The following is a 57,671-nucleotide window of genomic DNA, read 5'->3' as shown; positions in this document are numbered from 1 at the left end:
CGACTGGCGGGATGTTATTTAATGAACTCATTGGGAATTCCTGTTAAAATTGCATAATGACTTTGGTCTTGTATAAGACATAAGTTATTATACGAATCTAACAGTGTCAACACTGTGCTTAACGCTATGCGCTAAAACAACGGGTTAAAAAAGCTGCAGGTAGCAAAAAGGCAGCGATTGCTGCCTTTAAAAAATATTTAATAAGTGTGCGCTAATATGAATAATTAGCGATTAAGCGCGGTGAATTAATCAAGTTCAATTTGGTAGTGGTAATGATCGCTTCTGCACTTGCTTTGGCGATATTCAATACGTTTACCTTCAATCGATTCTGTAATGCGCGACACTAATAACAGTGGATCGCCAGTTTTAATTGCGAGCATTTTTGCATCGGTTTCATCGGCTAATACCGCTTTAATACTGTCTTGGGTTTTATGTACGGTTTGATTAAATTTAGTTTGATAGTAATGGTACAATGTATGCGGAATATCACTACTTTGATGTATATCAGGAAAGTAGCTTTGTGGAAGGTATATAGTTTCGCTCATACAAAATTCGTTATCAAGAATACGCCTACGCACAAGCTTAGTGACTTTGTCTTTTTTATTAAGTTGCAGGGCTTCAATTACATCGAGTGGTGCAGGGCAAAGCTCAACCGATAACAGCTCTGCCTTGGGTAAATCGGCACCTTTACCGTCGGCTTGCAGTGGGAAAAACCTAAAAAGTGCGTCTTGCGCGGTATGCTCAGATACAAACGTACCTACACCTTGTCGGCGGGTGACTATTTTATCGTCGGTTAGTAAGTTGAGCGCTTTACGAACTGTGCCTTGGCTTACATTAAATTCTTCAGCAAGGCGAAACTCGCTAGGTAATGCTTCGCCGGGTACCCAGCGTCTTTCAACAATGAGCTGTTTAATATAATCAGCCACTTGTAAGTAAAGCGGTTGAAAAGCCAAGCTTGGGCCACTTAATTTGTGATCAAACATAGAGTTACTCATTGTTATTTACCGTTAAATTTAATCCACCTGTAGTTATAACATAGGTGGTACTTTTTGCGCATCTTTGCGTGCTATCAGTTAATTGTGAGCTATTGTATTACAGCTTGTTTTTACATTATGCCTAAAAACAGATCGTTACACTACAATAGCGCACCCCAAGGAAATTTAAAGTGTTCAGTATTTCATTCGAACTTATACTAGTTATGGCGCTTTGCTTAAGTGCAGCCACACTATTGCAAACACTCAGTGGGTTTGGTTTTGGGCTTTTAGTGGTGGCAAGTTTTACGCTACTAGATGTATTGCCACTAACGGCAACCACGTTTTTAGTGAGTTTATTAGGGCTTGTTAATTCAACTACCGTGGTGGTTAAAAACCGCAGCGCGGTAAAAGTACCTGAACTAAAACTCATGTTGTATACGGGCATGCCACTAATGTTGTTAGGGTTTGTTTTACTTGAGTATATGTCGGCGCATTTAACCCAGTTTTTAAATTTTATATTGGGTATTAGTATTTTATTGTGCTGCGCTTTAATGCTTATAAAACGAAAGCGAGCCGACAGGCAAAGTCGTCCCCGTTCTTTTTTAATTGCAGGCGGGGTAAGTGGTTTATTGGGCGGATTGTTTTCAACGTCGGGACCACCGCTTGTTTTTCAGTGCTACAAACAAGCTTGGTCTATTGAGGCTGTTCGTAGTACGTTACTTGCAGTGTTTACCATTGGTGGCATAGTACGAGTGGGCATTGCTTTATTTGGCACCTTACCCAATCTTGATATTATGTTTTTAATTGCGGCTGCGATTCCTTTAGTATTACTCGTGACTCATTTTTCAAGACGATTAACCCCATACGTAGATGCAAAATGGATACGTATTATTGCTATAACGTTACTGGGTGTAAGTGGTATATCGCTGGTGGCTACCTCTGTGCCTGCCCTAGTCTAAAGTGAGGGCTGTTAATTAATTAAAGTTAAGTTTATTTACATTGACATAGGGATCACAATTATTTAACTTGTGTCTTATACAAGACTATAGTTGGTAAGGAACTCCCATGAATGCATTTGAATTACGTGAGCCAGACTGGAACGCAATAGAACCAGCACGCTTAATTGAAGAGCCTGTATTACAAGGTCATGTGCTGATTTTACCGACTCAATTTGGTGAGGTAAGCGTAACAATAAGCCAGTTTGGTTTACGTTTAAATGCAGGCATAACGCAAGATCACGCGTTTAATATACTCAATGCCACTCCTAATGAGTTACCGCTATTACTTAATAGATTAGACCAAGGCTTTGAAGTCACTGCCGGCGATTACCGCTTAAATTTTTACAGCGACCCATTTCATTTTAAGCTTTATAAAAACGATAAATTAGTACAGCAATCAGCAACCGATGGCCACTTTGTGCGCCAGCATCGTTTACCACCATTGGCTAAAACCGATAACGGCTGGATTTTAAGCCTAGAGCTTAATTACGACGAAGCCGTATACGGCCTTGGCGAAAAGTGGGGCAAGCTTGATAAACGCGGCCAACTTATTCGCTCATACAATCACGATGCATTGGGCGTAAATGCCGAAAAATCATATAAAAATACGCCATACGCCTGGAGCCCAGAGGGTTGGAACTTATTTGTACACACGCCAGCGCCTGTTACACATGGTGTAGGTTACGCGCTTTGGTCGCAACGTGCTTATGTGTGCTTAGTAGAAGACGACGCGCTAGATGCCTTTTTATATCAAGAGCAAACGCCTGCACAAAGTATTAATCGCTACTGCGAACTAACCGGTTTTGCACCGGTACCACCGCAGTGGAGCTTTGGGGTTATTTTATCAAAAGCATATTACAAAGACGCCGACGAGCTATTAAGTGTCGCCCGCGAAGTACGCGCTAAAAACATGCCGTGCGATGTAATTACCCTCGATGGCCGTGCATGGCAAGACACCGACACCCGCTTTGCCTTTGAATGGGACCCAACACGTTACGCCGACCCAAAACCTGTGCTTGATGAACTCAAAGCCATGGATTTTAAAATTTGTGTGTGGGAATACCCGATGATCTCGGTAAACAACCCATTATTTGCTAAAGCGGCCGAAAACGGTTGGTTAATAAAAGACAAACGCACAGGTAAAGCGTATCAATACGAGTGGGATTTAAGCCCATTTGGCGAAGTACTTACACCATTACCAGAGTCGGGTATTTTAGATTTTACTCACCCCGACGCTTACCAATACTGGCTAGAATCGCACAGGCCGCTGTTTGAGCTTGGCGTAGATATGATAAAAGCAGACTTTGGCGAACAGCTAGAAGACGAAAATATGGTATCGCACAGTGGCGACAGCGGCATAAGATTACACAACGTTTATAGCATGCTGTACAACCGCTGCGTTTATGAAGCCGCCGAAAAATACTGTAAAACAGGGCCATTTTTGTTTAGCCGATCTGCATGGACGGGTAGCCAACGGTTCCCTGCACAATGGGGCGGCGACCCGCAGGCCGATTGGCAAGGTTTAGCAGCGAGCATTCGCGGCAGCTTAGCGTGGGGCATGTCGGGCGGGCCATTTTTTGCAACCGACATTGGCGGTTTTTACAAAGACACCCGTGATGCAGAGCTTTATGTACGCTGGGCGCAAGCGTCGGTATTTAGTGCGCATATGCGCTTACATGGTATTGGCCCACGCGAACCATGGTCATACACCGAGCAAGCAAGCGATGCGGTATTTGCAGCGCTTAAATTACGCTATCAGTTAATTCCGTATTTACAAACATGTGCAGAGCAAGCGCAGCAAACAGGGCTGCCTATTCAGCGTGCTATGGCACTGGCATTTCCTGATGACGTACTGGCACATAGTTTTGATCAGCAATTTATGTGCGGCGAAAAGGCCCTTGTGGTGCCATGTGTTGTACCAAACGGTAAAGTTAAATTTTATTTGCCACAGGGCGAGTGGGTGCGCTTCCCTGATGCACAAACGTACCAAGGCGGTAAATACTACGAAGACACACTTGAGCTTACACAAATGGCCGTGTTTGTTCGTAAAGGCGATACGCTCATGCTAGGCCCAGATGTTCAACACACAGAACAAAATATGAGCCAGCTAACAGCATGGCCAAAATAAAACTCGGTAAATAGCAAACACACACAACACCACGTAACACACACAATAATAAAGATATTAGCTTACTTTTTACCGAGTAAAGTAAGCTAAAAGGGGCGCAAGATGGAAGGTATGAACATTACCATGACACTGCTATCGTGCTTGGCGTTTATGGCGCTAGTAGGATATATCTCGTACCAAAAAACCAAAGGGGAAGTTAACACCCAAGACGGCTATTTTTTAGCGGGGCGTGGTTTAACAGGTACGTTTATAGCAGGGTCAATGATCCTCACTAACTTATCGGCCGAGCAACTTATTGGCCTTAATGGCTCAGCGTATGGTTACAATCTCAGTTCAATGGCATGGGAAGTAACCGCAGGTATTTCTACCATTATTATGGCGCTGATCTTTTTGCCGCGCTATTTAGCCGGTGCGTTTTCTACCTTACCTGAATTTTTAAGGGATCGTTTTGACGATACCGTACGCCGCATGACGGTGATTTTATTCATGGTAGGGTACTGTTTTATTACTATCCCTTCGGTTTTGTACTCAGGATCAATCGCCGTGCTTAGGCTGTTTGATGTACCTACCTTATTAAATATGAGCTACCAAGCAAGCCTTATTGTTACCATTATTATTGTTGGCTCCGTTGGCGCTATTTACGCGGTATTTGGTGGTTTAAAGGCGGTTGCCGTATCTGACACCATTAACGGTGTTGGGTTACTTATTATTGGTATTTTAGTGCCAACACTTGGGCTTATTGCCCTAGGTGACGGCAGCTTTGCCGATGGCCTAAGCACACTTGTAAACACCGATACCGAAAAACTCAACGCTATTGGTAGCAGTGAAGATCCCGTGCCATTTGGCACCATTTTTACCGGTATGATCCTCGCTAATTTATTTTATTGGGGCACCAATCAGTACGTGATCCAGCGAACATTGGGCGCTAAAAATTTAGTTGAAGGCCAAAAAGGCGTGTTGTTTTCAGGGTACTTTAAAGTGCTAGTACCGTTTATGATGATGATCCCAGGGGTTATTGCGTACCACCTTTATAAGCACGAAAGCCTACAAACCATTGATTTAGCCTACCCACACCTAGTGAAAGATGTATTGCCTCAGTACTTATCTGGGTTCTTTTTAGCCGTATTATTAGGGGCTGTATTTAGCTCGTTTAATTCACTGCTAAATAGTGCAGCCACATTGTTTTGTTTAGATGTTTACAAACCCATGAAAAAAGACAAAGTAAGCGATGAAAAGCTCATTAAAGTGGCCAAAATTACCAGTATTGTAATTGCTATATTGTCGTTTATTACTGCGCCACTGCTGATGTTTGCGCCAGAAGGTTTATGGCACATTATTCGTGTATTTACCGGTTTTTATAACATTCCGGTCATCACAATTGTATTAGTGGGTTTGTTTACCCGCAAAGTGCCTGCATTGGGCGCAAAAGTGGCGATTATTTTTCATGTTATTGCCTATGCACTCCTTAAATTTGTGTGGGATGTTGATATTAACTTTATCCACATTTACGCCATTTTATTCTTTATAGAACTCGCGATTATGTTGGGTATTGGCTACTACAAACCACTTGCAAAACCATGGCAATTTACCCGCAAAGCTGAAGTTAACTTAAATCCATGGAAATACGCACTGCCGTGCGCCATTATGTTGGTTAGCTTAATAGTCAGCTTATATATTGTGTTTTCTCCTTTAGGCCTTGTTGGCGGTACCAGTGTTTACTTTGTGCCCAGTCTTATTGCCGTTTGGACTTTTGCTGCACTATTTAGCTGGTGGAGCGTACGTCGTTGGCATGTGCGTTACGAAAACAGCTTGACTCAAATAGGCGTTGTAAAAGCTGCATAAATACAGGTTATAACCACTATATGTGATTTTAAATCACATTTTATTCACATAATGTTTGCATTACGAAGATTGATTGTTTAAATTTGTAGCTCTTATATAAGATATAAGAGCTGGTAAGGAAAATACTTAACACACACTGTCACCGTAATTTAGCAAACCACACAATTGCTAGCGCGGTACCACACAGCACACACGCACAATATGGAGAATGACATGAGAGCTAAAAAGTCTATCTTAAGCTTGGCTGTCTCGTTAGCAATGACAACTGGTTTAGCCGTTAGCGCACAAGTTAATGCAGCGCAAGAGCAGGCAAACCAAACGCAAGCGGAACAAGAGCAGCAAAATAATAAAAACGATTCATTTGAAAAAATAGTGGTGACATCGCAAAAGCGTACGCAAAGCTTAAACGAAGTGCCGGTTGCCGTATCGGTGCTAAATAGCGATCAAATTAATTCAGCGTTTGCTAATAATATGGAAGGTTTGCAATCGCTTGTGCCGTCTGTGAGCTTTAGAAAAGGCACCACAACCCGTAACTCGGCGCTCACCGTGCGTGGTATTGGTACTATTTCATTTAGTATTGCAGCTGAGCCAAGTGTAGCAACGGTTGTTGATGGCGTGGTACTTGGTCGCTCTGGTCAAGCCTTTGCAGACTTATACGATGTAGACCGTATTGAGGTATTACGCGGCCCACAAGGCACATTATTTGGTAAAAATGCCTCTGCGGGTGTGGTAAACATTACAACAAAAGATCCGTCTTACGACACTACCGGCAGTATAGAAACCTCGTTTTATCAAGATAACGAATACCGCTTTAAAGGCGTTGTAAGTGGCGGCCTAAGCGACGACTTAGCAGCAAGCTTAACCGTATTTAAAGGTAAGTTTGATGGCTACATAGATAACGTATACAACAACGAAAAAGTAAACGGCTACGACCGCGAAGGTGCACGAGCTGTATTTAAGTACGAGCCAACCGACGATCTAAACGTTAAATTTATTGCAGAATACTACAACGCCGATGACGACTGTTGTGCCGATTTAGAAGGCCTACCGAGTGGTCGTAACCCAGATTCACAAGCCGTACCAAATAGTAACGGCATTGTTGATGGCGTTGCCGACATAGACCTAGATCAACGTAAAGTTGACCACGATTATGAGTCGCGCACTTTAGATAAACACAGCGCGTTTTCAGTACAGGTTGATAAAACAATTGGCGATCACACATATACGTCAATCACTGCACAGCGTTCGTGGGATAACACGGAGTTTCGTGAAGGCGACTTTACCTCTATTGCTGGCGACAGCAATCAACCCGTATTTGGTGCACCCTTTCAATTGCATGATATTGGCGAGCAGCAATGGGATCAGTTTTCTCAAGAGTTTCGTGTAACGTCTAACCTAAGTGGGCCATTTAACTACGTGGCCGGTTTATTTTATTGGAACATGGACTCACAACGAAACTTTACCCGCGATGCCAGCTGTCAAAATAACGCTGGTCAGTTAGATAGCGCCATGGCGTTTTACGCGCAAAATAACTTATCGGGTGCAGAGCTAGACGCAGCACTTGCCGACTTAGATGGCTACGCACAAGGCTTAGGTGTTAGCTGTAATGCCAACGATATTGTGTCGGCTACAGCATACATGAGCACTGAGTTTAACAACTGGGCAGCCTTTGCCGACGGTACTTATGCGTTATCTGACGATTTAACCATGCTATTTGGCCTGCGTTATACCGACGACGAAGTATCGTACACGCATCGCCGTGTCAGCAACGATGTATATGGTCGTCGTGGTGTAGGTGTGCGCCCAGCCACACTAAACACCGACGAGCAAGGTAAAGCAGAAGAAACAAACGTATCAGGCCGTTTAGGTATGCAATACGATTTAGGCGATGGCCAAATGGTATACGGTACATATTCACAAGGTTACAAAGGGCCTGGTTTCAATATTTACTACAACTTTAATCCTGACAACGACGGCCGCGAAATAGCGCCTGAAGAGTCTGACGCGTTTGAACTTGGCTACAAATACGCAAGCAGCGACTTTGTGTTTAACTTTGCAGTTTTTAAAACTGAGATTGAAGGCTTCCAAGCAAACAACTTTGATTGTTCAGACGGCACCTGTATTACTCGTTTAACAAATGCAGGCGACGTAAGCACACAAGGTGCAGAAGTTGACTTTATGTGGGCAGCAACCGATGCGCTAACGCTAACCGGTGGTATTGCTTATATTAAAGCCGAAATTGACGAGTTTAATTGTCCGCCAGAAGTGGCCGCAGGATCGTGTACCGATCGCTCAGGGCTAGATGTTCCATTTTCGCCAGACTTAAAGTACTCATTAAGCGCCGATTACTTTATTGAAACCGAACATGGCTTTAACGTGCACATAAATAGCTCGTACATATACACCGACGAGCAATATTCTGACCTACCTAACAATGTAGGCGAGTTTAACCCAGCAGCCTTACTACCCGATTACGGTATTTTAAATGCAAGCGTAGGCTTATCGTTTAAAGACGATGCCTTCAGAGTATCGCTTATTGCTAAAAACCTAACTGACGAAAGCTATGCAACAACCTACAGTGGCGATAACTTCCGTTACCAAATCCCGCGTGATGCAGAGCGCTACTTTGGGGTGTCGTTTAAGGCGCGCTTTTAATAATTAAAAATATTTTCCCTTGTATAACAACAAGCGCAGCGTTAAACCGCTGCGCTTTTTTGTGTCTTATTTTTGTCAATCTTTGGTCACTTTTTCTTCATTAAAACGTCCTTTATTAGTCATATGTATTTTCTATAGTGCAGCGGTTACTTATTTGAGGTTTTAGCTTCAAGCAAAAATAACCACTACATAATGGGAATAATAAAGGATGAAAATTAAAAAAGTCGCTGCGGCGGTTGGGCTAACATTTATGTTAAGCGCCGCTAGCCATGCCAATGTGTTACCACAAAGCCAAACAGATAATAACTGGTATACAAACGCACAAACTACGTTAGCTACTAAAAATACTCAGGCACAAAGTGCACAAGTTACAAAAGCAAAAAACGTGATTTTATTTGTGGGTGACGGCATGGGTATTTCTACCCTAACGGCAGCACGTATTTTAAAAGGCCAACGAGCAGGTAACCCAGGTGAAGAAGGCTATTTAAGCTTTGAAGAATTTCCATACTCTGCGCAAGTTAAAACCTACAACGTAGATGCGCAAACCCCCGATTCTGCCGGCACAATGACCGCAATGATCTCAGGTGTTAAAACCGATGTAGGTGTAATCGGTGTAGACGAAGATATTGAACGTGGTGTGTGTTCAACGGTTGCAGGGAACGAGCTTTTAACGGCAACAGAACTGGCTGAAATTAAAGGCCTAGCAACAGGTGTTATTTCTACTGCGCGTATTACCCATGCAACGCCAGCGGCAACGTATGCTAAATCGGCAGACCGCAACTGGGAAGATATTTCAGATATGCCAGAGGGCTCAGAAGGCTGTGAAGATATTGCCTCACAGCTAGTTAATTTTGAAAAAAATCTAGAAGCGCGCTTTTTAGGCACCGACGTAGACGGCCTAGATTTTGTAATGGGCGGCGGTCGTCGTCACTTTTTACCAAAAGATGCTGCGGCTAATTCAAGTGACGCAGTAAGTGCTGTTGAAGGCGACCGCACCGATGAGCGTAACCTAGTTACCGAGTGGCAAGCACAATACCCCGATGCAACGTATGTGATGGACCAAGCAGGGTTTGATGCCATTGCTGATGACGCCACTAAAGTATTTGGTTTATTTAACGAATCGCACATGCAGTACGAAGCTGACCGCGCAAACGACGTGGCAGGCGAGCCGTCACTTACCGAAATGACCACAAAAGCGATTGATGTACTGGGTAAAAACGATAATGGCTTTTTCTTAACGGTTGAGTCGGGCCGAATTGACCACGCACATCACGCGGGTAACGCTTACAACGCACTTAACGACACCATTGAATTTGCCAATGCAGTGCAAGCGGCAATCGATAATACCAACCCAGAAGAAACCCTTATTTTAGTGACTGCCGATCACAGCCATGTATTTACTATTGCAGGTTACCCTAAACGCGGTAACCCAATTTTAGGTCAAGTAGTTGCTGTAGGCCAAACAGCGCCAAGCCTTGCTGCCGATGACATGCCATACACTACAGTAGGTTATGCAAACGGACTGGGTTTTAGAGACCTAGGTGATGAAACAAACGCTGATGCAGCGTACTTAAGCGGCCCAGTCGCAGGGCGTGTTGAGCTAAACGGCGTTGACACAACAACCCCTGGTTTTCACCAAGAAACCACTGTACCTCTTGGCTCTGAAACACATGCTGGTGAAGATATTTCACTGCACGCTAAAGGCCCAGGTGCGCAACTTGCTCAAGGTGTAATTGAGCAAAACGTTGTATTTCATCTAATTAACCAAGCTCTTGAATTAACTCAGCAATAATGGCGGCGAACATGAAAAAATTAACAGTACTTTCTTTAGCAGTAATGGTCGCGCTAGCGGGTTGTTCAAGTGATGATGATAAAAGTGATAACAACATTATCGCAGTAGACAACGCCATAGCCGTGGGCTCAACGCAATGTATTAATGGCGGTGTAGAAACCCAAGTGGGCGTAGATACAAACGAAAATGGCGTGCTTGATAGCGACGAAGTTAATTCATCTAACCTAGTGTGTAATGCGCCGGCAACGTCGCTAACTACAGAGCAATTAGCTAATCTTACAGGTAACGCATGGTATAGCGACGCGCAAACTAAGTTATCAGCAACACAGCAAGCTAATACCGAGGTGGTTACTGAGTCGGGCAAAGCTAAAAACGTAATTTTATTTGTCGGCGACGGCATGGGCATTTCTACCGTTACTGCTGCACGAATTTTAGCAGGCCAGCTTGAAGGCGGCATGGGTGAAGACTACCAACTTAGCTTTGAAACCATGCCTTACTCAGGCTTTGTTAAAACGTACAACGTAGATGCACAAACACCTGATTCAGCAGGCACAATGACGGCTATGGTGTCAGGTGTTAAAACCGATGTAGGCGTCATTGGTGTAGACGAAGACATTGAGCGCGGTATTTGTTCAACCGTTGCAGGTAACGAACTGGTCACCTCGCTTGAGCTTGCTGAAATAGCAGGTAAAGCAACCGGCCTTATTTCAACGGCACGTATTACTCACGCAACCCCTGCGGCAACGTATGCTAAATCGGCTGATCGTAACTGGGAAGATAACTCAGATATGCCAGCAGGTTCAGATGCTTGTGAAGACATTGCATCGCAACTTGTTAACTTTGAAGCGAACCTAGAGGCACGTTTTGCAGGTATTGATGTAGATGGCATAGACGTAGTAATGGGCGGCGGTCGTCGTCACTTTTTACCAAAAGATGCCGCGGCTAATTCAAGCGATGCAATCAGCGCGGTTGAAGGGGATCGTACCGATGGTCGTAACCTAGTCACCGAGTGGCAAGCTGCTTACCCAAGCGGCAACTACGTAATGGACCAAGCAGGGTTTGATGCTATTAGCGACGATGCTACCAAGGTATTTGGTTTATTTAACGAATCCCACATGCAATACGAAGCCGATCGAGCAAACGATGTCGCGGGCGAACCGTCGCTTTCGCAAATGACCGAAAAAGCAATTAACGTGCTTAATAACAACGATAAGGGCTTTTTCTTATCGGTAGAAGCAGGACGTATTGACCACGCGCACCACGCAGGCAATGCATACAACGCGCTTAACGATACTATTGAATTTGCTAAAGCCGTTAAGGCCGCAATGGACAACACTAACCCAGAAGAAACCTTAATTGTGGTGACTGCTGATCACAGCCATGTATTTACCATTGCAGGCTACCCAAAACGTGGTAACCCAATACTAGGTAAAGTAGTTGCAGTAGGTCAAACCGAGCCAAGTCTTGCAGCCGACGACATGCCCTACACCACGGTAGGTTACACTAATGGTTTAGGCTACAGAGACTTAGGTGATGAAACCAATGCCGACGCCTCATACTTAGCTGCGCCGGTTACAGGACGTGTTGATTTAACAAATGTTGATACAACCACTCCGGGCTTTCACCAAGAGTCATTAGTACCACTTAGTTCAGAAACTCACGCAGGTGAAGATGTAGGTGTATACGCAATGGGCCCAGGTGCACATTTAGTAACAGGCACAAACGAGCAAAGCTTTTTATTCCATGTAATGGACTTTGCGGCTGATTTAGTTAAAACAGCTGACGAAACAGTGGCTCAGTAAGTAGAGCCCATTAAAAGCCCGTATTATTTTGCGGGCTTTTTTGTGTCATAAAAATGCCACTGTTAGTGGGTATGTTATGGCAATAACAGTGACGTTAAATACAGAGAACTTCATGAAAACAGCATTATCACTATTCGCAACCATGTTGCTTACAACACTTACAACACTTACAACACTTACAAGCACCAGCGCACTTGCCACACAGTGCAACCTAAATAGCCAGTATTTAAAAGCAGACTACACAATTACTAATACCCACAAAAACAAGAAAAGTAGCCAGTTGCTTACACTTTGGCGCAATAACCAGCAAGTAGCACATCAGAGCGATGTAACCACTGAACTGTGGCAGCATTTAGCCAATAAACAAATTCGCCCAATACGTTATTTTAATGCCCAACAACGCGGAATTGAGTATCAGCCATCAGAGGTACGTGGCGTACAAAATTGGAGTGCTAAAAACCAGCTGGTGGATAACCACTTAATTGAAAAAATGACTCTTAAAAAAACGCAAGGCACAGGCTGTGATGAAGTAAAAAACTACACCTACCAAGAGGGTGAAAATATCTATGGGCTTGCTTTTTATAGCCAAACTCAGCTTGTTAAATCATTTACTGTAAACAACACAAAAAACCAAACAATGACGTTATTAAGCTTAAATAAGGTCAGCTACAACAAGCAGCAAGTTACTTCGCAATTTGCTCAGTGGGACCGCTTTCAAACTACTGACTACGCCGACATTGGCGATAACGAAAACGACCCGTTTTTAGCAAAAATGATCAACCTAGGTTTTATAGAACACGGCGCAACAGGGTTTTATAACCAGCAAGGTGAAGCGATTCAAGGTGGGCACCACCATTAGGTTTTAGCTGGACTTTAGCGACATAGGCTTCGTCATATGCCGTAAAACGAGCTTGCTGTATTTAGATTAAATTTAATTTACTTTAAATCAGCAAGCTATAGTGGGCGACTAACCGCCCTGTAAAATAAAATGATTTTAAAATACTTCCGCAAAATAATACCTCGAATAACAGTCTCTTCTTATAAATAAGTAGCTACTTACAGCCAAATATTTTTAGTTGGCAATAACTTACGCTATTTGATATTAATATAAGTCTACGCAATAGGGACGTTACATAAATGCCTCTCAACAAAACTGTTATATTGGACTTAAATGCGAGCACTTTTAGTTATATGTTTTTTCTGGTCTAACTCATTATTCGCCTGCGGCGATGATGAACTAGGTCAACTCGCATCTTTTGCAAAAATAAATGAAGACTATAGCGTAGGTAACGTTGCAGGCTATGATGTATATGTACCTGAAATATTTAAGAGTTATTATTTAACGTCATTCACTCTAGTGATAAAAGATACTTTTTTAGCAGACTTAAACTTTACTGAAGCTAATAGTTATGAAGGTTATTACAGCGTTTTTTTTCAAGTTAATCCTGAAGAATTAGATTTACTAAATATAGTACTCGGTTACTCAACAACACAAGACAAAAAAGGAATAGTGATGTGTGGTGAAAGAATACAGTTAAATTTAAAAGAGTTGCTCAGAGCAAATCGGCCAGAAGCGATCATAGCAATACCACCGCCGTTAAAATAAAAATTATTGTTCTTTTTTTACAACGTCGCTCAGAAAGTTTGAAGTAGCTTGGTTGAGTTTTTACGGCGCTTTAATTGTTCGCAATGTTTGAACAAGGTTAGGAGTTATTTTTAATGGCAAAGTATATGTTTAGTCTTTTATTTGTTTTATTACTATCTGGTTGTGATTTTGAAGTACCTGGAGCCGATGAAAGGTTTGGTACGCAAAACTTTGTATCTGCTATTTCTCTCATTGAACTACATAAAACCCGCAATGGCGTATATCCAAACACTTTAGCCGAACTGGATTTTTTAGGTGATTGGGATGGTATTTGGTTGTCCGCTGTTGAATATGAAAAAAATGATGACGGCTACAATTTATACCTTGAGAGAGGATGGGCTGGTAAGCCCTCATTAGAGTTTCCTGAGAGGTTCAAGCAAGGTTTAGGTATTAAAAAAACCAATATTACATGGGTAAAAAACTAATTACCAAAGTTGAAACATTTGCCTATAAGGGGGTTGCGTTGAGAATTCGTATTATGAATTTTATTGAGAAATCTAACCAGGTATTACTATTCATTGCCGCGATAGTTGTAATTTTTGCTATTGGTAAGAGCCTTATTAGTGATCTTTTTAAAAGTGGCTATTCTGCGCCTAAGGTTCAGGTGATAGAACATAGCGCAGCCTTTGATGAAGAACCAAAGTTACAAAAAAATTATATTGGTCAAATCAAAGATGTTCACATTTTAGAAATCACATCTGACAAAATAATAAATCAAAAGCCTTACAGGGCTAATGCTGAGATTATTGTTACCTCAGCACTGAGCTTGAGTCGTAATGCAGTAAATTTAATGTTTACTAAAACTGGCCAGAAAAATAAAGTGTTATTCAAGAATAACGGATTGATCGTAGGCTTTTCTCCGGTTCAATTAAAAGAAACCAGTTACCAAAGCGTTTTAAGTAAAAATATTTACTCAGTTGTACAAAACGATACAAACAAAGATGGCTTTTTAAATAGTGAAGATAAAAAAGAGCTATTCGTTTCTGAATACGATGGCTCAGGCTTAAAATCCATTATGGATAATATTGAGGGCTATCAGTTGATTAGTAATAATACGGCCTTAATTTATACCAAGGCGGAGAGTGAAACACTTTATTATATTTTTGATGTACTATCAGGTGAGTTAGTTAAGCTTGATACACGCTTGTAGTTAGTAATTAACTTAAACACACAACCTAATTATGCGCTAAAGGCGTTCTATATGGACATGACAATGCTCAAATCTTTTACTGTTACTAAAAAGAATTATACCGACTATGCTGATTTTATAATAAAAAAGTTGTGTGCGCCTAAAGATAATAAAAGTTTAGGGTTTATAAAAAATGTGATTGCATGGTGTGTGCTAACCGTTGTTTTTATGACTTTTTTTCAGGTTGAGTCTATTCGCCTTTCTGACTTTCATTGGCCAAGTGGATTAATTGTAGCAGTGCCATTTTTAATATTGATTATTGTATTTTTATACAATAATCATAAGATAAAAAAGCAATCAATCCCCAATGAAAATGGTGTAATGATTGGCAATAAAACAATTGAGTTTCAGGCTGATGGTATTTGCGAAACTAATCATCTAGGACGTTACTTTTATAAATGGCAAGCCGTTGAAGCGATAGAAGAAAATAAAGGCGACTTATATATATTTGTAGACAAGCTATTGGCTTTAATAATCCCCGCGAGTGCTTTTACAAGCGAAGCCGAAAAAGAAGAACTAAAAGCTTTAATTAAAGCCCATATCTAGTCATGCGTTACTTTATGAGTACTTACAAAGCTTTAGCGCTTATTTTAATGCTTATACCTATTTCATCAATAGGAAGTGAAAAACAAGCTAACACTACCGATGAACAACGAGATAAGTATCTTGAGCATAGAGCTGCTTGGGAGAAAATGCTAAAAGAGCGCTATGAGAATGAGTTAAAGCACAACCCACCAATACCGCCTTGGATTAAGTTTCCAGATTACCACCCAAGCGAAATTTTTTGGAGAATGGGGGAAGGCGAAAGCTACATAAGTGACTATGTCTCTACCTATTTTCAATACGCCTCTAAGGCTGAAATAAATGCTTATAAGATTAAATATCCTGAACACTCAGATTGGCTAGGAATATATAAGCGTTTTGAACATTAGCTAAAGTAAGGCTATGTTTTTAGGTAGCTTATTTGAGTACGGTATTTATTAAAAGTGCTATTAACTCATGCTAATAGCACATATCAATTTTTAGACACTACTCTAAATGAGTATCATCAGGCTTCTTAGGCCTATCGGCGAGCTCTGTAAGGCCGTCTTCACAGTCGCCGTGTTCACAGGTATTTAAATCGCTTTGTGCTTGCCTGTCTTGTTGTAATACCTGTTTTAAATCTTCCATACGTTGGCGCACGGCTACCCCGTAGCTTGCATCGTCGCCCCACAGTTCAGCAAGTTGTACAACCGCAGCGCGGTCGTGTTCTCTAAACAGCTTACCGGCGCGCTCGGCGTCTTGCTTGTTGTTTCCTAGTAGCTCGAGTGCTTCTACGGCTAAGTTAATAGCTGAGTCGACGGTTTCGCGGTTAAACGCATCTACTTTTAAATTAAGTAATTTGTATGCGTGGCGACGGTCTATTGCGCGGGCAACAATTTTTAATTGTGGGTAGTTTTTGTGGGCAAGCTCAATTATTTCAATGGTTTTATCTGGATCATCAATGGCAACAACCAGCATTTGTGCGGTGTGCGCGCCTGCGGCTTCAAGGAGTTCTTGGCGGGCGGCGTCACCATAAAATACGGTATTACCAAAGCGGCGTAGTAATTCTATTTGGCTAGGACTGTGATCGAGTACGGTAATTTCGTAGCCTTGTGCATGTAATAAACGCCCCATAATTTGTCCAAAACGTCCGTAGCCCGCAATAATAACGTGCTTAGCTGTGCTAATTTGCTCTGGCTTGTCGAACTCTGGCGCACTGGTATGGCTGCGCTTTTCGAGTTGTTCGTACACCATTAACAATAGCGGAGCCACTAACATTGATACAGCAACAACAAGGGTCACTAACCCTGTTTGTGCTGGCGTTAAAATAGCCAGTGTTGTGGTTACGCTTAACAATACAAAAGCAAATTCGCCGCCTTGTGCAAGGGCTAATGCAAACAGTAATCGCTGTTTTTTACTAATATTAAAGGTGATGGCAAGGGCATATAAAATACAGGCTTTTACTACAATAAGTAACGCAACAAGTGCGATAACAGTTGAAAACTCATTAGCCAATAACTCAAAGTTGATAGAGGCGCCCACGGTTATAAAAAACAACCCCAAAAGTAGCCCTTTAAAAGGTTCTATATCGGCTTCGAGCTCGTGTCTAAATTCACTTTCGGCAAGGACTACACCCGCTAAAAATGTACCTAATGCAGGTGAAAGCCCAATACTTTGCATAACAAGGGCAATAGCCACCACTAAAAACAGTGCAAAAATAGTGAATATTTCACGCATGTGGGTTTTAGCTATGTACCTAAATAACGGGGCCGATACGTATTTACCACCGGCAATAATGGCAGCAATCACACCTATCGATACAGCAACTTGTTGCCACACAGGCCAGTTGGCAATGATAGAATGGCTTATTTCTTTAGAGCTACTTGGTGGGGCAAAGGCGAGTAATGGCAACATCGCCAAAATTGGAATAATGGCAATGTCTTGAAATAATAATACCGAGAATGCATTTTGGCCGGCTTCGCGCTTTAGCCAGCCTTTTTCCTCAAGGCTTTGCAGCACAATAGCGGTTGACGACAACGCAAGCATTAAGCCAATAGCGAGTGCTGTTTGCCACTGCATGGTAAACACCCAATAACAAAATGCAAAAATAACGGCGGCAGTTAGCACTACTTGTAGGCCACCGAGCCCTAAAATAGAGTGGCGAAGTTTCCATAAGCGAGAGGGTTGTAGTTCAAGGCCAACTAAAAATAGCATCATTACTACGCCAAACTCAGCGAAATGCATTACATCGGTTTGATCTCCCACCACCCCTAATGCGAAGGGGCCAATGAGTATGCCGGCAATTAAGTAACCCAGAACCGAACCAAGACCAACTCGCTTGGCAATAGGAACTGCCACAATAGCCGCAGCTAAGTATATTAACGCTATTTCTAACACATGCTTACCTTATTAAAGTTTAGACAATTAGCATGGCTTAGGTACGTTTAAAATACAATGAGTTACTCAGTCAAATTGCTTTAACTGAATGATAAAATTTATTGCAATGTGCTTAAATAAAGCACTTAAATGACCGAATTGCTGTTACTGTAACGTTTAAAACAAAACTAAAAACTTTGCTACTAGGACGAGCTATATTTTATGATTTCGCTAAATAATGTGTTTTTTACACGCCAAGATGGTGGCTTGAAACGACAAATAATTAATGATTTATCGTTAACTATTTCACCTGCTGCGCACATTGCCTTACTCGGTGATAGTGGCTCGGGTAAAACAACATTATTAAATTTATTAGCCGGTTTACTGTCTCCAGATGCTGGAACTATTACGGTTAATGAGCAAAAAATTAGTGAATTGAGTGCCAGTGAACTTGCGCTTTATCGGCGTAAAATAGGGATTATTTTTCAGCATTACCAATTACTCAGCCCGTTAAATGTGAAAGACAATATGTGTTTTCAAGCAAGGCTTAACGGGTTATCGCCGAGCGACGATGAAGTAAATACAATGGCTAAAAAACTGGGTTTAGAAGGCAAGCTTACAGCAATGCCTGAGCAACTCTCTGGTGGCGAGCAGCAACGAGTAGGCATAGGTCGTGCGCTATTAAATAAGCCTAAGCTATTATTGGCCGATGAACCTACGGGCAACCTTGATGCCGCTCGCTCACTCGATATCGTTACGCTACTAAAAAGCCTGTGCGAAGAGCAACAAATAATACTTATTATGGTCACTCATAGTCAGCGATTGGCCGATCAGTTTTCTACGCAATTGTTTTTAAAAGATGGCCAAATTAATGGCTGAACTTAAACTTATTTTAATAACGTATATGCAGTTTTATCGCCGTCATGTAGGGCTGTTATTACTGTTTTTCATTGGTTTTAGTTTAGGCGCGGCGCTACTTACTGCAATACAGGGCTTAAATTTAGAGGCCGGTAAGCGCTATCAACAAACCACAGCATTAATTGCAAACCCAGTAACGCATTTTGTACGCCCCGTATTAGGCGAAAACAGGTTGCCCAACAGTATGTGGTCGCGCATTAGAGCAGCTGGCTTTACGCAGGTTCAACCGGTTTTAGAAGGCGTAATTGAAACCGATACGCAGCAAAAACTCGCGCTTAGGGGCGTCAATTTATTACAGTGGCTTACACAAAATACCAGCGGCTCAGCATCAACAACCAACAATCGTTATTCAGGGTTTGAACAGCTACTAAATACTGTTTATATCGATCCTAAATTAATGCAGCGGCTAAATTTAAAAAACAGCCGTATTAATATAAACATGGGCGATGCCACACGCACGTTAGCGGTAAGCGAGTTACAAGGTTTAGGCATGACCATGCTGGTGGATATTAGCCTTGCCGACAAGTTACTGCGCGCAAATGGGGTAATTAGTTACTTTGAAGTAAGTGGCTTAAATAATAAACAAACAGCCCAATTAAAGGTATTGTTAGGCGATCAAGCACGCCTTGAAGCTGCGCAAGAGCAGGCTTTTGATGCGCTCTCTGAGGCTTTTTTCTTTAATTTACAAGCGCTGGCTTTGTTAGGTTATGTGGTGGGTGCGTTTTTAAGTTTTAATGCAATTAAGCTGGCGTACAATGCGCGCGCTCACTTGCAGCAGCAAATGTGGGTGCTGGGTTGTCAAAGGTCAGTGTTAATTAAGGCGCTGGTTATTGAATTAGCGGTGCTTAGTTTTTTTGCGGCTGTGTTAGGTGCGATATTAGGCGCGGCACTAGCAAACGCCTTGGTTATGGATGTATCGGCGACTCTTAGAGGGCTTTACCAGCTAGATAGAAGCTTTGTAGTAAATCTTGATAGCAGCATGATTGCTAGCGGTTTTACACTTAATATTGTTGTTTTGTTGGGGTTTTTAGCCAGTCAATCGGCTCGATTAAGTACTTTTTTAACGCGTATTAAATGGCTAATGTTTGCGTTAGCTATTTTTGCAGCCAGCTACTTAGCGTTAACGGCAAATACCAAAATAAGCGCCTTATTGCTGTGTGTTTGTGTGCTACTCCTCTTTTTTGTTATTACGCCACCGGTAGTTAAAGCCGTTTTTAAACTGCCATGGCCAACACAAAACCCTATTATTCAGTGGTTAAAAGCCGACAGCCTAGTGCAATTACCCGCATTACTAAGCTCGGTGCTCGCTATTTTAATGGCGATGGGGGCCGCCGTAGGTATGCAAATTATGGTTGGCAGTTTTAGCGACACCTTAGATACACACCTTGAAAAACGCCTAAGCGCCGATTTATACGTAAGGCCCGATCAAAACATTCAAGCGTTAGGGGCTAAATTGCGTGAACTCCCAGAGGTTGAAAAAGTAGGCGTATATTGGTCAGCTAACAGTGAGCTTAACACACCTAAAAATACGATAGCTGTTGATGTTATGGCATTTGGTGCAACGGCCAGCAATAACCAACACCTTACTTTGTTAAACAATAAAGCACCTACATCTGCAGTATTTGAAAAAAACAAAAACGGGGTGGTGGGTTGCTTAGTGAACGAACCCGCCTTGCTGCAGTATTCGCTTACAGTCGGTGATGTAATAACCCTAAAACAGCATATTAATACACTAACGTGCCAAGTACGCGCTGCCTATTTTGATTACGGCGAGCAAGGGTTAAATGTAGTAGTCACTACAGCAGCATTATTGAGTAGCAGCTTAAACTACACTGAGTATGGTTTATCGCTTTGGTTAAAGCCTAATACTGACGTTGACGCCATGGCCGAATATATTCAAAAGCAGCACCAATTAGATAGCCAACAAGTCATTGCTAATCAGCAGTTTAAACGCTTTGCAAAACAGTTATTTGGTAAAACTTTTTATGTTACTCAGGCGCTTAATATTTTCATTATGCTGATTGCATTATTTGGCATGTGGGTGAGCTTTTTAACTTTAGGGCGGGGGCAATTACAGCCCATGGCGGTATTGCAAACGCTGGGTGTCACCCAGCAGCAATTATTGGGGGCAAAAGTACTGCAAGCTGCACTTATTATTTTAACCACCTTGTTATTAGCTATACCACTGGGGCTTAGCCTTGGATGGGTACTACTAACCTACGTCATGCCAATTGCCTTTGGTTGGACCATGGCCATGACCGTTAATTGGCTACAGTTAGGTGGCTTTACGGTGCTTATGTTTATGTTAGCTTTATTTGTGAGCGCGTTACCGCTAATAAAATTAACGCGAAGCGCCGTTGCCGATAATGTTGCCAAGCTATAGGACTTACATGAATATACTCAAAGTAGCTGTTACCTTTATTTTTATTGGCGCATTAAGCGCATGTCAGCCCGAAGTAGAGCAAGTAAATCAAAATAAACCAATGCATAGCGGGTTTGCGCAACAATTTGGTGAGCCTGTAAATAAACGCCAAGGGCTGAGCTTTCCACGCGATCATGGGGCGCATCATCAACAAGGAATTGAATGGTGGTACGTAACTGCTAATTTAAAAGCAGATAATGGCAATACCTTTGGTGTGCAATGGACTTTATTTAGGCTCTCGGTTGATGAGCAAAACACACAAACAGAACCATCACCTTGGTGGAATGGGCAGCTTTACTTTGCTCACTTTGCAATACAAACCGATTCACAGCACCAGGCGTTTGAAAAGTACGGTCGATCGGGACAAGTAAATATAACAGCGCAGCCATTTGAAGCTCGCCTAGATGATTGGCAGCTAGCAAGTAAGGAGGCAACATTTTTACCGCTTAGCTTAAAGGCGCAGCAGGAAAATTACAGTGCTAACCTAGTGCTGGCCAATAGCCCACTTGTGAAACATGGCGAGCAAGGTTATAGCCAAAAAACTCACCAGGGGCATGCCTCTTACTATTACAGCTATCCGTTTTTACACGCTAAAGGCGACATCACATTTGCAGGTAAAACTTTTAAAGTAACTGGAGATGCTTGGTTAGACAGAGAGTGGTCGTCGGCGCTAATCGATCCTACCCAAAATGGTTGGGACTGGTTTAGCATTCAGGCTGATGATAAAAAACAGGGGGGCTTAATGGCATTTTGTATTCGTAATGGTCAACAAAGTTATGATTACTGTAGTGCATCGCACATTACACAAAGTGGAATTGTGCGCGCTATTGCAAATGACGACGTGACTTTACAGGTATTAAAAACATCTGAGCTCACAGCCCAAACAACGCCCAGTAGTAAAACCTATCCAGTTAAGTGGCAGCTCAAGGTTAAAGGGTTTGAGCCAATTATAATTGAAGCGCGTAACCCCGATTCACGAAATCAATTGAGCATTCCCTACTGGGAGGGGCGAATTAAAACCCAAGGCGGGTTTAAAGGTAAAGGTTATGCAGAGTTAGTTGGTTATTAGCGGGCTATAAAATGGCTTTCAAAAAGAAATGCACTTAAGCCAAGGCTAAGTGCATTTTATTATTCACAGTTCAGGTTATTTAAACCTGAGGTTGATATACTCGCGTTTATTGGTCGAATTTTACAGGGCCGTTAATATTATCAATACTTACATCGCCCGAACCCGCTTCTGTAATTGTTAACCCTTTAGCATGATTAACGCGAATACTACCCGAACCATCTTCAATGGTAACGCTTGCATCAACATGTTCAATGGTTAAGTCGCCCGAGTTATCTTCAACGTCTACAGCGCCATTAATATGTTGTATTGTTATGCTGCCCGAGCCGTCTTCAACGGTTAATGTACCACGTACATTGCTTACACTCATATCGCCTGATCCATCATCAATATTTGCATTTCCATTCACGTTATTAATAGTAATGCTGCCCGAACCATCGTTAAGATCTAGGTTACCAGTGATGCTTTGAAGAGAAATATCGCCCGAGCCGTCGTCTATGTTTAGGTTTTTAGCGCCATTGATTGATAAGCTGCCAGAGCCATCTTTTACATCAATATTATTTTTCATGGCGTTAATAGTGATGTCGCCCGAGCCGTCATCAATATCTAGCATAAGGTTGTTAGGTACGGTGACCACTAAATCAATACTTGGCGATTGACCGCTGTAAAAGCTAATTCCATTATTACTTGTATTTTGGGCAACAAGCTTTGCTTTAGTGCCACTTTGATCGAGTGTGAGTTCGTATTCATCGTCTATGTCGGCTGTGTAAATAGTGGCGTCAACACTAATACTGGTTGCTGTTGATGAGCCTGTTATTTTAAGTGAGCCTGCGCCGCTTAGTACGTCTAGGTATTCAAGATTATTGCTAGGTAGTGTTAGTTGTTGTGTTTGTTTTACCGACGCAACGCTTGGCGAAATATGAAACACGCAGCCACTTAATAATAAAATACCACTAATTAGTGAAAGTGGTTTAGCAATGGTAGATACAGTTGATGAGCTCATGGTTAGTCCTTTTAATGTGACATTATTAGTTAATATAACAAGACTAGAGCAAAAATGGGGCCTAAATTTAAGTGTTTGTTTTATAATGAATTTAGTTTTTTGTTGAAAATTAAAAGACTAATTAATGGTTAAAATTACTAATTATTAATAAAAAGGATGCATAAAGCATCCTTTTCGTTTTAAACGTCAGTTTTAATTAAAAACTGTAGGTAATGTTACCGTATAAAAAGCGGCCATCTAAACTGTATGGTGCATACGGTGTGTATGGGAATATTTGGCTAAAGGTAGAGTAACCAATATTATCGACCGTGGCTTGCGGGTATTGGTCAAATAAGTTGTTGGCACCGAGTGCAAATTTCCATTCATCATTAGGGCGATACGCAACTTCTAAATCGGTTATCCATTTAGCGTCTAGGTATTCATCACGATCGGCGGTAGTAGAAATATCGGCAACTTCACCATAACGTGTTGCACGCAAAGTTGTTTGCCATTCGTTAAAGTTCCACACTGCCGACAGGTTCCATTTGTTGTCTGGTGTGCCTTCTTCAAAACGACCCACTTCACGACGTGCAAATACAACATAGTCGTCACCTAATGAGTTTAATTGCTCAGGGTTATCGTCAACGTGTGTTACTTCGGTGTCGTTAAAGTTAGCTGCTGCGTTTAAGCGCACGTCGCCAAAGTTATCTAGCTGTAGTAGGTAAGTTGCAACAATGTCTACGCCTTGTGTGCGCGAGTCGATGGCGTTGGTAAAGTAACGCACGCTTTCGGTATTTAACTCACCAGCATCCGCTAAAATTTGTTGTACTGCGACACCGCTTAAGTTTTCCGAGAGCACAATACGGTCATCAATATCAATACGGTAGGCATCAACCGTTAAGCTAAAGTTACCTTGGGTGTATACAAAACCAGCTGTTAAATTAACTGAGTCTTCAGCGTCTAACTGTTTTGCGCCAAGGGCTTGTGCTGCTGGTGCATCTGTTGGGAATAGGCCCACTTCAAACGCTTGGTTGTTCTCAAGTACAGTAGAAATTTGACGGTACGAGCTCTGTGCAAGCGATGGCGCACGGAAACCTGTGCTAATTGCCCCACGTAGCGACAGGTTTTCGTTAACGCTGTAACGTGTTGCAAGCTTTGAGGTAAAAGTGTTACCAAAGTCGCTGTAATCTTCGTAGCGGCTTGCTAAAACCATGTTCCAATTTTCAGTTAGGTAGGTGTCAAACTCAACAAATAGTGCAACGTTATGACGGCTTTCATCGGTTACGCTTTCTGGGCCAAAACCCGAAAGCACTTGTGCGCCACCGGCTGCAATTGGGTTGCCATTGCTATCAAGGGCAGTAATGTATGAGGCTTCCTCACCTTGTTCTATTTTATAGCTTTCGTGGCGGTATTCAGCACCTAGAGTAAAAAATACGTCGTCAGGTAACCCTAAATCAAGGGTTGTGCTGGCATCACCATTGACTATAAATTGGTCATAAACTAATGCGCCGTTATCAAATTCGGTGGGGCTGATGGCGCCCAGAGACGTATTTAAGCTATTTACAACACCTAGTGCAAAATCGTTTCGACCGTAGTTGGTACTTACATCCCATGTCCAGTCACCCGTTTCACCTTCTAAGCCTAGGGCTAATGAGTAGTCTTCAACATCGGTTTCAATTTGCGGTAAAAAGCCATCTGGGTAAAGTGCTAATACGTTACGGCTGTCTTGTGAACGACGGTAAAAACCACCTGAGTTACCTTCTCGTTTTGAGTAGCTACCAAAAGAATACAGGTTTAGGCTGTTATCTAGCTCGTAACCCATATTGTAAAATAAAGCGTAATCTTCTAAGTCTGCTTTACCAAAACGATGGTTGTAACGATCAATAGTAAATTCGCGCGGATCTAGGCTGCCATCGTCAAGGCGGCTGTATTGTTCACGAGGGTCAAAGCCAGAGCGTTGTGTTGGGCTGTTATCGCGGTATTCAATCGATACGTTTACAAAACCGCTGTCTGATAATGCAAATCCAGAGTTAGCGCTAATAGTGCGTGTTGTGCCATCGCTAATTTCGCGGTCATCACCTAGGTTAAATGCAAGATCGCCGTTTGCATCTGCGTAGGTGCTTTCTAAGTTAGGTGCGCCTGCCATTTGTGTGTCGTATTCACCATAGGTTAAGCTTACACTGCCGCCTTCAGAGGCGTCTTTTAAAACAATATTAATCACCCCGGCAATGGCATCTGAGCCGTATTGCGCTGCGGCACCATCGCGAAGTACTTCTACGCGCTTAATGGCTGATGTAGGGATCATGTTTAAATCTACCGCGGTAGAGCCCCTGCCTACAACACCCGCTAAGTTTAAAAGCGCACCAGAGTGACGACGTTTACCATTGATAAGCACTAAAGTGTGATCGGGCGCTAAGCCGCGCAGTACAGCAGGTTTTGCGTGATCTGTTCCATCACCTAAAGTGGCACTTGGAAAGTTAAAGCTGGGTACTTGGTTAGCAAGAACCTGGCTGATTTCAAGTTGACCTGTGCTTGCCATGTCGCTGCTAGTAATAATATCTACAGGCACTGAGCTTTCAGCAATACTTCGCAAACTACGGCGAGTCCCTGTTACTGAGATTACTTCGATATTCTCTTGTGCTTGGGTATCTTGTTCTGCTGCATTAGCTGTAACGAAAGAGCTGCTAAGTGCAGAGGTTACGGCCAAGCTAAGTGCTAATTTATTGGCTGATAAACGCTTAAAAGTCATGAATGTTCCTTAAGAACGTCGTTGTTTTGGTGAGTTTGAAAAAGGAGCGAATCATATAGAAGCGCTCAGCTACGTGCAAAGATAAAAACCATCTATGTTATTCACGTTTTTAATAAGTAAGGCCACTGTTTACGTACGTTATAGACGATTAGATCGTTACTGTTGTAATCTTGTGGCGAATGGTGACGAAATCAATAAAAGTAAAAGAGAGATTGCAAAAAAAGTGATAGGCAGAAAAAAGCCAAGTTAAAAACTTGGCTTAAAAATATGTTTAAATGAGTGCCTAAATACTTACTCAGGCGCTACTTCAAGCGTTGTAAATAAAGCATAACGACCCGAATCTACGCCTTTTTCCTTCACATCAACTTCGGTTGCGGTTTCTATTAAATAAACACCAGGTGCGTTCCATGTTGTTGTAAAAAAGCCGTTTTTATCGGTGATTACTTTTACTTCGCCACGTTCGTTACGGTAGCGAGTATCGCCTCTTAAAATATTAACTTCAATGCCTTCGCCTGCTGGTTTTCCGTCTTGTAGTAACTGAAAACGCGCTTGCTCACCAACAAATAAGTCATTTGGGTGTGTAGGGCCACTTAGCTCTAAGCCTAAACCTAATAGGGCTGGCTTAGATGTACCGTTGCGGCTTACAAAGGTATCGACTGTTGAAATAACTTTAGTGGTGCGCACGCCTTGAGCGTTGCTAGGTAATTTAGCATCTGTTTTTTTACCAAATACACGCTTGCGTTTACCTTCTTCGTCTTTATAGAAGGTCATGTACATTGGCTTTTGTGTCATTGCAATGTGGTAGGTGCCTTGCTCAGTTAAGCTTATTGCTGCTGAACTTTTACGTTTTAAGTAATAAGCACGAATAGTGTCGCTAACAGGCTCGCCATTTGGCATAAGTGCCATTAGTAATGTGTCGTCCCATTGGGCGTCTTTTTCTTTTGGCTTAAAGGCTTTGTCGGGTGCAAACATTTCGTTAGAAATGCTGGCATCAATCATTACGTAATGCGCTTTATCGCCAGAAAGTGAGGTGTGTGATGGCAATAACCAACGGCCATGTGCGCTGGCTGAAGTAGATACCAGCGCTGATAAACTAAGTGCGCCAATTAATGCTGTTTTTAATAAATTAATTTTCATTTTTCTTTCCTTTAAATTCGAATTATAAATAGCTACTACTTAGCGTTTACGGTAACAAAACTGGTTGAAAACTCTTTTTTCCCATCGATGGTAATTTTACCTGGGTTTGTTAAATCGAGTTCAAGGCGTTGGTAATCACGGCCGCCTTCTTCACGAACTACTTCAATATTTAACAGGTATTTACCCGGCGCTACGGCATTGCCGTCTAAATCTTTACCTTGCCAGTCAATTGTATAAGTACCAGGTCGCTTAGTTGCACCACTTATGCCGTCAAAATTAATATCGGTTTTGCCTGCTTTACGCCACCATTGGCGTAAGTCTTTAAACCATTCTGCTTTTTGAACCCATAGTGCAAGCGTTGTTACGTGCTTGCGCTCTGGTGTTTCTAGCCATACGGCAACGTACGGTCGGTGGTAAGGTTGTACATCAAGCTCGGGTAGGGTGAGTTCAATTTCTAGCTGTGGCGCTTGTGCCTGAGCCGTTGTTTGAAATAACGCGGCAACCATTAATAATGCTGCGCTAAATACAGTACTTACTTTTAACATTAAGACACTCCTTTAATTTGAGGTACCCAGCACAAGTAAATAACCATAGGCGTGGCAATGCCTAAAACGGTTATCCATATACCTGCTAAGCGTTTTTTTCTGTTTTGAAATAAAATAATCATGCCGGTGATGGCAAAAATAATCATCAACACCGCTGAAATATCAATTACCCAACTCCACACTGCACCGCTATGTCGGCCCTTATGCAAATCGCCTATTAGGCTTAAAAACCCACCTGTTTGGTACTCGAGGTTTAGCTCGCCAGTTGTAAAGTCAAGCTCAGCGTAAGCAAAACCCGCCGGAAGGGGGTAGTCGAGCATGACAAGTGCATCTTCTTTTTCCCACTCAATACTTTTCACTTTAGTAAGTGCGTACTGCGTTGCTAAATAGGCTTCTATTTCTGGGTAAAGCGTAGGTAATGTGTTTAGCTGCGAGTTTGCCTTTGTTACAAGCTCAGCTGGAATAGTTGCGGTTACTTGCCCATTACTTTTGTCGTTTTTAAGCCAGTCAACATGGTTAAGTACAATGCCACTAACGCAAAATAGAATGAGTAAAAAAAACAAAGCGGTAGAAATATAAATATGTAGGGCACGGCTTGTACTATACAAAGCTCGCTTATTAATAAACGGCATAAATAATTTAATGTAATGAAATTTATCACATGATAATGATTTGCATTACTTATTACAAATTTACTTACGTAACTTTACATTATTACTTTAAATAACCTGAACCCTAGTTAAGAGAGTTACTAAAATATTGAATAATAGTGGCACTTAAATTTGTTTTTTATAGCCAGAGATTTTCAATGAAAATAAGGCAAATTTACGCGTCAATAGCTGGCCTATTGCAAGTAAATTTAATGAAGTTAGCGCTGAAAATAGCGGCTAGAGACAGGTTTATTATCCCGAGTTCAGGTCAAAGAAGTTTTTGACCTAGTTCGTGCGTTTAAACGAGGTTTAATGCTTAGGGGGTTGTGAGGGTCTTAAAATAAGGTAAATCATGACTGTAATTTCTATTGCTGCTACAAGGTATACAACCCAAATAGGCGCTGTAGAGTGTAGTAAAAATATAAATCCAATAAGCATACCGACAGCGGCATAGCACTTCGCTTTGGTTGGTACCACTTTGTGAGCCTGCCATTGTTGCAGGGTTATGCCATAACGAGGGTGGTTAAGTAACCAGTGTGCAAGCGCGGGGGACGATCGAGTAAAGCAGGTTAGCGCCAAAATAAAAAATATAGTGGTAGGCATGACTGGTAGCATAATTCCCACAATACCTAGCGCCACTAAGGTTAAGCCTAGCATTTTTAACCCTACGTTTTTATAACAGATAAGTGACGATTTTATATTCATTGACGACGCTATAGTGAGTGGCGACTAATTTAAAGTGTAGGCCAATATTACATGTATTATAAAACTAAAACGCTATTTCAATAAAAAAGGACATACCCAGTATGTCCTTTTTTGTAGACTTGGTTATTAAAAATAATAACCAATATTTATATTAAAGCGTCTTTCTGTTTCGCTACTGTCACCGGCAATCGATCCACCAACGAAAGGTTGGTTTTTGGCGTGCACTAAATCAAAGTAAGTAAACAAGCCTCCAGCCGCTACCGAAACACCCGTCACGTTCATCCACGTATCTGCGCTGTTGTCAGATTTATCGTAAATAACACCGTAATCGTTATAAAATTGTAGGTCTGTCACCGGGCCCCATTCTACTGGCATGCTGTAAGCGATGTTTGCATTGGTCATGGTTGCTTCTGCGGCAATGCTGTCGTAAAACGAATAAGCACCTACGGCCATACGATCAATATTATCTATGTCGTAGTTGTATTCACCATGTTGAAGTTGAAAGTTCCATGCATCAATATTGCTATTTAGGTGCATAGCCCATGCATAATAGTCGCCTGCGCGGTCATTGCCATCATGCAACCCGCCAGATAACGCAGAAAAACCTAACTCGGTTGTGCCGCCGTCGTGTTCAAAATGGTAACCGTAACGACCCGAGAACGTGTTGTATTCGCCTATTTGCGTTGCAGGCTCTGCGTAAATACCATCTTCGGCGGCTCTTACGCCAACTACATCGTATGAATAGCGATCGCTGCGGTTGTCAACGTAGCCATCTACGCCACCAAGCTCATCGTTTTTGAAAAAGCCAAGATCTAGTTGCCAGTTATCTGCAATTTTACGCTTAAACATAATGCCTAAATCGTGATCATCTTCTAAACCGATGTAATAGGTGGTGTTAAAAAACCAGTTGTGTGAATTATAAGGCCAGTTACCAAAAGGTACTTTGGTAATACCTGCTTGTACTTGCCAATCGTCTGCAAAGTCGTACGCTGCATAAGCATATTTTACTGCGGTCATGTAATCAAAAAAGCGAATTTCTGCGTTAAGAATAACGTCGCCTACATCACCAGAAAAATTAAGTCTAAAAACGTCAAAATCAAAGTCGCCGCCGCGATCTTCGTTATCGTCATCATACGATGCATAACTAAAGTTAGTACGAATAGCACCGCCTACCTTTATGCCGCTGCTTTTTTCTTTCGGCGCTTCTGCCACCACAACGTTTTGGTCAGCTTTTTTCTCGATAAGTGCAACTTGCTCTTGGTGTTGTTCGTTGATTTTTTGCTGTTTAGATTTTTCTTCAACTAGTTTTTGTTCAAGCAGCTTCATTTGCTGCTGTAGTTGTTTTAATTGACTTTGAAGCGTATCGATATCAGTGGCGTAAGAAGTACTCGAAACACTACCTAAAATAAATGCGAGCGATAATTTTGAGAGTTTGGTCATATTAGCTGCTTCTTTTTGTTTGGTTAAAAATTAAAACCCAAGATATTAATAACACCTTGGGTTAAGAGCTTAGTACAAAACCTTTATATTTTTATTGTTCGTTTTTTATTCTTTAGGCGCTTGTGTTAGTGCACCCACTTCAAGTAGTGGTGAGGCGTCTAATTTGTCTGCATCCATCATGGCTGCAATGCGCTGCATAGAGGAAAGTAATAAAGACTGCTCCCATTCGGCCAAACCAGAAAACTTTTCTATAAAGTGTTCTTGTAATGGTTGAGGGGCTTTTAGTAGTAATTCTTTCCCTTTTTCGGTGAGGTGTAAGCTCACTCGACGTTTATCCATTTGGCTTCGAACGCGCGTAACCAGCTCTCTGCTTTCAATTCTGTCGAGAATATTGGTCACGGTTGCTGGACTTAAATTTACATTTTGCGCAATGCGGCTAGCAGTGATGCCATCAGTTTGAGACACTTCGTGCATTATAAGCAACTGCGGGCCAGTTAAACCGGCTGTTTTATTAAGTTGCTTAGAGTGTAAATCAATCGCTCGGATCACTTTACGTAAAGATACCAATAACTCGTCATATTTTTGCATGTGTTTATCTCGTCGAAAAGCAATGCTTTGCCATAATCGCGAAATGTTACACATCAAATAAATTGAATTCAAATTAAAAATTTAATTTTTTACTGCAGTTACTCGTCTTTATTAATTAGAGTAGAAACTAATTTACCTTGAAGCAAGTGCACTTTAATTAAGTATTTCTAATAGGTGGGGCGTTTAATTAAGCGTTTTAGCGCTGTTTAAGGTAATAGGTACACCGCTAAAATTGTTTTTTTAAAAGTGTATTTTATGTGTTTGGTGTGCAATTAATCAAAGTGTAGATTAAGTAAGCTTATGATATACAACTATCAATATGCTCACAATGATTACCTTAGTGAGCAAAAATTTATTTGATTGGTTTATACTTTACGTTATATGTAAGAGTATTGAACGTTGTGATTATTAACATTAAAGGGAAAGGCATGAAGTTATCGCCATCAGTGAGTATTGAACACACCGAAACAGGTCTTGAGTTTATTAACGTTGAAAGTGATTTATGCAATGCAAAAATATTTTTGCAAGGTGGCCAAATTACGCAATTTACACCGAAGGGTAAGCAACCTCTTATTTGGGTGTCGGGTAATGAAACGTTCTCAGAAGGCACGAGTATTCGCGGTGGTATTCCTATTTGTTGGCCATGGTTTGGCGCGCATGTAAATACTGGCTGGCCCGCACATGGTTTTGCTCGCACTAGTGTATGGCAAGCCGACGAGGTGCATGAATCTGACGAGTGTATTACGGTTAGTTTAAAGCTCCCTGTGAAGCTTATTAACTCTGAATATTGGCCGCACGAGTCGGCATTAAAAGTGGAATTTGTTTTAAGTGATTCTCTTGAAGTAAAATTAACCACAACAAATTTAGGCAGCAAGGCGTTTAGCTATACACAAGCGCTGCACACATATTTCCCAACATCAGATATTACTAATACACACGTTGAAGGCTTGCAAGGCGCGCAATATATTGAATTTGCTGAAGGGCCTTTTACGCAACAAGCGGTTGTTGGCTTTGAACGTGAAACCGATATGGTTTACACCCAAGCTGCACCTGTGCAATACATTAATACACCCGAAGGCGTTATCAAGGTTGGGCGAGCAAACTCTAGTTCGTGTGTGCTTTGGAATCCGTGGATTGAAAAATCAAAGCGCTTGTCTAATTTTGCTGACGATGAATACAAAACCATGTTATGCCTAGAAGCCGCTAATGTATTAGAGGATGCGGTTACCCTTGAACCACAGCAAAGCCATACGTTGGTAACATCTATAGAGTGGGCATAATAAGATATGCTTGATTAGGATTCTTAAATTTTAAAATAATAAAAAACAATATAGGAAATAGTGTGTTTAATAATCAGCAAATAACGGATTTACCACAACACAAAAGCATTGAGTTTAAAGCGCTTGCCGATAAAGCACTGCTCCATGCTCAGCTTAACTGGTTAGTATTTTATATTCCTTTTAGCGCAATATTAGCCGCTATTTGTTACTTCAACGAAAACTTCGCCAATAATATGCAAACGTATTTATTAATTGGTATGCCTATTTTAATACTCATCTCTATGCTTTACAGCGTTGCGAGTATTAAATTGCAGGGTGTGGCTATGCGTCAGCACGACATTGCGTTTAAAAAAGGAATTATTTGGCAGCGGGTTACTATTTTACCGCTAGCGCGCGTGCAGCACATTGAAATACACCGTGGCCCCATTGAGCGAAAGCTGGGTTTAGCCAGTTTAAAGCTGTATAGCGCCGGTGGCATGAGTGCCGATTTGCAAGTAAGCGGGCTTACACACACGGATTGTAAAAATATGCGCCAGTTTGTTCAAGATTACCGCCAAGAACAAACGTCTATTCAGGCTGTACCAGCCGATGAGTGACTTTACACCTCATACCACACAAACGGATGCTGGCCAGGCGCAATTGTGGCAAAAAGTATCGCCTTGGGCACTTGTGTATTTTGTTGTCCATTTTGGTGTGCGTTTTGTGCGCGACGGTATATTTAACCTATTACCGCTTGGTTTTGTATTTGTTACACAAGTAGAAAACAAACTCTTCTGGGGGCAAATTGCAGCAGCAGTGGCTGTAAGTGCTTTGCTTTTATACTCGGTTTTATATTACAGAAACTTTAGATTTTGTATTTCAAGCGATAACGAAATACTACTCAATAAAGGCGTTTTTAAAAAAGAACGTTTAACGCTTAAATTTGAGCGAGTACAAAATGTAAATATTGCTGAGCCTTTTTACTTTAAACCAGTAACGCTGGTTAATTGTATTTTTGATGCGGCAGGTAGCGCGGCTCAAGAAGCTGTATTGCCGGGCGTAACCCAAGGTTACGCAGAGCAAATGCGAAAGCAAATATTTGCTTACAAGGCCCAACAGCAACTTGAGCCAGACAGTGAAGTAGAAACAGACGAGGCTACTGAGCAAAGTAGTTTGTTTATTTCAAACAAAGAAATAGCCAAGTTTGGTTTAATGTCAAACATGGCTATTTTAGCGCTAGCCGCCATTGCACCACTCATAAATGTGGTAGCCGATGTGCTTGAAAAGCAATTAATCACAAAAGTAGAAGGGTTTTATGAGCAAGAACTTGGTCTTGTAGCCAGTGCAGCGTTATTTGCTATATTCACAATGTTTGTACTTGTGGTGCTTATTGCTGTTTTGCTTTCGGTGGGAATGTCGCTGATTCGGTTTTATAATTATCAGCTTTATTTTAAAGGTAAAAAGTTTAAACGCATTGCCGGTTTATTAGAGCGCCACCAGTTATCGATGAGCTTAGACAAAGTGCAGTCGATTGTCATTAAGCAAAATATTATTGCCCGGTTACTTAAGCGCTTTACCGTTGAATTTTTGCAAGCGAGTAGCGGTGGTGCAATGGCGGGTATGGCCGCTAAGAAAAATAAACAAACCTTAGTCTTACCTGTATTAAATAACGAGCAAGTAAACAGCGTATGCCAGTGGATTTACCCGTGGTTTAACAACAGCGCACTGGCATTTAAGCAGGCAGAGCGAGCACTTTGGTATAAAAACTTAGTTTTGTATGCATTGTTACCTAGTCTACTTGTTGCTGTGTTTTGTTATTTTAATGAGTTTAATTACTTTATCAGCTTGGGTGTTCTTGGTGTATTTGCTGGCTTGGTTACCTTGTCGTATCAACGTTATGGTTACTATTTACATGAAGATGATGGCCGATTTTACATGGTTGTGCGTAAGGGCATGATTGGCGTACATTACCGCGTGTTTGAACTTTATAAAGTACAAAGTGCTAGCAGCGAAAGTACCTACTTAATGCGAAGATCAGGATTGAAAAGCCTGTATATACAACTTGCTCATGGCTTTGCGTTTATGCCATACATAAAAGAGCAAGACGCTGATTTTGTGATTGATTTTACGCTTAAACAGGCTGAGTCAGACACTCGTAGTTGGATGTAATTACTGCAAACAATAAAGTATGTGCGAAAACACATTTGCACATGCTTTATTACACTTTTTTACTGCAAACTCAGTGAGTTTAATAATACTCTAAGCATTATTGAAAATGCTACTTAAGGGATTATTGTGAAAAAGTTACTCATTGCCTCAGCTTTGTTGCTCGCTGCCCCCGCGTTCGCTGCGGATTGGCAAACCATTCATACCGAGCATTTTAATGTGCACTACAGCATTGAGCATATTGATTTTGCTAAATCGACCGCGGTTGAACTTGAAATAGTTCGCACGAAAGTGCTTGAACAACAAAATCGTGCACTCGATGAAATAGTCGATGTTGTCGTGTTTGACCCTGTAAATGCGGCGAACGGGTTTGCCTTGCCTACATCAAGCAACCCAGTAATGGCACTTTTTACTACCCCACCGCAGTCTGATACGGTGATTTCAAACAGTTCTGGTTGGCAGCAGTTACTGGTGTTGCACGAATACATTCATTTAGTGCATTTGGCCCAGCCTACACGCAACCACTGGCAGCAAAAAGTGCGCGGTTTGTGGGATATTTACGATTTAACCTACAGTGATACGCCGCGCTGGGTTGCTGAAGGGTATGCAACGTTAATTGAATCTAAAATGACCGGACGAGGGCGCTTATTTGATAATTACTCTGAGTCGATATTACGTGAATTTGCTCAACAAGGTGCGCTACCAACCTATGGGCAATTGAATAGTGATAATGGCTTTATGGGGGGCTCTATGGCCTATTTGATGGGCAGTCGGTTTTTATATTGGCTAGAGCAAACATTTTCTGAGCAAATACTTGATAGTGTATGGACCCGAATGCAAGCAGTTAAGTCGCGTGATTTTGATGAAGCATTTGAAGGTGTGTTTGGCCAAAGCGCAGCGAAGTTATATCGCCGTTTTATTGCTGAATATACGTATAAGGCCATGCAGCAAGAGCAAGGAGAGCAATCACTCAATAGTGAGCTATGGCTTGAGCTTGATTTATACGCAAGCAATCCAGCACTTTCACATGATGGCAGTAAGCTTGCAATAGTAGAGCGTGATGCCAAGCGTAATACTAAGCTCGTTATTTATAGCACCGAAGATAACACCAAAGCGATGGAGATCTTTGAAAAGGCACAAAATGAGTTAATTAAGCAAGACCCACTCGATATACCGGATTCGCCACCGAGCGTGTTTAAGCGTGAACAAAAACAAGTGCTTAATCAAATAAATCGGGCAGGTATAGCTAACCCGCAATGGGTAAATAGCACGACACTGTATTTTAATGCTTATAGTACTGAAAAGTCGGGCATTTATAATCGGGTGTCTGATATATTTAGCTATAACATTGAAACCGGCAACGTAGAAAAGCTAACCGAGTTTGCAGGGCTAAGACGCTTTAATGCAACAAGCGACGGTAAAGCAGTGTATGCAGAGCAAATACGTGATGGTTATTCTGAATTAGTAAAAGTAGATATCAATACCGGTACCATAACGCCGTTGTTCAAAAAAAGCTTAAATACTGCATACGATTACCCCACGCTCAGCCCCGATAATAAAAAATTAGTTTATTTATCAGCTTCTTTAAACGAAAACTGGCAAATGTATATACAAGATGTTGATAGTGGTATTAGCCGGCCTGTACCTATGCCAAACGGGTATCAATATTTAACTCAACCTAGCTTTAGTGATAATGGCGAATCAATCTATTTTGTTGCGGGATTAAATAAAACGACTGATATTTATAATTACCATATAGCCAGTAATACCCTAAAGCGTTTAACACATGGGCAAGAAGCGGTTGCTCACCCCATTGAAATGCAAGATGAAACGCTGCTTTATTTATCGATTCATGCCGACGGCCCTGATATAAAAAGCCTAGCAAATACTAGTATTAGCACCAAGGTGACCGATTTAGCTATTAATAGCAAAGCCCCGCTATTAATGGTTAACGAGCATACGATGCCAAAGGCTAAAGTATACACCCAAGACGTTGGCGAACAGCGCGATTATGCAGTACTTGATCAGCACGCAACCTTTGCGTTGGGTTCTCAGTATTATTCTGCATCGACCAGCTTATTAAGTCTGGGTATTAAAAGCAGTGACTTATTAAAGCAGCTAGACCTGCAAGCGGGTTATAGTATTGATTTAAACGATAGCGCATTACATGGCGGGTTTGTAAATGCTAAATATAATGCGCTTGATGTTAAGTTTAAGCTCGCTTTGTATGACTACAACTTAGATACTTCTCGTCAATATCAAACTGTAACCCCAAGCAATTTAAATACAAAAAGAGATGCGCGTGGTGGGTTTGTAGCAATGAGCTATCCACTTAAGTTTGGACAATTAAGTCTAACGCCCGAGCTGGCTTATAACTATACCGATTATAAACAAAGCCATACCCGTTGGGCGCGTTTAGGTTTTGCTCAAAGTTGGCAATATGACCGCCAAACGTTTGCTATAGGACAACGTGTTAATGCTCGTTGGTACGAAGGTAAAGGTGAAAACAATTGGCAAGGTTATGATCTCGATGCGAGCATATTTGGTAAGGTGTATAACGCTCCTTTGTACATCAACTTTACTCAAAAGCAGCGAGACGATGCACGCCTTGCGCTAGGCGGGTTTAACTCCAATCTTATAAACCAACACTACAATAGTGAATTTGTGCTTGCTGCTGATCTGCCTTTTTATAGTGCAACTGCCGAGCGTTACCAAGGATATGGCGGCGGAGTTACTTATAAAGAAGGTATGCCGTGGCTGTATTACACTCAACATCAATTAGATGACAGCGTTTACGCACAGAGTTACGGTTTAAAATACCAAGGTGATTTTAGCTTTGGCATGGGGCCTGCGGGTGTTAACGATTTAACATTTAATGTGGGGGTGTCGCGTGTTGAGGGCAGCAGCTTTGATGATGAAATGCGTGCATGGCTGAGCTTTTATTATTCGCTTTAAATAAATTTAATGAGCTAATCTGAACTGTGGGTAGTAAATCGATTAACCACAGTTCAATTTAGCCTGCTATTTATATTGTAGCGACAACAATTTGGCTTGATATACGTCTAACTTTTTATCGTCTCGTTCGTATTCAATTGCTTTTTTGAGAAGTCGCTTTGAACGCTCAGTTTTACCTTGCTGGTAGCGAACTTTAGCAAGCTCGAGGTACAACTCAGAGATATAGGGGGCTTTAAATAAAGCGAGCTCTAAGTGGTCTTTTGCTCGATTAATATAACCGGTTTGTAATTCGTTTTTTGCTAGAGCAAGCAGTTCATAAGGATCTCTTTCTTTGTAATTTAATTGGCTGGTTAGTTGCTCTGCAAGTACAGTTTTACCAAGTTGTTTAGCTAATAATTGATAGTTATTAACTAAATTGACGCTCGATAAATTATTGTTTATTGCTGTTTCGTAAATTACTTCTGCGTTTTTTAAATCTCCCGCACGGCGATGTAACATACCCGCCATGTTAAAAAGCTCAGGATCATTCGGGGTAAATTTATTGGCTTGTAAAATAAAAGAATAAGCAGCGTTAAGATTTTCTTCAGCAAATGCTTTAGCTGCTAAGTTGCCATAAAACTTCGCAACTAAGTCGTTGTAGCTGGCGCTGCCAGAATAAAAACTACCGCGTGTAGGAAAATAATCAATCAGGGTACCTGGGCGAAAAACTTGAATAACGTTCTCTTTTTTCTCAACTTTTGGTGCATATACCATGGTTCTGAAATGATTAGCTACATAGACCATTCCACTTTCTTTTGCGTACACAGGTTCACTAGTAACTTCTTGAAAGCTGGTTTCTAGCCCCAGCGCATTTGCATAACTTTGTGTAAGAACCGCTAAACTAATACAGTTGCCGTGTGCGCGAGTAAGAGTTTGCGAAGAAGTTAATGTGTCACCATGGTAACTAAAATCGCTAAGTTGGTTTTCTAAATAGTTGTAAATAATACGATCGGTTCTAACACCATTTAGTTGCTGCTGGTCGGCATAAGCTAAAAAGCGTTTTTTTTCGGCGTTTGGCAATTCAAAAATACTCAACTCGCTGGGAGTGTCTATTTGTTTAAAGCGGGTGTGATTAATAAGCGCAGTAAGCTGGGGTTGCTCAACTGTAGGCGTTGTTGGAGTGCTTTTACATGCACTTAAAAATACCAAAAATAATGTAACTAATACTATAGATTTCATAAGCCACCTCAATGTGATTTTTAACATTACATTGAGGTGACTTTTTAATCAAGCGGTTATTGTTCGTTGTTTATTATGACGATTTTTTTGCGATTGTTTTTTACGTTTGCGGCGTGTTAACCATAAGTAAAAGCCAGTAGCACTTAGCCATAGTGGACTTAGCCCTATAAAACTCCACAGTATTTTACTTATTAGGCCACCAAAATATCCAAAGTGAAGCTTACGAAAACTGTCTAATACTTTCCAGCCAAGACCTACTTGGCGTATATCCCAATTGGCAATATGCTCACCAGTGATTTTGTTATACGAAACGGTATTAGCGTATTCACTTGCCAGTGGGTTATTAGAATTTACTTCACCAAATACAGTAATGTTGTCATCAGGCTCTAATGGCATAACCAAGTAAGTGCTGTTGAACGTGGCTATTTGTTGCTTGCTGTCATCTAAAATATCTTGGAAGGAAACATTTTTGCTATACAGGTTTTTGGTTAGGGCATAATGTTCTTCTTCAGCGTGTTCAAGTACTTCGTGATACCAAACGGCACCATTAAAATAACCACCGGTTATAGCTAAAACAATTAAAATAGGTGAGCCAATAACGCCCGTCATTTTGTGAATATCACTTAATACGATTTGCAATGTTGCGCGCCAACGCACGGTAAATAGGCGTTGCCAAAACTTTCGGTAAATAATGAGGCCTGTAATTCCAAGCACCAATAAAAATAAAGCAAAAAAGAACCCCAAAACGGTGCCTGTTTGGCCTGGTAAGCTTTTTAAATCATTGAGTAAAAAGGTGTAATGGAGTTCTAAAAACCAATCTGTAAAATAATGGCTCGTTCCCACTGGGGCTGACAAAACATCACCAGTATATTGATTTAAATGAAATTTATACCAAACTTGCGACTCGCGCTCGATTAAGTAAACCCGATCAGCAGTATCGTCGTTAAAAATTTCCCAGCTACCAATGACATACTCAGGGTAAGCGTTCTGAGTGATGGAAATTAACTCATCCATATTCAAACGTTCAGGTTGAGTGCTAATCACAAAATGACTTTCGGGCATAAGTAAGCCATCTATCTCGCTTTTAAATACAAGCACACTGCCAGTAATACTTATTACAATTAATGGAATAATTGCAATGAGAGCAATCCAGCTATGAATTTTGAAAAGTGTTTTTCTCATGGGTTGTCGTTATTTAAATTATTTATATACAAATGATATCAATTGTTATTTGCATTTAATAGTGGCAGTACAAGAATTCGGAAAACTGATAAACTGTGCACATTACATAACATATTTTGTAAATATAAGTTTCCAGTTACTAAAAAGGGTTTTTGCTGTTTAGTTGAGTTAAATTAACTTCACTCTACAATGCCGCGCTCACAGTAAAAGCCTTTTAAAACAGATGTTTAATAAATGTTTTTATTAAGTAATTAAAGTAACCGTTATGTAACAGCGAGGTTGTTTTGGCGCACTATTTGCCTATTTTGTCTTCATTTATTTTACTTTTTAGCTTTTTACCATTGCTAAATAAAATTAGAAAAAACAGAAGTGTTTCTGGTTTATCTTTGCTGATGATGACATTTGGAGTCGCACAAAGTCTCTATTTCATAACGTATAACATTTATTTTGAGCGATACTTTATTGCTTTACCTTTTTTTGTAACAGGCGTATTAAGCGGCTTGATCTTGTACTTTTTTGCCCGTTACAACGCCGCAAAGCAAGAACGGCTTCAGTTAGTACTTATGCTTGGCTTTTCGCTTATGCCGTTTTCGCTGTTATTAAGTCCAAACTTTGATACCGCATGGGTGCTCAACGCACTTACTTATGTAGGATTGGTGATGAGCTCAGTGCGCGTAATGCCACAAACCTACAAAACGCTGCGCACAGGTGATGTAAGTAATTTAAGTGCTCGTTATTTTAGTTTGCAGTTCATAGCGGGCATTTGTGGCTTAGTTGTTGAGTTAACAAATACCACACCAAGTACTTCACACTTACTTATGTTTATCATGTTGTTGCTGACTAATGCCGTGCAATTTGGTTGTATGCAATATTATAAAATGCGACCGATAATGGCTTAATGTTTTCATTTATATTTAGATAAATATATGGCATGTTACTTTATCGTTATTCAAAGGATAGAGTATGAATTGGGAGCAATTTGGCTATTTATGCCGAATAAATAGTTCAGCACAGTTAAACAAAAGCGATAAGCTAAGACTAAGTGAAAAGGCGAGTCTGAATATATATCAAGGCGATAACGACGATAGTGAACTTGCAAAAATGCTAGTTGCGGGTGTTATGTCGCAAGACGAAGTAGTCGCACAAAAAAGTGCAACTTATTACCAGTGTTTACCCAAATTAATCAACGATTTTAAATTTGAGCATAAAGGCTGGCTTGTTTATTTGACGTTTGTTTTTGCGTTTTTTTGTTTATCTTCTCTTCTTTACCAACTTTTTGTTGTCCCTGCATTTGTAGACATGTACAGCATGAATCAACAACATGATCACAATATCTTTGATAGCTATTTTCGCTATTGGTATGTTCCGATCATATCATTATTTTTGCTGCTTAGTTTTATACTCAGCGTAATTTTAAAGCTCAAAAACGCCAGTATATTGAGTGAGTTAAAGCCGTTTTCAGGCTTGTTTAAAGTGTTTTTCCCACGAAAACTAGTCAAAAACTACGAAACACTAATTGCTATTTTATTCTTTCCATTAAGCTCAGTAAATTCAGGTGTTACAACCACAGAGACAAAGCATTTATATGAGTGTGAAGCGCTGGGGTTAAATGCTCAAAATGAGTTTGAAGTACTGTTACAGCAGCAGTTAAAACAGTTTAATCAGCGCGCAAAATACTTTATTAATAAACTTATAATCGTTTATGGTGCAGTGATTGTTGTCTCTATTTATTTGTTTGTTTCAGCGGCCTATAAACCACTATTTATGTATGGAGAAGTATTATGAAAGCAAAAGGATTTACGCTCATAGAGTTAATGGTGGTTGTATCAATTATTGGTATTTTGGCTGCTGTAGCATTGCCTCAATACAGTAAATACATGCAAAAGGCAGAGCTTGTTGATCCCCTTGCTATGGCGGCTGCAATAAGAGAAGACGTAACTGTGTTTTACCTCGAGAATAAACGTTTTCCTAATAATAATGAAGAAGCGGGTGTGCCTGCTAGTCAATACTTAATAGGGAATAGGGTAACGGGAATTACTATTAAAAACGGTGCTATACATATTACTTTAGGTAACAAAGCATCTCGGCCTTTACAAAATACAACATTGACGTTTAGACCAGCTGTTGTTGAAGGTAGCCCTTTGAGCCCAATTTCTTGGTTGTGCGGCTTTGATGAGCCTGTAACAGGTATGAAAGCGATTGGTGAAAATAAAACCTCAGTGCCAAAAGATTTATTACCCTCGGCGTGTATTTAAAATACAAGGGAAGCTAATGCAATTAATTATTCACCAAATTGATGCGTTTACACACGCTTTATTTAAAGGCAATTATGCAGCTGTTATCCCACTTGAGTCGTGGTTGGATGATGACCTAATGCTAAACATAGGCGCTGAAAACAACGTATCTGAAACTGCGTTTACCTGTAGGCAAACCGATGGCCGTTTTGCTATTCGTTGGTTCTCACCGTTAATGGAAATAGACTTTTGTGGCCATGCCACTTTGGCTGCTGCATATGTTTTATGTGAAGAACATGATGTATCGCAAATCCGGTTTATAGCTGATGCAGTAGGCGAGCTTATTGTTAATAAAAACAATGATGGCAGCTTTGCTATGACATTCCCTAAACAAGCACCAGTAGAGGTTAAAAACCCGCCACATGCATTGTTAAATGGCTTGTCTATACAACCTGTTAAGGTACTTAAAAATCGCCAAGCTTACTTTGCAGTTTATGAATCGGCTAAGCAGGTAGAGAACTTAACTACCGACTCTGCAGTATTAAAGATGTTAGGGCCACACGATGTAGTTGCAACAGCACCTAGTGATGAATACGACTTTATTTCTCGTTATTTTTGGCCAGCCAGCGGCGGTGATGAAGATTATGTTACGGGCTCTATTCATACAGGGCTTGCCCCATACTGGGCACAATTGTTAGGTAAAACACAATTAACTGCCTATCAGGCATCTAGCCGAGGTGGGCATTTACAGTGCGAGGTAGGGGAGTCAACGGTAACATTAACAGGTCATGCAGTTAGGTATTTAAAAGGCACAATTTACCTTTAAGGGTGATTTGAGTTAAGTTTATAAAAAAGGCCACAATTAACGTGGCCTTTTTTTGTTACAACTATTTACGCTTCTAGTGCTTTTGCAATTAAGCGATCAATGTACTTTTTATGTGCTTTAGCTGCGGTATCTGCGCCCCATGACAGGCTTGTATCCGCTATTTCGGTTAGCTGATATAACGCAGCCGTTTTAGCGAGGTTATCAAACTTACTTGGTTTGCCTAAACCTGCAATGGCAATCAGTTGATTTACATATTCAATTTGTAGGTTATGACTGATTGAGCTGGCTTCTGCGTCTTTAACAAAAATGCTCGCTGTTAAATCCCCCATAAATTGATTTAAGCTATATTCGTTTCCGTATAGCGCGGTATCTGAAATACGCAGTAAAACCGCCGGATGCAATAGTTGTGCAAGCACAGACTTTTGCATTCCTAAAATCATTTTATGAGGTTTAGGGTCTTCATTTTTACCATAATGATTAAACCCGCGGCGCTGTTGCTGCATGAAATTATAAAGCGGTTGCATGCTTTGTAATACATCAGGTGCAAACACGTATTCGGCTAAAATTTCCATGGCTTGGGTTTGTTTTTCAAGTGGCACAGGAGTGAAGGGGTTGTCGGCGTTTGCATCACCTACAACGGCACGTTCAACATACACTCCACCAATTTGACGAGACACAATACCTGCCTGCGATCTGTATTGGCCAAATAAGCTATTGGCTGAGGTGACAAGTTGCTGGTAAGAGTCGCCTTCAACAGTGGCTTTATCTTTAAGCTCAGTAAACAGTTTATTAATAAGTGCCATACGGTCTGCACCATAGGCTGCTGGGTTTGATGATAAGTCACCAATCATAACACGGGGATCGATATGACGGCCCGGCGCACGCATGTCGTCAGCATCGTTACCAAACGCTAATGCATGCTCACTAGAGCGCGCAAGAATTTTATTCAGACGAGCTTGCTCGGCAGATGCATCAGCCAGTGCTGTACTGTACCCGTAGTTAATAGCCCAGTCATCGTAAGGACCTGGTTTAGTTTGAAAAATATCACCTTGCTGCATGCCAATTGGCGCAATATTAGCTGGTGCATAATCCATTACTGAGCCCGTTACGATACCTTGAGTTTTACTCTTATCGTGGACTTCTTTTTCATCCCACAAAATAGATGATTTCATGTTGTGGTTAAGGCCCAATGTATGGCCTACTTCATGCAGAATAAGCTGTGTTAACCCTTGGCGTATCATTTCGTTTTCTTCAATGCTATCGCCAGTAGCTAAGCCTTTTGCAAGCATAAGGTTTTGTTGAATTTCATGACCTAATGAGCAGTTTAATTCACCAGTATGTGTATTATTGCCGTGGCTCATAGCGCCTTGAGTATAAAGGGTGTCGTAAATCCAGCGATTTTTCATAAATACAAACTCAAGCATGATGTCTGAGCCCAGTATTTCTCCTGTTAGCGGGTTTGCTAATGCAGGCCCGTAGCCACCAAAGGGAGGCTTAGGTGATGAGGTCCAACGCAGTACATTGTAATTAATGTCGCCTGCATCCCAGTCGGCATCATCAGGTTGTACTTTTACTTCTAAGGCATTTTTAAGGCCTGCTTTTTCAAAAGAGCTATTCCATGCAAGTACGGCGTCTTTTATTGTATCGCGCCACTCTATTGGTGTGGTGTTTTCTATCCACCATGTAATTGGTTTTACAGGCTCTGAAAGTGCAGCGCTTGGATCTTTCTTTTGTAAATCCCAGCGCTTAATTACATCTTCGTAAGGCGTCCAATCAGTTGACGTCATTTGATCAAACTGATTTGTGAAATAGCCAATACGCGCATCGTCTAAACGAGGCTGGTAGTTGTTTTTTGGAAGTGCTACAAATGAATGTTGAACCTTCACCGAAACACTACGCGGGTCACTTATTGCGCCAGAGCCACGAACGGTTGGACTTGCATTGGTAAATACGTAATCTACGACAACGTCTAAATTATTAGGGTAAGGACGCTGTTTAATTATGCGCGACTTTTTGCTGTCTAGTTTGCCTACTTTAAAACGTTTTTTAGCATTTTTATCTGCAGGGTTAATAGTTGGAGATACTTTATGAAGTGCTTCACTTAAAAATAACTTATTGACGTTAAATGCAATTTTACCGTCTTCTTCTTTTTCTATTTTAATACTCGCAAGCACGGCTTCACTAATGTTTGCATTGCTGGCTTTTGAAATGGCACTGTTCTCGTCAAATTTATAACGAGGTGTTTTACTTATAATATCGATACGGTCGAAGTACTTTCTAAACTCAATGAGTTTGGTTTCACGGTACGATCCACGAAAGTGTCCTGCATCAGTCACCCCATCAACAGTATGAGCAAAATAAACGAAAGGAGTATCAAGCTGCGATTCGTTAATGACCATTAAGTGCTTACCCGTTTTTTCGTCCTGATAAAGGTTAAATACACCGGCAAATTCGGTTTGTCCTTTGATCATTTCACTTAATGTTTTTGGTTTTTTTTCGTCTTTTTTGTCATCGGCAAAAGCATGGCCGCTTAGGGCAATACTGAGCGCAAGAGTTAGGGTGGTTAGTTTCATAATGTCATCTTTTCGTTTGTTAATTTATTTTTACTGTACGTAATTTCAATTTGTTTCGTACAACAAATCGATGAAATAATACCTTTTTTATTTAATATATTGATTTTAAATAGTAAAAGTTTGTAACAAAATATAATTTTATGGCTATACAATCTAATTTATAATTAAACAATTCATTATGAGAAGTATAATTAATGCACATTTGTAACAGTTGCTTACAAATGTCACGTAATTGTTTAATTAAGCTCTGTTATTATGGCGTTAATAGAAATTTGGGGTAATTAGGATATGCAAACAAATTCACTTAGATGGGTTTTTCCATTTGTTGCGCTTGCGATAGGGGTTGTTGGTTTTAAAGCAATAAACGCGCTTGCCAGTGAGCAAGAAAAAAAGGCGTTAGTTGATACGCGACCAACCGTTCAAGTTGAGCCGGTTTCGGCTAACGACCATCAGGTTATAATTAACAGCTATGGTGAAGTAAAGCCGCTGGAAAATACACAACTGTCTGCACAGGTATCGGGAGAGGTACTGAGTTGGCATCCGAGCTTTGTTGCCGGTGGGGTTGTAGCGCGTGGTGAAACCTTATTTTCAATTGAAAAAGATAACTACGAAGCTGCAGTGCTCGTGGCTGAAGCTGAACTTGCTCGCGCCCAAGCGGGTTTGATTGAAGAACAAGCGCAAGCAAAAGTAGCTGAAGACGAAGCAAAACGCTTTCCAAGTAAAGCGCGTACAGATTTATTTTTACGTAAGCCTCAAGTGCTTAGTGCGCAAGCAAATGTAAAGTCAGCTCAAGCGGCATTAAAACGTGCGCAGCGCGATTTAGAAAACTGTGATGTTAAAGCACCTTACGATGCACTTATTGTGAGCCGTAATGTAGGTGTGGGCCAATACGTGACAATGGGCTCTCAAGTTGCTGAGTTAAACAATATAGAAACAGCTGAAGTTATTATTCCTATTGCAGGCTTTGATAGTGTGTTTTTGCCTGAGCGCATTAAAGGGATTACTGCAACCGTTATTCAAAAAGGCCTTAATAGCTTTACCCGTGAAGGCGTTGTTGACCGCGATTTAGGCATTGTAGATAACGCAACACGTATGAGCAGTTTAGTGGTGCGAATTGAAGACCCGTATGGCCTTAAAAATAAGCAGCCAGCAATTAAGTTTGGCAGTTACGTACAGGTTAATTTTGCCGGTACAACATTAAATAATATCTATCGTTTACCCCAGGCGCTTGTTAACAACCAAACCGTTTGGGTCGTTGGTGAAAACCAAACCCTTGAACCAAGAAAAGTAACGGTAATACGAGAAGAAGGCGAGTACTTCTATATTAGTAGTGGCCTAAAAGCTGACGATAAGCTGGTGGTTACGTTACCAGAATACCCTCAAAAGGGAATGGAAGTTAAAATAGCAGGTGCGCAACCGGCACCTGAAAGCTCTGATGTGAGCACCTCAAATACGCAACAGCTTTAAGGTGTAATACAATGAGTGAATCAACACAAACAAAACAAACAGGGTTAATAGCTTATTTTGCTAATAACTCGGTTGCTGCAAACTTAATGATGTTGTTTATTATTGTTATGGGCTTTTTAAGCTACAAAACGATTCAGCGACAAATGTTTCCTAATATAGAAATTAACTATATTAACGTAAACGCTAATTACCCAGGTGCCTCTCCTCAGGAAATTGAAGAAAGTATTCTTATAAAAATTGAAGAATCACTTAAAGATATTACCGAAATAAAAAAAGGCGTGTATCGCGCATTTAGAAACGGCGGCTCTGCAAGTCTTGAAATTCATACAGACGCAGAGCTCACCGATGTGCTTGATAAAGTAAAATTGCGTGTTGACGGTATAGCTACTTTTCCAGCAGGGATGGAACCGGTCACCATAAGTCAGATTGAATTTAGACAAGATGTAATAGGCATGACACTGGTTGCTGACTTGCCTTTATTTGAGCTTAAGCCGATAGCAAACAATATTGAAGATGAATTGCTGCAATTATCGAATGTATCGCTTGTGGTCAATGATGTACCGCTTGATGAAATAGCGATTGAAATCGATCCTGATACATTACGCCAGTACAATTTAACAATTTCAGATGTTATGAATGCTGTGCGTCGTTACTCTGCTAACTTTTCGGCTGGGCAGTTAAAAACGGATGCGGGTGTTATTTCAGTTCGAGTAGAAAATCAGTTTTATTCAGGCGAAGAATTTAGACAAATTCCGGTAAAAATTGGCGAGTATGGTGCCAAAGTTTTGCTGCAAGATATTGCTACAATTAAAGATCAATTTACTGAAGGTGAGCGTTATTTTAAGTTTAATGGTGAAAATGCTGTTTATTTATCAGTAAAAGCAACGCAATCACAAAATATTATTCCGGTAGCTGAGTCGGTTAAAGCGTATATTGATCAAAAAAATAAAGAGCTCCCACCGGGTGTGCGTATAGAACCTTTAATGGATATGACGTACTACCTAAATGCACGCTTAGATATGATGAAATTAAACCTTCTTCAAGGTGCGATTTTAGTCGCAATTATGTTGTCGCTATTCTTACGCTTTAAGTTGGCATTGTGGGTAATGATAGGTTTACCGGTATGCTTTTTAGGCGCGATGATGGTGATGCCATTATTTGGTATTAGCATAAATATTATCTCGTTATTTGCGTTTATCATGGTGCTAGGGATTGTGGTGGATGACGCCATAGTCATCGGCGAAGCCGCATACAGCGAAGTTGAAAAAAGTGGCGGCGGTGTCGATAACGTTGTACGTGGTGCAAAGCGTGTAGCGACCCCAGCGACGTTTGGTGTACTTACTACCATTGCCGTATTTGCACCGTTTACGCTTTCGAGCGGCCCTGAAAGTGCCTTTTTTTACGGTATTGCTGTTGTTGTAATGCTGTGCTTGGTATTTAGCTTAATTGAATCGAAACTCATACTACCTGCGCATATTGCACACACACACTTTACCCCTATAAAAAAAGGTGGCTGGCGAGATAGATTTAATACCCGCTTTTTTGGTTTTGTAAATGGCCCATATAAACGGTTTGTTTCCAAGTGTGTTGAATGGCGTTGGACTGTTTTATTTAGTTTTATTGCTTTATTAGTCGTTACTTTTGCATTAATTGCTTCAAATCAGGTGCGCACTATTCCTTCGCCTAAAGTTCCACATGATTTCCCACAAATTAATATTGAAATGAATGACAACGTATCCGACATTCAAACTATTAATGCTATTCGCGAAATAGAAGCGATGGTGCTTGAGGTAGACAATGAAACAGAGCGTCAAACAGGCCAAAAAATTATCCGCGACTTACTCGTGTTTAACCAAGGCCGTACTGAGGCGCAATTATTAGCCCCATTAGTTGATGAAGACTTACGCCCTTACGATGCGTTTGAATTGTCGCGCCGATGGCGTGAGGCCATGCCTACTATTGCAGGTGTTAAATCGTTAACTATTCAAGACGACGTAGGCGGCGGTGGCGGCAACGGTGGAGGAGAGTTTGGTTATTTACTATTTGGGTCTGACATTGATACATTAAACGAAGCTGGGCGCCGTTTTATTCAATTGCTTCAACAGCAAGAAGGGTTGTTTGATATAAGCTCAACCATAGATCCAGCCAGTAAAGAAGTGCAAATGAGTTTAAAACCCGTTGCCTTTGACTTGGGGTTAGATCTTGCCAGTATTGCCAATCAAGTGGGAGCCAGCTTTTATGGTGGCGAAGCACAACGCGTAATTAGAAATGGTGAAGAAGTCCGTGTGATGGTTCGTTACCCTAAACTCACACGCGAAGCATTTTCATCGCTCAAACATACTGTGGTGACCACGCCAACTGGGCGCGAAGTGTTATTGGGTGATGTGGTTGAGCTAACCGAAACACCCGGTATTAGCTACATTCGCCGTGAAGGTGGGTACAGAACTGTTTATGTGTACGGCAGTATTGATGAAGAGCAAATTGAGCCGGGCGAAGTGGTTAAACAGGTAAAAGATAACTTATTACCACAGCTTAAAGAAGAATACCCAAGCGTTAAATCAGAACTTGGTGGTGCCATTGAAGAGCAACAGGCGCAAGCCAATGAGCAAATGTTGTTTTTTGCAGGAGGCATGATATTAGTTTACATACTGCTCGCTGTACCGCTAAAAAGCTATTCACAACCGCTTATTGTTATGTCGGTTATTCCGTTTAGCTTAACGGGGGCTATTTGGGGGCACTATTGGTTTGACCTTGATATGAGCTTAATGTCTGGCTTTGGTCTTATTGCTGCGGCGGGTGTTGTAATTAATGACTCCTTGGTTATGACTGATTATGTAAACCAGGTGCGAAAGCAAGGGGTTAGCGTTAGAAATGCCGTAATTGAAGCCGGCTGTGCGCGTTTTAGAGCAATATTGCTCACCTCAATCACCACGTTTGCAGGTGTACTGCCTATTATGTTTGAAACGAGCCTACAGGCTAAGTTTGTAATACCTATGGCGGTTGCGCTGGGGTTTGCAGTTATGTTTGCAACCCTAATTACGCTTATTCTTGTACCTTGTTTGTACATTATATTAGGTGATATTGGGGCATTATTTAAAAACACTTACCGACGTATTTTTAAACGAGGAAGTGTAGAAGTGTCAGTTGATAGCTAATTTTTGCTAAACAATAAAAAAAGGACTGAGTGTTAACACTTAGTCCTTTTTTGTTTTTATTAATTTTTAATTAGTCTTTAAATTGCTTGTGGCAATCTTTACAACCTTTAGCCCATGCACCAAAGGCTTTACCAATAACTGCTTTGTCACCAGATTGAGCAGCTAGAGCAAGTTTGTCTGCGTTTGCCGCAAACGCATTGGCTTTATTAACAAATACTGTATTTTCAGACCACACAGCAGCAAGTGCTGATGTATCGCCTTTGTCTGTTCCTGCATAAAACGCTTCCCATGGCATTTTTGAAAGCGCTGCTGCGTTATTTGCACGCATTTTGAATTGCTCAGCGTCAAACGGAACCTTGCCCTTAAGCATTGCGCCCATATCACCAATTTGAACTGATAGCATAGAGAATGCACTTTGACGGTATTCAATCGCGTCGCTTGGCTCTTTAAACGCAGAGTTTGCAGATACACTTAGCGCGCATGTTGTTAGTAATGCACCCGCTAGAATCTTTTTAAATTTCATATTATTGCCCCTGTTAACTATTTTTTGACTATTGCTTTGTATCTTAGCTATTGGTTTTATTCAAGCTAATACAGAAAATTAACTAAAAGTTAATCGTTCATATCAATATCAGCAAATATCATCCCTCGTCGCATACTGCGAGTTGCTAAGAAAACTTCACCTAATAACGACATAAACGCACATATTAACAACGCCATAGCGGCCACAAAACAACTAGCGATGGTAACGCCTAAGTTTATGGATTGAATATGCGACAAAAATAATAGCATAACCACTGCGCATACAAGCAAAGCGCTCAAAACACTTAAACTAAAAGCTATGTGTATACAACGGGATCGTTTTAATAGAGCGCGAAGCTCTGTTGCGAGTGATTTATTAAAATCTTCATCGGTGCTTACTTTTAACTTGCGCTCTAATTGCCTCGCACGATCTGTAATACGAGCCAAGCGGTTTGATAAAACGCCAAGGGTTGCGGCAATACCCGTTATTAAAAACACTGGTGCAACGGCTGTTTGTATTACTTTAGCCATAGTTAAAATGTTGATTACATCATTATTCATAAAGTACCTAGTGATAATGCAGTTTTTGTTTACAAATATTCACAAAAGTGAAATGTTTTTTTATTTTTATATATCAGCAGCTTGGTGTTTTTTTATTTGTGTTCTTTGTATGCTTAATGCTTATTTGTAACCAAAGTGTTGCTTGGTGGGTAATGAACGTTTTATATTCGTTCATACATTGTAATTTGCTTTATTAATGTGACTACAATAATACATAAAATATCCTAGGGGAACTCATGAGTAACAATATAATAAAAAAGACAGCGATAGCGACAGCTGTTTCTAGTGCATTTGTGGCAACACTTGCCAGTGCCGCTGAATTACCAAAAGCAAATGTTAACTACAAAAAAGTAGAGCAAGTGGTTGAAGTTGCAGCAGACAAAAAAGAGCCTTCAGCTCATATGATTGTTCTTAAAGCAGCAACATCTGTGGATGCAGTAACCGCTGGAACTTATCAGGCTTCAAGTAGCCGTGAAATAACAGCTCAGGTTGAGCAGCTTCAAGACATAATGACTGAAGAGTTGAGCAACTTAGATTTTGATGCAAAAGTAATTGGCAAAACAAAAATTCTTGCTCCAACGTTAATAGTTCAAGCAACACCTGAAGCTTTAAAGCAGATTGCAAAAGATGATCGCGTTGCAAAAGTATTACCAATGTTTGACCGTGAACTTCACGTTGCAGCAAGCTCAGATTATATAAACGCTAAACCATTAATTACTGATGGTATTGTAAGCGGTAAAGGCCAGCGCGTTGCAGTACTAGATACAGGTATTGACTATACTCACGCAGCATTTGGCGGTGCAGGTACTGTTGAAGCATACCTAGCAGCACAAGAAGATCCTACAACGGTTACATGGCCACAAGGCATTGTACAAGGTGGTTATGACTTCATTCGTGATGATGCAGATCCAATTGAAAATGACGCTGCAAATTCACCGTCAACAGGTGATCCAACAAATCACGGTACATCATCTGCAAACTCTGTAAACGGTATTGCACCAGAGGTTGAGCTATACGCATATTCTGTATGTGGTGGTGGTTGTCCAAGTGCAGCACAAGCAGCTGCATTAGAGGCTGCAATGGATCCTAACGGTGATGGGGATATTTCAGATCGTGTTGACGTAATGAACATGTCTCTTGGTGGTGAATTTGGTGACACTTACACTGGTGGTGGTACACAATACCTAGTACAACGTGCTGTTGAATTGGGTGTTAACATGGTAATTTCTGCAGGTAACGATGGTGACAACCCATTCCGTGTTGGTGGTCCAAGTACAACCCCTAACGCCCTGTCTGTTGGTGCAATGACACACCCAACAACAGAAGTTGGTATTGCAAGTGGAACAGTTGCAGGCGTTGAAGGCGATATTCAAGCGTCAGGTTTTGGCCCACAAGAAGGCTTTACCCTATCAGGTGCTGATATTGATTTAGTATACCCTACAGCAAATCAAAACGGCTGTGATGCTTTTGCAGAAGATGTTGACTTTACAGGCAAAGCGGTACTTATAGACCGTGGTGCCTGTGCATTCACACAAAAAGTACTAAACGCACAAGCTAAAGGTGCTGAGTTTGTATTTATTGCAAATAACATTGACGACGGCACACCAGCCCCAATGGGTGGTTTTGATGCTGCCGTAACTATTAAAAACGTTGGGATTAATTTTGCAGCGGGTGCTGCACTAAAAGCACAGCTAGAAGCTGGCGGCCCTGCAACATTTGATATTAGTGTTGAGATTAAAACAACAGCGGGTGCTGTGGCAACATTCTCATCACGCGGCCCTTCAATGGATGGTTTACTTAAACCAGAAATTACAGCGCCAGGTACAAGTATTGACGTAGCAGCAGCAGGAACTCAAACTGGCACTAACCCTGTGTCGGGTACCTCGTTCTCAGGTCCAATTACAGCCGGTGCGGTTGCTATGATCCGTGAAGCTCACCCAAATCGTAATGCGTTTGAAATTAAAGCAACGATTATGAACGCGGCAAACCTTGAAGTAACTAACGAACCTCTTGCTATCAATCCTGATTCAGAGCTTGCGCCTATTAGTATGATAGGTGCTGGTTTAGTAGATGTGACTAAAGCTGTTAACTTACCTGTTGCAGCATGGGTACACAATGCCGAGTTTGATACAAAACAAGCTGCGCTTTCTTATGGTTTAGTGAGCCTTGCAGAAGCCGGTTCTATTACTAAAACAGTCACTGTGAAAAACTTCTCTGCTGAAGCGAAAACATACAACCTTCGTACTGAAGCACGTTACCAAAGCGACGTAGAAACTGAAGCTGTTAGCTGGGATTTCCCAGAGTCAGTAACAATCCCTGCTGGGCAAGCTGTAAACTTTGACATCACAATGATGGTTGACCCAGGTAAACTACCTGCATGGGAATTAGAGAATCCATTTAGTGCTGATGATATTGCTGCTCGTAGTGCTGCACTAACATCGATTGAGTTTGATGGTGCGTTAGTATTTGATGATGCGTCAACAGATACAACCCACGATTTACACGTTGTGTATCATGCAATGCCAAAAGCAGCAACAGAGATAAGTTATACTGCCGAGCTGATTGACAATAAAGTATCATTAGTACTTGAAAATACTGGCCAGACTGAAATCACTCCTCAGGCTGAAAGCATTATTGCAGTAGGTACAGAGAAAACAATGGAAGAGGCAGAGTATAACATTCTGTCGAGCACATTCTCTGCATTTGGTGCAGACTTCTGTGATTCAGGTATTTACATCACTTCATCAATTCAATTACGTGACCCGCTAACGCATACATTCCAAGCAGGTTACAGAGTTGAAATCGATACAGATAATGATGGTGTTGCTGATCAGTTCTTACAAAACCTAAATGACCGTGGTCGCTCAACTGCGTCACCAGGTCGTAGCCGTACATTGATCGGTACTACTGATGGCGCTGGCAACGATGGTTGGGCGTGGGGTACACCACTTCTTCATTCAGCAGGTGAAGATACAATCACATTTACTGGTTGTTCTGAGCTAATGAACATCGATGGGTCGTTACTTGGTCAGCCAATGAACTTCAGAGTATCAGTGGGTTACCCAAGCTACCAATCAGGTGTGTTCTCTGAGACAGACAGTGTAACTGGTTCAGTTGTATTTGGTGTTCAACCAGAAGTTCAAATGACTTCGCTTGAAACTGGCGAAGCTGTTGCATCACTTCTACCTGGTGAAAAAGCAATGGTATCTGCAAGTGGTCCATTTGTTTTATCTCAAGGTGCTGGCACTAACATCATTAAAGCAATGACAAGTGAAGAGCTTACATTACCAGCTATTGAGGCGCCTATCTTAGTGGGTGGTGAATTCTCAGTTTCTGAAGATGCAGCCGATGGTACAGTAGTTGGCGCGCTTACAATTGAAGAAGCTGAGTTTGATTTAGCGGTTTCTGAGTACTACGTTCAATCAAACACCAATATAGGTTTAGGTGTTGATGAGCAAGGCCAAATTGTTGTTGCTGACACCAATATGTTAGCAGGTGATACCACTGCTGAAATGGAAGTTGTTGCGATTGATATTCGAGGCAATGTTTCTGAGCCTGTAACTGTAACTGTTAATGTAACTGCAGTAGTACCTCCGGCCGTTGTTACTCCAGAGCCAGAGAAGAAAAGTTCTTCAGGTTCATTAGCTTGGTTAACTCTTTTAGTTGCACCGTTCGCATTTATGCGTCGTCGCAAGCAAAAGTAAGCTTAAAAACGCTTAAGTACTAAATAAAGGGAGCTTCGGCTCCCTTTTTACATAGCTTCACAAACTAGATCACAAAAGGTATTAATTTTAGGTATATTTAGGTAACAAAAATAATAAGGATTTTGCCTGATGACACGTACTCCCTTTGCACTTGCTGCACTCTCGCTTGCTATTCTAAGTGGTTGTAATAAAGCCCCCGAAGAAACTCATAAAAACACGGTTCAAGTTGAGTCAGCTCAAGTAGTAACCGCGGTTGCACCTATTGCTAAAAAAGTACCCCATGAAATGACCATTCATGGTGATACACGTATTGATAATTACTACTGGCTTAGAGATGACGAACGAAAAGCACCTGAAATCATTAGCTACTTAGAAGCAGAAAATGCCTACTCTGAGGCTATGCTCGCCCATACTAAAACACTGCAAAGTAGTTTATTTGAAGAGCTTAAAGGGCGAATTCAAAAAGATGATGACTCAGTTCCAGTAAAGGACGGAGAGTACTATTACTCGTCGCAAACTCGCGGCGATAACGAGTATGCTACTTATTTACGCAGTAGTGATTTTGCAGGCACCGATCAGGAAGTTATTTTAGACGTAAATGAACTAGCTAAAGGCCATGACTATTTTGCGGTTAGCGGCCTAAATGTAAGCCCAAATGACAACTTAATGGCATATGGTGAAGATACGGTGAGTCGCCGTGTTTACAACATAAAAATTAAAGATTTAAGCACTGGTAAATTATTAGAAGACACGCTTGAAGGCACCAGTGGTTATGTTGTGTGGGCGAACGACAATAAAACGGTGTATTACATCAAAAAAGACGCGCAAACCTTACTCGGTTACCAAGTTTATCGCCATACGCTTGGTACACCACAAAGCGATGATGAGCTTGTTTACGAAGAAACAGACACAAGCTATTACACCGGTATGAGCAAGAGCAAAGACGGCTCAGAAATTTATATTTGGCATAGCAGTACCGATGCATCGGGTTTGTCAGTGCTGAGTGCAAATGATGTAGACGCTAAGCCTAAGCGTTTAATTGAGCGTGAAGCCAACCTTGAATACAGCATTTCAAAATTAGGCAATACTTATTACATTGTGACTAATTTAAATGCCGTTAACTTTCAGCTTATGAAAGTTGATATTGATAAAGCCGGTGATAAAGCAAATTGGCAAAGTGTGATCCCTGCTCGCGAGGATATTAAACTCGAAGACGTTGAGTTATTTGATGACTACTTGGTATATCAACAACGTGAAATGGGCCAATCAACACTGATTGCGCGTAATTTAACATCAGGCAAAGAGTTACCACTAAGCTTTAACGACAGTGCGTATACAATTAGTGCGTACGGTAATAACGAATTAGACAGCGATACTCTACGCGTGTATTACACCAGTATGACGACACCGGGTTCATCTTATGATGTCAATTTGGCCACTGGCGGAAAAACATTATTAAAGCAACAAGCGGTATTAGGTGACTTTAACGCGGATAACTATGCTTCAGAGCGTATTTTTGTCACAGCACGCGATGGCGTAAAAGTACCGGTGAGTTTGGTGTATCGAAAAGAGCTATTTAAAAAAGATGGCACTAACCCATTATTGCAATACGGCTATGGTTCGTATGGTGCAACAATGGATCCTAGTTTTTCTTCTGCACGATTAACGTTGCTTGACCGTGGTTTTGTATTTGCAATTGCCCACGTACGTGGTTCGCAAATGTTAGGGCGCCCGTGGTACGAAGCGGGTAAATTACTCACTAAAAAGAACACGTTTAACGACTTTGTAGATGTTACTAAGTCATTGGTAGCGCAAGGGTATGGCGATAAAGAGCAAATTTTTGCCCAAGGTGGCAGTGCTGGTGGTTTATTAATGGGCGCAGTGGCAAACCAAGCGCCTGAGCTATATAAAGGTATGGTGGCTGCGGTTCCATTTGTTGATGTGGTTACTACTATGCTTGATGAGACTATTCCGCTTACAACTAACGAGTATGGTGAGTGGGGTAACCCTAACGAGAAAGAATATTACGATTATATGTTGTCGTATTCACCGTACGATCAAGTCAGTATGCAAGACTACCCTAATATGTTAGTAACTACAGGCTTACACGATTCACAGGTTCAATATTTTGAGCCAGCAAAATGGGTTGCGAAGCTGCGTGACTATAAAACAGATGATAATAAGCTACTATTTAAAATAGACATGGAAGCCGGGCACGGCGGTGCTTCTGGCCGTTTTAAACGCTTAGAAGATGCTGCGTTAAATTATGCATTTATGCTTGATTTAGCCGGTATAAAAAAATAGCCACACCCAAATTCAACTAAGTAATGAGCCAAGGCGTAACGTTAAGTTACGCCTTTTTTTGTGGCAAATTAAAGCTAAACATAGTGCCTTTACCTATTTCACTTTGAACGTTTATTTCACTGTCCATGAGCTTTAATAGCCCGCGGCAAATAGCAAGCCCTAACCCACCTTGTTGGCGGTCCGCTTTATTAGAATTACTAGCTTGGTAGTGGGGATCAAAGATAGCTTGTAACTCCTCGTGTTTAATACCCACGCCGGTGTCCGAAACCTGCACAAATAATTGATTATGGTCACCGCGTTTTACACGTACATCAATACTACCATCACGCGGGGTATGCCTAATGGCGTTATCGATTAAGTTACTTAAAACACGCTCAAGCTTGGCTATGTCGGCAATGACAGGAAAGTCACAAATTTCTG

Annotated in this window: 44 protein-coding genes (2 of these 44 cut by a window edge); 27 read left to right on the top strand and 17 right to left on the bottom strand. The window is 41.2% G+C overall.

Going from position 1 to position 57,671, the window contains the following annotated elements:
- A protein-coding gene (locus AC27I2_RS17600; RefSeq protein ID WP_487205028.1) for an aldo/keto reductase crosses the window boundary here: on the bottom strand, positions 1–31 show its start. The gene continues 932 nt to the left of window position 1, outside the view; 31 of the gene's 963 nt are visible here — the first part of the coding sequence; the start codon lies at positions 29–31; the stop codon falls past the left edge of the window.
- Between the two features lie 214 nt (positions 32–245).
- Positions 246–995 carry a GntR family transcriptional regulator gene (locus AC27I2_RS17595; protein WP_058551183.1) on the bottom strand — a complete coding sequence of 250 codons (750 nt, stop codon included), beginning with the start codon at positions 993–995 and terminating at the stop codon, positions 246–248.
- 170 nt (positions 996–1,165) lie between these two features.
- On the opposite strand from AC27I2_RS17595, the gene AC27I2_RS17590 reads away from it, so the two are divergent.
- The 12 genes from AC27I2_RS17590 (at position 1,166) to AC27I2_RS17535 (ending at position 15,957) form a co-directional block, all read left to right on the top strand.
- Complete coding sequence (locus AC27I2_RS17590; RefSeq protein ID WP_487205027.1) at positions 1,166–1,933, top strand: sulfite exporter TauE/SafE family protein; 768 nt, start codon at positions 1,166–1,168, stop codon at positions 1,931–1,933.
- A 106-nt stretch (positions 1,934–2,039) separates the two neighbouring features.
- The gene (locus tag AC27I2_RS17585; protein WP_487205026.1) at positions 2,040–4,100 is read left to right on the top strand and encodes a glycoside hydrolase family 31 protein; all 2,061 of its coding nucleotides are present in this window, start codon (positions 2,040–2,042) and stop codon (positions 4,098–4,100) included.
- 102 nt (positions 4,101–4,202) lie between these two features.
- Complete coding sequence (locus AC27I2_RS17580) at positions 4,203–5,942, top strand: solute:sodium symporter family transporter (RefSeq protein WP_487205025.1); 1,740 nt, start codon at positions 4,203–4,205, stop codon at positions 5,940–5,942.
- Positions 5,943–6,155: 213 nt separating this feature from the next.
- Positions 6,156–8,597, top strand: coding sequence for a TonB-dependent receptor (locus tag AC27I2_RS17575; protein WP_487205024.1), 2,442 nt, complete (start codon positions 6,156–6,158; stop codon positions 8,595–8,597).
- 208 nt (positions 8,598–8,805) lie between these two features.
- On the top strand, positions 8,806–10,389 hold the full coding sequence (locus AC27I2_RS17570; protein ID WP_487205023.1) for an alkaline phosphatase: 1,584 nt from the start codon (positions 8,806–8,808) through the stop codon (positions 10,387–10,389).
- An 11-nt stretch (positions 10,390–10,400) separates the two neighbouring features.
- A complete protein-coding gene (locus AC27I2_RS17565; RefSeq protein ID WP_487205022.1) occupies positions 10,401–12,191 on the top strand; it encodes an alkaline phosphatase in 1,791 nt (596 codons plus the stop codon).
- 112 nt (positions 12,192–12,303) lie between these two features.
- A complete protein-coding gene (locus AC27I2_RS17560) occupies positions 12,304–13,050 on the top strand; it encodes a hypothetical protein (RefSeq protein WP_487205021.1) in 747 nt (248 codons plus the stop codon).
- 312 nt (positions 13,051–13,362) lie between these two features.
- Positions 13,363–13,797 (top strand): hypothetical protein, encoded by a 435-nt coding sequence (locus tag AC27I2_RS17555; RefSeq protein ID WP_487205020.1) that lies wholly within the window; start codon positions 13,363–13,365, stop codon positions 13,795–13,797.
- A 113-nt stretch (positions 13,798–13,910) separates the two neighbouring features.
- Complete coding sequence (locus AC27I2_RS17550; protein ID WP_487205019.1) at positions 13,911–14,261, top strand: hypothetical protein; 351 nt, start codon at positions 13,911–13,913, stop codon at positions 14,259–14,261.
- Positions 14,246–14,986: a hypothetical protein gene (locus AC27I2_RS17545; protein WP_487205018.1), complete on the top strand. Its 741-nt coding sequence runs from the start codon at positions 14,246–14,248 to the stop codon at positions 14,984–14,986. Before AC27I2_RS17550 ends, AC27I2_RS17545 begins: the two co-directional genes overlap by 16 nt.
- Positions 14,987–15,049: 63 nt before the next feature.
- Positions 15,050–15,571 carry a YcxB family protein gene (locus AC27I2_RS17540; protein ID WP_219422883.1) on the top strand — a complete coding sequence of 174 codons (522 nt, stop codon included), beginning with the start codon at positions 15,050–15,052 and terminating at the stop codon, positions 15,569–15,571.
- 14 nt (positions 15,572–15,585) lie between these two features.
- On the top strand, positions 15,586–15,957 hold the full coding sequence (locus AC27I2_RS17535) for a hypothetical protein (RefSeq protein ID WP_219422882.1): 372 nt from the start codon (positions 15,586–15,588) through the stop codon (positions 15,955–15,957).
- Positions 15,958–16,054: 97 nt separating this feature from the next.
- Here the strand turns inward: AC27I2_RS17535 and AC27I2_RS17530 are convergent, their stop codons facing one another.
- Positions 16,055–17,944 carry a monovalent cation:proton antiporter-2 (CPA2) family protein gene (locus AC27I2_RS17530; protein WP_487205017.1) on the bottom strand — a complete coding sequence of 630 codons (1,890 nt, stop codon included), beginning with the start codon at positions 17,942–17,944 and terminating at the stop codon, positions 16,055–16,057.
- A 201-nt stretch (positions 17,945–18,145) separates the two neighbouring features.
- Here AC27I2_RS17530 and AC27I2_RS17525 point away from each other — a divergent pair, with 201 nt between their 5' ends.
- The 3 genes from AC27I2_RS17525 to AC27I2_RS17515 are packed head-to-tail and all read left to right on the top strand — an operon-like array spanning position 18,146 to position 22,332.
- Positions 18,146–18,802, top strand: coding sequence for an ABC transporter ATP-binding protein (locus AC27I2_RS17525; protein WP_487205016.1), 657 nt, complete (start codon positions 18,146–18,148; stop codon positions 18,800–18,802).
- Complete coding sequence (locus AC27I2_RS17520; RefSeq protein ID WP_487205015.1) at positions 18,795–21,224, top strand: FtsX-like permease family protein; 2,430 nt, start codon at positions 18,795–18,797, stop codon at positions 21,222–21,224. Before AC27I2_RS17525 ends, AC27I2_RS17520 begins: the two co-directional genes overlap by 8 nt.
- A gap of 7 nt (positions 21,225–21,231) precedes the next feature.
- Positions 21,232–22,332 (top strand): lipocalin-like domain-containing protein, encoded by a 1,101-nt coding sequence (locus AC27I2_RS17515; protein WP_487205014.1) that lies wholly within the window; start codon positions 21,232–21,234, stop codon positions 22,330–22,332.
- A gap of 106 nt (positions 22,333–22,438) precedes the next feature.
- On the opposite strand, the gene AC27I2_RS17510 is transcribed toward AC27I2_RS17515, so the two are convergent.
- The 8 genes from AC27I2_RS17510 to AC27I2_RS17475 form a co-directional block, all read right to left on the bottom strand.
- Complete coding sequence (locus tag AC27I2_RS17510) at positions 22,439–23,332, bottom strand: DUF4097 family beta strand repeat-containing protein (RefSeq protein WP_487205013.1); 894 nt, start codon at positions 23,330–23,332, stop codon at positions 22,439–22,441.
- Positions 23,333–23,528: 196 nt separating this feature from the next.
- Complete coding sequence (locus tag AC27I2_RS17505; RefSeq protein ID WP_487205012.1) at positions 23,529–26,060, bottom strand: TonB-dependent receptor plug domain-containing protein; 2,532 nt, start codon at positions 26,058–26,060, stop codon at positions 23,529–23,531.
- A gap of 291 nt (positions 26,061–26,351) precedes the next feature.
- On the bottom strand, positions 26,352–27,197 hold the full coding sequence (locus AC27I2_RS17500) for a DUF4198 domain-containing protein (RefSeq protein ID WP_487205011.1): 846 nt from the start codon (positions 27,195–27,197) through the stop codon (positions 26,352–26,354).
- A gap of 35 nt (positions 27,198–27,232) precedes the next feature.
- Entirely contained in the window at positions 27,233–27,742 is a 510-nt protein-coding gene (locus tag AC27I2_RS17495) for a DUF2271 domain-containing protein (RefSeq protein ID WP_487205010.1), read from the bottom strand.
- Positions 27,742–28,374 carry a PepSY-associated TM helix domain-containing protein gene (locus AC27I2_RS17490; RefSeq protein ID WP_058403679.1) on the bottom strand — a complete coding sequence of 211 codons (633 nt, stop codon included), beginning with the start codon at positions 28,372–28,374 and terminating at the stop codon, positions 27,742–27,744. The genes AC27I2_RS17495 and AC27I2_RS17490 overlap by 1 nt, the downstream gene beginning before the upstream one ends.
- A 327-nt stretch (positions 28,375–28,701) precedes the next feature.
- Positions 28,702–29,097 (bottom strand): YbaN family protein, encoded by a 396-nt coding sequence (locus tag AC27I2_RS17485; protein ID WP_487205009.1) that lies wholly within the window; start codon positions 29,095–29,097, stop codon positions 28,702–28,704.
- Positions 29,098–29,223: 126 nt separating this feature from the next.
- The gene (locus AC27I2_RS17480; RefSeq protein WP_487205008.1) at positions 29,224–30,537 is read right to left on the bottom strand and encodes a porin; all 1,314 of its coding nucleotides are present in this window, start codon (positions 30,535–30,537) and stop codon (positions 29,224–29,226) included.
- A gap of 105 nt (positions 30,538–30,642) precedes the next feature.
- Positions 30,643–31,125, bottom strand: coding sequence for a MarR family winged helix-turn-helix transcriptional regulator (locus AC27I2_RS17475; protein WP_006792516.1), 483 nt, complete (start codon positions 31,123–31,125; stop codon positions 30,643–30,645).
- 428 nt (positions 31,126–31,553) lie between these two features.
- On the opposite strand from AC27I2_RS17475, the gene AC27I2_RS17470 reads away from it, so the two are divergent.
- From AC27I2_RS17470 to AC27I2_RS17455, 4 genes are all read left to right on the top strand, one after another.
- A complete protein-coding gene (locus AC27I2_RS17470) occupies positions 31,554–32,405 on the top strand; it encodes a D-hexose-6-phosphate mutarotase (protein WP_487205007.1) in 852 nt (283 codons plus the stop codon).
- Between the two features lie 62 nt (positions 32,406–32,467).
- Positions 32,468–33,001, top strand: a complete 534-nt coding sequence (locus AC27I2_RS17465; RefSeq protein ID WP_487205006.1) for a PH domain-containing protein — start codon at positions 32,468–32,470, stop codon at positions 32,999–33,001.
- A complete protein-coding gene (locus AC27I2_RS17460; RefSeq protein ID WP_487205005.1) occupies positions 32,994–34,553 on the top strand; it encodes a PH domain-containing protein in 1,560 nt (519 codons plus the stop codon). Before AC27I2_RS17465 ends, AC27I2_RS17460 begins: the two co-directional genes overlap by 8 nt.
- A 126-nt stretch (positions 34,554–34,679) precedes the next feature.
- Positions 34,680–37,505, top strand: a complete 2,826-nt coding sequence (locus tag AC27I2_RS17455; protein WP_487205004.1) for a TolB family protein — start codon at positions 34,680–34,682, stop codon at positions 37,503–37,505.
- Positions 37,506–37,571: 66 nt separating this feature from the next.
- Here the strand turns inward: AC27I2_RS17455 and AC27I2_RS17450 are convergent, their stop codons facing one another.
- Together AC27I2_RS17450 and AC27I2_RS17445 are read right to left on the bottom strand one after the other, a co-directional pair.
- Positions 37,572–38,723: a tetratricopeptide repeat protein gene (locus AC27I2_RS17450; protein WP_487205003.1), complete on the bottom strand. Its 1,152-nt coding sequence runs from the start codon at positions 38,721–38,723 to the stop codon at positions 37,572–37,574.
- A gap of 48 nt (positions 38,724–38,771) precedes the next feature.
- A complete protein-coding gene (locus AC27I2_RS17445) occupies positions 38,772–39,905 on the bottom strand; it encodes a PepSY-associated TM helix domain-containing protein (RefSeq protein WP_487205002.1) in 1,134 nt (377 codons plus the stop codon).
- 284 nt (positions 39,906–40,189) lie between these two features.
- Between AC27I2_RS17445 and AC27I2_RS17440 the strand changes: the two genes are divergently transcribed.
- From AC27I2_RS17440 to AC27I2_RS17425, 4 genes are all read left to right on the top strand, one after another.
- Positions 40,190–40,804 (top strand): SemiSWEET family transporter, encoded by a 615-nt coding sequence (locus AC27I2_RS17440; protein ID WP_006792508.1) that lies wholly within the window; start codon positions 40,190–40,192, stop codon positions 40,802–40,804.
- 64 nt (positions 40,805–40,868) lie between these two features.
- On the top strand, positions 40,869–41,690 hold the full coding sequence (locus AC27I2_RS17435; RefSeq protein WP_487205001.1) for a hypothetical protein: 822 nt from the start codon (positions 40,869–40,871) through the stop codon (positions 41,688–41,690).
- A complete protein-coding gene (locus AC27I2_RS17430) occupies positions 41,687–42,160 on the top strand; it encodes a pilin (RefSeq protein WP_487205000.1) in 474 nt (157 codons plus the stop codon). Before AC27I2_RS17435 ends, AC27I2_RS17430 begins: the two co-directional genes overlap by 4 nt.
- A gap of 16 nt (positions 42,161–42,176) precedes the next feature.
- Positions 42,177–42,965 carry a PhzF family phenazine biosynthesis protein gene (locus tag AC27I2_RS17425; protein WP_487204999.1) on the top strand — a complete coding sequence of 263 codons (789 nt, stop codon included), beginning with the start codon at positions 42,177–42,179 and terminating at the stop codon, positions 42,963–42,965.
- 65 nt (positions 42,966–43,030) lie between these two features.
- Here the strand turns inward: AC27I2_RS17425 and AC27I2_RS17420 are convergent, their stop codons facing one another.
- A complete protein-coding gene (locus AC27I2_RS17420) occupies positions 43,031–45,538 on the bottom strand; it encodes a zinc-dependent metalloprotease (RefSeq protein WP_487204998.1) in 2,508 nt (835 codons plus the stop codon).
- Positions 45,539–45,826: 288 nt separating this feature from the next.
- Here AC27I2_RS17420 and AC27I2_RS17415 point away from each other — a divergent pair, with 288 nt between their 5' ends.
- Both AC27I2_RS17415 and AC27I2_RS17410 read left to right on the top strand, forming a co-directional pair.
- A complete protein-coding gene (locus AC27I2_RS17415; protein ID WP_487204997.1) occupies positions 45,827–47,005 on the top strand; it encodes an efflux RND transporter periplasmic adaptor subunit in 1,179 nt (392 codons plus the stop codon).
- An 11-nt stretch (positions 47,006–47,016) separates the two neighbouring features.
- Positions 47,017–50,160, top strand: coding sequence for an efflux RND transporter permease subunit (locus AC27I2_RS17410; protein WP_487204996.1), 3,144 nt, complete (start codon positions 47,017–47,019; stop codon positions 50,158–50,160).
- Positions 50,161–50,230: 70 nt separating this feature from the next.
- Here the strand turns inward: AC27I2_RS17410 and AC27I2_RS17405 are convergent, their stop codons facing one another.
- A complete protein-coding gene (locus AC27I2_RS17405) occupies positions 50,231–50,683 on the bottom strand; it encodes a c-type cytochrome (protein WP_487204995.1) in 453 nt (150 codons plus the stop codon).
- A gap of 89 nt (positions 50,684–50,772) precedes the next feature.
- Positions 50,773–51,243, bottom strand: coding sequence for a DUF2721 domain-containing protein (locus AC27I2_RS17400; protein ID WP_006792500.1), 471 nt, complete (start codon positions 51,241–51,243; stop codon positions 50,773–50,775).
- Between the two features lie 236 nt (positions 51,244–51,479).
- On the opposite strand from AC27I2_RS17400, the gene AC27I2_RS17395 reads away from it, so the two are divergent.
- Both AC27I2_RS17395 and AC27I2_RS17390 read left to right on the top strand, forming a co-directional pair.
- Positions 51,480–54,947 carry a S8 family serine peptidase gene (locus tag AC27I2_RS17395; protein WP_487204994.1) on the top strand — a complete coding sequence of 1,156 codons (3,468 nt, stop codon included), beginning with the start codon at positions 51,480–51,482 and terminating at the stop codon, positions 54,945–54,947.
- Positions 54,948–55,076: 129 nt separating this feature from the next.
- Positions 55,077–57,251 (top strand): S9 family peptidase, encoded by a 2,175-nt coding sequence (locus AC27I2_RS17390; RefSeq protein WP_487204993.1) that lies wholly within the window; start codon positions 55,077–55,079, stop codon positions 57,249–57,251.
- A 46-nt stretch (positions 57,252–57,297) separates the two neighbouring features.
- Here the strand turns inward: AC27I2_RS17390 and AC27I2_RS17385 are convergent, their stop codons facing one another.
- Positions 57,298–57,671: the 3' end of a sensor histidine kinase gene (locus tag AC27I2_RS17385; protein ID WP_487204992.1), read on the bottom strand. Its footprint extends 1,108 nt past the window's final position; the window shows 374 of its 1,482 coding nt (coding positions 1,109–1,482); its start codon lies off the right edge, out of view; its stop codon occupies positions 57,298–57,300.

This window comes from Pseudoalteromonas sp. NH0006-46, assembly GCF_057547735.1.
Note: the sequence above shows the minus strand (reverse complement) of the source record. Positions and strands in the feature narration are given on the sequence as shown.

Coding starts and splice junctions, on each gene's coding strand:
- AC27I2_RS17415 (WP_487204997.1), top strand. CDS start 45,827: ATGCAAACAAATTCACTTAGATGGGTTTTTCCATTTGTTGCGCTTGCG.
- AC27I2_RS17500 (WP_487205011.1), bottom strand. CDS start 27,197: ATGAAAATTAATTTATTAAAAACAGCATTAATTGGCGCACTTAGTTTA.
- AC27I2_RS17425 (WP_487204999.1), top strand. CDS start 42,177: ATGCAATTAATTATTCACCAAATTGATGCGTTTACACACGCTTTATTT.
- AC27I2_RS17515 (WP_487205014.1), top strand. CDS start 21,232: ATGAATATACTCAAAGTAGCTGTTACCTTTATTTTTATTGGCGCATTA.
- AC27I2_RS17445 (WP_487205002.1), bottom strand. CDS start 39,905: ATGAGAAAAACACTTTTCAAAATTCATAGCTGGATTGCTCTCATTGCA.
- AC27I2_RS17560 (WP_487205021.1), top strand. CDS start 12,304: ATGAAAACAGCATTATCACTATTCGCAACCATGTTGCTTACAACACTT.
- AC27I2_RS17555 (WP_487205020.1), top strand. CDS start 13,363: ATGCGAGCACTTTTAGTTATATGTTTTTTCTGGTCTAACTCATTATTC.
- AC27I2_RS17535 (WP_219422882.1), top strand. CDS start 15,586: ATGAGTACTTACAAAGCTTTAGCGCTTATTTTAATGCTTATACCTATT.
- AC27I2_RS17460 (WP_487205005.1), top strand. CDS start 32,994: ATGAGTGACTTTACACCTCATACCACACAAACGGATGCTGGCCAGGCG.
- AC27I2_RS17495 (WP_487205010.1), bottom strand. CDS start 27,742: ATGTTAAAAGTAAGTACTGTATTTAGCGCAGCATTATTAATGGTTGCC.
- AC27I2_RS17505 (WP_487205012.1), bottom strand. CDS start 26,060: ATGACTTTTAAGCGTTTATCAGCCAATAAATTAGCACTTAGCTTGGCC.
- AC27I2_RS17595 (WP_058551183.1), bottom strand. CDS start 995: ATGAGTAACTCTATGTTTGATCACAAATTAAGTGGCCCAAGCTTGGCT.
- AC27I2_RS17435 (WP_487205001.1), top strand. CDS start 40,869: ATGAATTGGGAGCAATTTGGCTATTTATGCCGAATAAATAGTTCAGCA.
- AC27I2_RS17580 (WP_487205025.1), top strand. CDS start 4,203: ATGGAAGGTATGAACATTACCATGACACTGCTATCGTGCTTGGCGTTT.
- AC27I2_RS17570 (WP_487205023.1), top strand. CDS start 8,806: ATGAAAATTAAAAAAGTCGCTGCGGCGGTTGGGCTAACATTTATGTTA.
- AC27I2_RS17545 (WP_487205018.1), top strand. CDS start 14,246: ATGGGTAAAAAACTAATTACCAAAGTTGAAACATTTGCCTATAAGGGG.
- AC27I2_RS17430 (WP_487205000.1), top strand. CDS start 41,687: ATGAAAGCAAAAGGATTTACGCTCATAGAGTTAATGGTGGTTGTATCA.
- AC27I2_RS17520 (WP_487205015.1), top strand. CDS start 18,795: ATGGCTGAACTTAAACTTATTTTAATAACGTATATGCAGTTTTATCGC.
- AC27I2_RS17395 (WP_487204994.1), top strand. CDS start 51,480: ATGAGTAACAATATAATAAAAAAGACAGCGATAGCGACAGCTGTTTCT.
- AC27I2_RS17565 (WP_487205022.1), top strand. CDS start 10,401: ATGAAAAAATTAACAGTACTTTCTTTAGCAGTAATGGTCGCGCTAGCG.
- AC27I2_RS17390 (WP_487204993.1), top strand. CDS start 55,077: ATGACACGTACTCCCTTTGCACTTGCTGCACTCTCGCTTGCTATTCTA.
- AC27I2_RS17410 (WP_487204996.1), top strand. CDS start 47,017: ATGAGTGAATCAACACAAACAAAACAAACAGGGTTAATAGCTTATTTT.
- AC27I2_RS17480 (WP_487205008.1), bottom strand. CDS start 30,537: ATGACCAAACTCTCAAAATTATCGCTCGCATTTATTTTAGGTAGTGTT.
- AC27I2_RS17490 (WP_058403679.1), bottom strand. CDS start 28,374: ATGCCGTTTATTAATAAGCGAGCTTTGTATAGTACAAGCCGTGCCCTA.
- AC27I2_RS17510 (WP_487205013.1), bottom strand. CDS start 23,332: ATGAGCTCATCAACTGTATCTACCATTGCTAAACCACTTTCACTAATT.
- AC27I2_RS17475 (WP_006792516.1), bottom strand. CDS start 31,125: ATGCAAAAATATGACGAGTTATTGGTATCTTTACGTAAAGTGATCCGA.
- AC27I2_RS17420 (WP_487204998.1), bottom strand. CDS start 45,538: ATGAAACTAACCACCCTAACTCTTGCGCTCAGTATTGCCCTAAGCGGC.
- AC27I2_RS17485 (WP_487205009.1), bottom strand. CDS start 29,097: ATGAATATAAAATCGTCACTTATCTGTTATAAAAACGTAGGGTTAAAA.
- AC27I2_RS17525 (WP_487205016.1), top strand. CDS start 18,146: ATGATTTCGCTAAATAATGTGTTTTTTACACGCCAAGATGGTGGCTTG.
- AC27I2_RS17450 (WP_487205003.1), bottom strand. CDS start 38,723: ATGAAATCTATAGTATTAGTTACATTATTTTTGGTATTTTTAAGTGCA.
- AC27I2_RS17585 (WP_487205026.1), top strand. CDS start 2,040: ATGAATGCATTTGAATTACGTGAGCCAGACTGGAACGCAATAGAACCA.
- AC27I2_RS17575 (WP_487205024.1), top strand. CDS start 6,156: ATGAGAGCTAAAAAGTCTATCTTAAGCTTGGCTGTCTCGTTAGCAATG.
- AC27I2_RS17540 (WP_219422883.1), top strand. CDS start 15,050: ATGCTCAAATCTTTTACTGTTACTAAAAAGAATTATACCGACTATGCT.
- AC27I2_RS17400 (WP_006792500.1), bottom strand. CDS start 51,243: ATGAATAATGATGTAATCAACATTTTAACTATGGCTAAAGTAATACAA.
- AC27I2_RS17550 (WP_487205019.1), top strand. CDS start 13,911: ATGGCAAAGTATATGTTTAGTCTTTTATTTGTTTTATTACTATCTGGT.
- AC27I2_RS17405 (WP_487204995.1), bottom strand. CDS start 50,683: ATGAAATTTAAAAAGATTCTAGCGGGTGCATTACTAACAACATGCGCG.
- AC27I2_RS17470 (WP_487205007.1), top strand. CDS start 31,554: ATGAAGTTATCGCCATCAGTGAGTATTGAACACACCGAAACAGGTCTT.